Consider the following 57,671-nt stretch of genomic DNA (forward strand, 5'->3'; position numbering starts at 1 on the left):
GGTCTGGGAGATGTGGGGCGCCCTGCTGCACGGTGCCCGCCTGGTCGTCGTCCCCTACGTCACCAGCCGCTCGCCGGAGGAGTTCGCCGAACTGCTGGAGCAGGAGCGGGTCTCCTTCCTCTGCCTCACCCCCTCGGCGCTGCGCCAGCTGGAGCCCGTGCTGCGGCGCGGCCCGCGCGACCTGTCCGCGCTGAAGTGGATCATGCTCGGCGGGGAGGCGCTGGACCCGGGCGTCGTCCAGCGCTGGTTCGAACTCGACCCGCCGCCCCCCGCCCGGCTCTGCAACCTGTACGGCATCACCGAGACCACCGTCCACGTCACCACCCACGACCTGGCCGGCAGCGCCGGCTTCGAGCGCAGCCTGATCGGCGCGCCCATGCCGCACCTCACCGCCCAGGTCCTGGACGACTGGCTGCGCCCGGTGCCGCCCGGCGCGGCCGGCGAGCTGTACATCGGCGGCGGCAGCCTCGCCCACGGCTACTGGGGCCGCCCCGGCCTCACCGCGGGCCGCTTCGTCGCCGACCCCTACGGCCCGCCCGGCGCGCGGCTCTACCGCACCGGCGACGTCGCCCGCCGCCTGCCCGGCGGCGGCCTGGAGTACATCGGACGCGCCGACTTCCAGGTCAAGCTGCGCGGCTTCCGGATCGAGCTCGGCGAGATCGAGAACGCGCTCGCCGCCCACCCGGACGTCGACGCCTGCGTCGTCACCGTGCACGACGACCGGCTCGCCGCGTACGTCACCGGGCGCGAGCCCGCCGACGTGCGCGCCTTCCTCGGCCGCTCGCTGCCCCCGTACATGGTCCCGGCCAGCTTCACCGTCCTGGAGTCGCTGCCGCTCACCGTCAACGGCAAGGTGGACCGCGCCGCGCTGCCCGCCCCCGGCCAGCGCAGCACGGCCACCGGAGGCCGCCACGTCGAGCCGCACACCCCGGAGGAGGAGGCCTTCGCCGCCGTCTGGACGGAGGTCCTCGGAGTGGACGGCATCGGCGTCCACGACGACTTCTTCCACCTCGGCGGCGACTCCATCCGGGCCGTCCAGCTCGCCGGCGCGCTGCACGAGCGCGGCTGGGGGGTGAGCCTGCGGGACGTCTTCAACGCGCCCACGGTCGCCGCCCTGCTGCCGCTGGCCGAGCCCGTCGCCGAAGGCCCGGCCGACCACGAGCCCTTCGCCCTGATCACCCCGGAGGACCGCGAGGACCTGCCGCCCGGCCTCGCCGACGCCTACCCGATGGTCTCCATGCAGCTCTCCATGGTCTTCCACATGGAGATCGCCGGCGGCACCGACAGCTACCACAACGTCAACTCCTACCGGATCTCGGGCGACCTCGACGAACAGGCCTTCCGCCGCTCGGTCGCCGAGGCCATGGATCGCCACGCGGTGCTGCGCACCGGCCTCGACCTGTCCGGCTACGGCGAACCGCTCCAGCTCGTGTACGGGCGGCTGCCCGCGCCCGTCGAGTTCACCGACCTGCGCGGCGAGCCCGACCAGGACACGGCGGTCCGCGAGGTGTTCGACACCCACCGGTGGACGCCCTTCGACCTCGCCACCCCGCCGCTGTTCCGGATCACCGTGCAGCGCCTCGCCGAGGACGCCTTCCAGCTCACCATCTCCGAGCACCACGCCATCCTCGACGGCTGGAGCTTCACCTCGCTGTTCACCGAGATCCTGGAACGCCACACCGCCCTGGCCGCCGACCCGCTCGGCGCCCCCACCCCGCCGCCGCGCACCGCCTTCCGCGACTTCGTGGCCGTCGAACGGCAGGCCGCCGGGGACGAACGGTCGCTCGCCTACTGGCGCGACCGGCTGTCCGGCGTCAGCGGCCAGCTGTTCCCCGGCAGCGAGGACGTGCACGAGGCGCCGCGCACCGTCGAGCGGGTGCTGCCCGAGGCGCCCGAACAGCTGCGGCAGGTCGCCGACGCACTCGCGGTGCCCCTCAAGTCGGTCGCCCTCGCGGCCCACCTGCACGCCCTCGCCGCCATCACCGGGCGACAGCGCGTCACCACCGGCCTCGCCGTGAACGGCCGGCTGGAACGGCTCGGCGGCACCGAGGTGTACGGGCTGTTCCTCAACACCGTCCCGCTGAGCTGCGAGCCCACCGACGACCTGCTCGCCCTGGTGCGCGAGGTGCACCGGGAGGAACTGGACATGATGCCGCACCGCCGGGTGCCCTTCGCCCGGCTCGCCCGGCTGATGACCGACACCGCGCTGGACAGCCAGTTCGGCTACCTGCGCTTCCACGCCCTGGGCCAGCTCAGCTCGGCCCGCATCGTGGACGGCCGGATCGGCTGCGAGCCGACCCTGCGCCACGAACCCAACAGCTTCGCGTTCGGCGCCTCGCTGATCCAGGACCCGGTCTCGCAGCGCGTGCTGCTCGCCGTGGACCACCAGCGCTCCCTGGTCACCGACACCACCGCCGAGCAGTTCATCGACACCTACACGGCAGCCCTGCACGCCATGGCCGCCTCCGTCCGAGAGTCCTGAGGAACCGTCATGACCGACCTCCTGCACCGCCTGCGCGATGCCGTCGCCGCCCACCCCGAGCGCACCGCCGTCCTCGCCGGAACGGCCCGCCTGGACTTCGCCGAACTCGACCTGCGCACCGCCGCGCTGGCCCGCGCCCTGCGTGCCCACGGCGTCGGCCGCGGCGACCGGGTCGGCGTCCACCTCGCCCGCACCGCCGACCTGCCGGTCGCCCTGCTCGCCGTCTGGCGGGCCGGCGCCGCCTACGTCCCGCTCGACCCGGCCTACCCCGCCGAGCGGCTGGCCTTCATGGCCGCCGACGCGCGGCTCGCGGCCCTGATCAGTGCGGACGGCCTCCCGGCGGCCCAGGGCGTGCCGGTCCTGCGCCCGGACGCCGCCGGGCCGGACACCGTCGAAGGCCTTGAGCTGCCGGAGGCGGCCGACCCGCTCGACCCCGCCTACGTCATCTACACCTCCGGCTCCACCGGGCTCCCCAAGGGCGTCGAGGTGCCGCGCGGCGCCGTCGCCGCCCTGGTGGAGGCACTGGAGGCCACCGGCGCCTACCGCGCCGAGCCCGGGGTGGTCGGCTGGAACGCCAGCGTCTCCTTCGACGCCTCCGTCCAGCAGTGGGCCCGGATCTGCCGCGGCGACACCGTCCTGGTCATCGGCGACGAAGACCGCGCCGACCCGGCCCGGGTGGCCGCCCTGCTGGCCGAGCACGCCGTCACCGACCTCGACCTGACCCCCTCGCACTGGGAGCTGCTGCGCGAGCCGCTCACCGGCGCCCGGGTGCCGCGGCTGTTCATGGGCGGCGAGCCCGTCCCCGAGCACACCTGGCGGGAGCTCGCCGACGGCGGCATCGACGCGCTCAACCTGTACGGGCCCACCGAATGCACCGTCGACGCCGTCACCGCGCCGATCAGCGGCCCCGGGCCGCACCTGGGCGAGCCGCTGCCCGGCGTGCGCCTCCACCTGCTGGACGAGAAGCTCGCCCCGGTCGCCGACGGCCTCGTCGGCGAGCTGTACCTCGCCGGGCCCGGGCTCGCCCACGGCTACCCGGGCCGCCCCGGGCTGACCGCCGGACGCTTCGTCGCCGACCCGACCGCCCCCGGCGAGAGGATGTACCGCACCGGCGACCAGGCCCGGCGCGGCGAAGGCGGCCGACTGGAGTACGTCGGCCGGGTCGACCGCCAGGTCAAGCTGCGCGGCTACCGGATCGAGCTCGGCGAGGTCGAGCACGCGCTGGCCCGGCTGGACGGCGTCCAGGCCGCCGCCGTCACCGTCCACGAGCCCGCCCCCGGCGACCGCCGGCTCATCGGCTACGTCACCGGCACCGCCACCGCCGCCGAACTGACCGAGCGCCTGCGGGCCACCCTGCCCGCACACCTGGTGCCCTCGGCGATCACCGTGCTGGACGCCATGCCGCTCACCCCGAACGGCAAGGTCGACCACGCGGCCCTGCCCGCCCCCGCGGCGCAGCCCGCCCCCGCGGCCGAGGAGACGCTCGCCGAGGGCGCCGACGGGCTGGCGGAGCAGGTCGCCGAGGTCTGGCGCACCGTGCTCGGCCTGACCGGCGTCACGCCCACCGACGACTTCTTCTCGCTCGGCGGCCACTCGCTCGCCGCGCTGCGCGTCGTCCACCTCCTGCGCCGCCGGCTCGGCATCGAGCTCCAGCTGCGCCACCTGCTGGACTCGGCCGACCTGGCCGCCTTCACCGCCACCGTCGGGAAGGCCGTCGAGGCCGGCACCGCCGCCCCCCGGCCCGCCCTGACCGCCCGCGCCCGGGTCAGCGGCGCATGACCACCGCCACGCGGGTGCGCCCCCGCGTCGAGGGGGACTGGCTGCTCGTCCCCGCGCCCCAACCACATCGCCCGTTCCGGCTGTTCTGCTTCCCGCACGCAGGGGGCGACGCCACCGCCTACACCCCGCTCGCCCGCGCCCTCGCCCCGACCGCCGAGGTCTGGGCCGTGCGTCCGCCCGCCCGCGGCGGCCGCCTCGGCCACCCGATGCCCGCGAGCTTCGACCTGCTCGTCGACGCCGTCGTGGACGCCCTCACCCCGCACCTGACGGGCCGGTTCGGCTTCTACGGGCAGAGCTTCGGCGCCCTGCTCGGCTACGAGGTCGCCCGGGCGCTGCCCGCCGAGCGGCGGCCCGAACTGGTGGTCGCCGCCTCCGCCTCGCCGCCCGCCACCTGGGCCGGCCGGGACCGCCCGCAGCACACCGCCGACGACCTGCTGCGCCTCGCCGGCATGGGTGAACTCATCCAGGGCGACCAGGAGTTGAAGGAGCACGCGCTCCAGGGCATCCGTACCGACCTGGCCGTGGTCGCCACCTACCGCCCCCGCCCGCACCCGCCGATCGGCTCCGACCTGCACACCGTCGCCGGCGCCGACGACCCGATGCTCGCCTCCGCCGGACTCCAGGGCTGGGCCGTCCACACCCGCGGCGCCAGCGGCCACCACGTCGTCCCCGGCGGCCACCTGCTCGCCACCGTCGACGGGCCCGGCCCGGTCGACCTGCTGACCTCCCTCATCGAGCGACCGGGCCCGGGCCACCGGGCCGGCGCCGCCGCCGACCAGTCCACGACGGAGTAGCCATGCTGACCACCACCCCGGTCGACCTCACCGACCCGGACCTGTGGGCCCGCCCCGACACCCCCGCCCTGGTCGCGGAGCTGCGCCGGGAGGCCTCCGTCCACCGCACCGACACCGTCGACGACGGGCCGATCTGGTCGGTGCTCTCCTACCGGCACTCCGCGGAGGTGCTGCGCAACGCCACGCTCTACAGCTCCGAGCAGGGCTCGCTGCTCGGCGCCGGCGAAGGCAACGTCCCGGTCGGATCCGGCCGGATGATGGCCCTCACCGACCCGCCCCGGCACCGCGAACTCCGCGCGCCCGCCAACCCGTTCTTCGCCCCCGGCCCGGTGCGCGGAGCATCCCGCGGCATCACCGAACTCGCCGCCTCGATCGTCGACCGGGCCGTCGAGCTGGGCGAGGTCGACCTCGTCGACGCCGTCTCCGCCCTGCCGCTGTCCGTCATGTGCGACCTCCTGGACGTCCCCGAGAAGGACCGCGAGATGGTCGAGCGGGTCTGCGACGTCGCCTTCCTCGGCCGCACCCCCGAGGAGCGCCGGGCCGGCCACCAGCAGCTCATCCCCTACCTGCTGCACCAGGTGATGCTGCGCCGCACCGACTCGCGCGACGACCTGATCAGCAAGATGGCCACCTACCGGGTCGGCGGCAAGCTGCTGCCGATCGAGGACGTCGTCCTCAACCTGGACAACATCGTGGTCGGCGGCGTCCAGACCGTCCGCCACACCGCCGCCATGGGCCTCCACACCCTCGTCCAACACCCGGAACTGTGGCGGCAGTTGCAGCGGGGCGAGGTCGGCATGGACTCGGCGCTGGACGAACTCCTGCGCTGGACGTCCGTCGGGCTGCACACCCTGCGCACCGCGAGCCGCGACACCGAGCTCGACGGCCGCACCATCCGGCGCGGCGACCGCGTCGCGGTCTGGGTGTGGTCCGCCAACCGCGACCCGGAGGCCTTCGACCGGCCCGAGGAGATCCTGCTCGACCGCGCCCCCAACAAGCACCTCGCCCTCGGCCTCGGCGCCCACTACTGCATCGGCGCGCCGCTGGCCAAGGCCGAACTCGGCGCCCTGTTCACGGCGATGCTGGAGCGCGTCGCCGAGATCGAACCGACCGGGCCGGTCGTCCACAACCGCTCGATCATCAACTTCGGCCTGGACCACTTCCCGGTGCGCCTCACCCCGCGCTGAACCGGCCCGCCTCACCCCGCGCTGAACCTGCCCGCCGCGGACCGCCGACGGGGGCCGAGTCGAACTGCCGCGTTCCTGCCGCGACTCCTGCCGTTGCGCCCCCCGGCCCGCCCCTACCTTCGAAGCAACCCAAGGAGGACACCATGAGCAACCCGTTCGAGGACGACAACGCCGGCTACCTGGTGCTGGTCAACGACGAGAACCAGCACTCGCTGTGGCCCGTCTGGATCGACGTGCCGGCCGGCTGGACCACCGTCCACGGCGAGGACACCCGCCAGGGCTGCCTCGACCACATCGAGGCCAACTGGACCGACATCCGGCCCGCCAGCCTGACCGCCTCCCTCGCCCGGCAGTGAGCGCGACCATGCTGAACTGGGAACTGAACCCCGGCCGCCCGGCCCTCGCCCACGCCCCGCGCACCGCCGACATCGGCGAGGCCGGCGCGTGGCTGCGCGAGAACGAGACCGAGCTCACCGAAGCCCTCCACCGGCACGGCACGATCTTCCTGCGCGGCCTGCCGGTCGCGAGCACCGAGGACGTCGCCGCCGTGCGCGACGTCCTCATCCCCGAGCGCACCCCCTACCGGGAGAAGGCCACCCCGCGCAGCGACTACGGCAACGGCGTCTTCTCCTCCACCGACCTGCCGTCGCCCCAGCCGATCCGGATGCACAACGAGAACAGCTACACCCTCACCTTCCCGGGCCGGCTGCTCTTCGCCTGCCTGACCGCCCCCGAGGAGGGCGGCGCCACCCCGACCGCCGACTGCCGCCAGGTGCTCGACCACCTGCCCGCCCACCTGGTCGAGCGGATGCGGACGTCCGGCTGGACACTCACCCGCAACTACTCGGACTACGTCTCCCTCGGCTGGCGCACCGCCTTCGCCACCGAGGACCGGGCCGCGGTCGAGGCCTACTGCCGGGAGAACGGCATCACCTGGGAGTGGCTGCCGGACGGCAACCTGCGCACCGGCCAGCTGCGCCCCGGCACCATCCACCACCCGGCGACCGGCGATGAGGTCTGGTTCAACCACCTCGCCTTCTGGAGCGAGTGGTCGCTCGACCCGGACATCCGCGAGGCGATGACCGACGAGTTCGGCCCGGACGGCTTCCCGTTCAACACCGGCTTCGGGGACGGCGAACCGCTGGAGCGCGCCGACGTCGACGCCCTCAACGAGGCGTACCACGCCGCGACCGTGCGCGAGCGCTGGCAGGTCGGCGACGTGATGCTGGTCGACAACGTGCTGTGCGCGCACGGCCGGGACCCGTACCGCGGCGACCGCAGGATCGCCGTCGCGATGGGGCAGCCCCTGGACGTCCTGGACTGCCGGCCCAGCGGGCCCACCCTGGCCGTCGCCTGACCGCTGGTTTCGAACACCCCGTGCCGTGACGTGAGTAGAGGAAGCACCGTGATCCCGGTTTCGTACGCACAGCAGCGTCTCTGGCTGATCGACCAGATCGAGGGGCCGACCGCGCTGTACAACCTTCCGTTCGCCCTGCGCCTGCGCGGCGAGCTCGACACCGCCGCGCTGCGCGCCGCGACGGTGGACGTGGTCGCCCGGCACGAGGCCCTGCGTACGGTGTTCCCGGTGGACGGGGGAGTCCCGGTGCAGCAGATCCTGCCGGCCGAGGAGGCGCAGCCGCGCTTCCTGGTCGTGGACTGCGCACCGGACGACTACCCCGCCCGCCGGGACGCGGCCTCCGCCGAGACCTTCGAGCTGAGCCGCGAACTGCCCATCCGGGTCACGGTGTTCACTCTCGCTCCGACCGAGCACGTGCTGCTCGTCGTCCTGCACCACATCGCCGGTGACGGCTGGTCGCTCGGCCCGCTGCTGCGCGACCTCGCCACCGCCTACCGGGCCCGGCTCGCCGGCCGCGCCCCCCACTGGGAGCCGCTGCCCGTCCAGTACGCCGACTACGCGCTCTGGCAGCGCGACCTGCTCGGCGACGAGCGCGACCCCGAGAGCCTGCTCGCCCGCCAACTCGACCACTGGCGAACCGCCCTGGCCGGACTCCCGGAGGAACTGGAGCTGCCGACGGACCGCCCCCGACCGCCCACCCCCACCGGCGCCGCCGACTCCGTCGACCTCGCCTGGGACGCCGACCTGCACACCGCCCTGCTCGGCCTCGCCCGGACGCACCGCACCACCCTGTTCACCGTCCTCCAGGCCGGCCTGGCCGCACTGTTCACCAGGCTCGGCGCCGGCACCGACATCCCGCTCGGCACCGGCCTCGCCGGCCGCGCCGACGAGGCCCTGGACGACCTGGTCGGCTTCTTCGTCAATTCGCTGGTGCTGCGCGCCGACACGTCCGGCGACCCGAGCTTCGCCGAGCTGCTCGGCCGCGTCCGGGAGGCCCAGCTCGACGCCTTCGCCCACCAGGACATCCCCTTCGAGCGCCTCGTCGAGGAGCTCAACCCGACCCGTGCCCTCGGCCGCCACCCGCTGTTCCAGACCCTGCTGGTGCTCCAGAACCACGGGCAGGACGCCGAACTCGACCTGCCCGGGCTGGAGTCCGCGCCCGAGCCGATCGGCCTGCGGGTCGCCAAGTTCGACCTCAACATCGGCATCGCCGAACGGCACGGACCCGACGGCGCCCCCGCCGGGCTCACCGGCTCGATCGAGTACGCCGCCGACCTCTACGACCACGCCACCGTCGCCGCCCTGGCCGCCCGGCTCGGCCTGCTGCTGACCGGTGCCGCCGCCGACCCGCACGCCCCCATCGGCACCCTCGACGTCCTCGCCCCCGAGGAGCGCACCCGCATCCTCACCGAGTGGAACGCCACCGGCGCCCCGGCCCGGCCCGGCACCCTCGCCGAGTCCTTCGAGCGCCAGGCCGACCGCACCCCGCACACCACCGCCCTCGCCCACGACGGCGGCACCCTCGACTACGCCGAACTCGACGCCCGGGCCAACCGCCTCGCCCACCACCTGATCGCCCTCGGCGTCGGCACCGAGACCCCCGTCGCGATGCTGATGGAGCGCTCCGTCGAGGTCGTCGTCGCCACCCTGGCGATCCTCAAGGCCGGCGGCTGCTACGTGCCCATGCACCCCGGCCTGCCGCCCGAGCGGATGACCGACGTGCTCGCCGACACCGGCGCCCCCGTGCTGCTCACCGACCGCGCCGACCCGGGCTTCCCGCACCGGGCCGTGGTGGTCCGCCCCGGCGACGAGGCGGCCGCCCCCGCCCACCGCCCCGGCGTGCCCGTCCACTCGGACCAGCTTGCCTACGCGATGTACACCTCCGGCTCCACCGGCCGCCCCAAGGGCGTCGCCGTCCGCCACCGCGACGTCCTCGACCTCGCCGCCGACCGGCGCTGGCAGGACGGCCGGCACGAGCGGGTCCTGCTGCACTCCCCGCACGCCTTCGACGCCGCCACCTACGAGATCTGGACGCCCCTGCTGGCCGGCGGCACCGTCGTGGTCGCCCCGCCCGGCGCCCTCGACGCCACCTCCCTGCACGCCGTCACCACCCGCCACGGCGTCACCGCCGTCTTCCTCACCAAGGCCCTGTTCGACCTCGTCGCCGAGCAGGCCCCGCAGACCTTCGCCGCCCTGCGGGTCGTCTGCACCGGCGGCGAGGCCGCCTCCGGCACCCTGATGCGGCGCGTCCTGGACGCCTGCCCCGACCTGCTGCTCGCCCACGTCTACGGGCCCACCGAGACCACCACCTTCGCGACCCACCACCCGCTCGTCCACGCCGACCTCGACGGCCCCCGGGTGCCGATCGGCGGCCCGCTCGACGCCATGCGCAGCTACGTCCTCGACGCCCGGCTGGGCCCCGTCCCGCCCGGCGTCCCGGGAGAGCTGTACATCGCCGGGGCCGGCCTGGCCCGCGGCTACCTGAACCGGCCGGCCCTGACCGCCGAACGGTTCGTCGCCTGCCCGTACGCGCCAGGGGAGAGGATGTACCGCACCGGCGACCTGGTGCGGCTGCGCGCCGACGGCGCCGTGGAGTTCCTCGGCCGGATCGACGGACAGGTCAAGCTGCGCGGCTTCCGGATCGAACTCGGCGAGATCGAGGCGACGCTCTCCCGCCACCCCGCCGTGCGCCAGGTCATCGTGATCGCCCGCGAGGACCGCCCCGGCGACACCCGGCTGGTCGCCTACTGCACCGCCGACGCCTCGCTCACCCCGGCCGAGCTGCGCACCTTCGCCGGCACCACGCTGCCCGGCTACATGGTCCCCGCCGCCGTCGTCCTGCTCGACGCCCTGCCGCTCAACGCCAACGGCAAGGTCGACCGCCGGGCCCTGCCCGCCCCGGACGTCGCCGCCGACGGCACCGGCCGCGAGCCCCGCGACGAGCGCGAACGGGCGCTGTGCGAGCTCTTCGGCGACCTGCTCGGCATCGACGACATCACCATCGACGACGACTTCTTCGCGCTCGGCGGGCACTCGCTGCTCGCCACCCGCCTCACCGGGCGGGCCCGCGCCGAACTCGGCATCGAACTCGCCATCGGCGACCTCTTCCAGGCCCCCACCGTCGCCGGGCTCACCGACCGGCTCGCCGACCGCGCGGCCGACGCGCCCGCCCCGGCCCGCCCGGCGCTGCGGCCCGGCCCCCGGCCCGACCGGGTGCCGCTCTCCTTCGCCCAGCGCCGCCTCTGGTTCCTCGCCCAGGCGGACGGCCCCGCCAGCACCTACAACGTGACCCTCGCCCTGCGGCTGCGCGGCCCGCTCGACCCCGCCGTCCTCGCGGACGCCCTCGGCGACACCGTCCGGCGGCACGAGGCCCTGCGCACCGTCTTCGGCGAACAGGACGGCGTCCCGTACCAGCACGTCCTCGACGGGCCGACCGCCCCGCTGCTCACCACCACCGACCGGCCGGTGGACGAACTCGCCCGCCACACCTTCGACCTGGCCGCCGACCTGCCCCTGCACGCCTACCTGCGGCCCGAGGGCCCGGACGAGCACGTCCTGGTCCTCGTCCTGCACCACATCGCCGGGGACGGCGCCTCGCTGGGCCCGCTCTACCGCGACCTCACCGACGCCTACCGGGCCCGGCTCGCCGGCCGCGCCCCCGACGGCGAGCCGCTGCCCGTCCAGTACGCCGACTACGCGCTCTGGCAGCACGCCCTGCTCGGCGACGAGGACGACCCGCAGAGCCTGGCCGCCCGCCAACTCGCCTACTGGCGCGACGCGCTGGCCGGCCTGCCGGAGGAGCTGCCGCTGCCGCTCGACCGGCCCCGGCCCCCGGTCGCCAGCCACCGCGGGACCGTCCTCCCGCTGGAGCTCGACGCCGAACTGCACGCACGCCTCGGCGACCTCGCCGTCGAGCACGGCGCCACGCTGTTCATGGTCCTCCAGGCCGCCTACGCCACCCTGCTGCACCGCTTCGGCGCCGGCACCGACCTGCCGATCGGCACCCCGGTGGCCGGCCGCCTCGACGAGGCCGTCACCGACCTGGTCGGCTACTTCGCCAACACCCTGGTGCTGCGCACCGACGTCTCCGGCCGCCCCAGCTTCGCCACCCTGCTGCACCGCGTCCGCGACACCGACGTGGCGGCGTACGAGCACCAGGACACGCCGTTCGAGTCGCTGGTCGAGGAGCTGAACCCGGCCCGGTCACTGGCCCGGCACCCCCTGTTCCAGGTGATGCTGGCCTTCGCCGGCACCCCCGAGGACGGGCCGGACCTGCCCGGCGTCACCGTGACCGAGGAGCCGGTCGACTTCGGCACCGCGACCTTCGACCTCACCCTCAGCCTGGTCGAGCGGCTCGCCGCCGACGGCTCCCCGGCCGGGCTGAGCGGCGGCCTGGAGTACGCGACCGACCTGTTCGACCGGGAGACGGTCCGGCGGCTCGCCACCGCCCTGGAGCTGATCCTGCGCCAGGCGGTCGAGGACCCCGAGCGCCCGGTCGCCGCCCTGGAGGTGCTCGACGAGGCCGAGCGGGACGCTCTCGCCGCATGGAACGACACGGCGCTGCCGGACGCCGGCGCGCCCTACCTGACGGTGTTCGAGGAGCAGGCCGCGCGCACCCCCGGGGCCGTCGCCCTGGTCTGCGGCCCCGAGTCGCTGACCTTCGCGGAGCTGAACGCCCGGGCCAACCGGCTGGCCCGCGCCCTCGCCGACGAGGGCGCCGGGCCGGACACCGTGGTCGCCCTCGCCGTGCCGCGCTCGGTGGAGTCGGTGGTCGCCACGCTGGCGACACTGAAGGCCGGCGCGGCCTTCCTGCCCCTGGACCCGGAGTACCCGGCGGAGCGGATCGCCCACATGCTGGCCGACTCCGCCCCGGCGGTCGTGCTCACCGACCACCGCTGGCCGCTCGCCGAGTCGCTGGACGGACGCACCGTGCTGCCCGTCGACGACGAGCTGTGGGCCTTCCACGACGACCACGACCTGCCCGACACCGCCCACCCGGGGCACGCCGCCTACATCATCTACACCTCCGGCTCCACCGGCAGGCCCAAGGGCGTCGTGGTCTCCCGCGGCAACTTCGCCAATCTGCTGGCCTTCCACCGCGCCGAGGTCGGGGCCGCCGTCGAGCGAGCCCGGCCGGGCCGCCGGCTGACGGTCGCGCTCACCGCCTCGCTGTCCTTCGACGCCTCCCTGGAGTGCTACCTCTGGCTCGCGGCCGGGCACGAGCTGCACCTGATCGGCGACGACGTGCGCCGCGACGCCGCCGCGCTGGTGCGCCACGCCGAGCGCACCGGGATCGACGTCCTCGACCTCACTCCCACCTACGCGGACCAGCTGATCGAGGAGGGACTGCTCACCCGCTGCCCGCCGGCCCTGCTGCTGCTCGGCGGCGAGGCCACCGGCCAGGCCCTGTGGACCACCCTGCGGGACGCCCCGGACCTGATCGCGTACAACCTGTACGGCCCGACCGAGTGCACCGTCGACGCCCTGTACCACCGCCTCGCCGACAGCGAGCGCCCGCTGATCGGCCGCCCGCTCGGCAACCTCCGCGCCTACGTGCTGGACTCCCGGTTGAACCCGGTGCCGGCCGGGGTGCCCGGCGAGCTGTACCTGGCGGGGGCGGGTCTGGCCCGGGGCTACCTGAACCGGCCGGAGCTGACCGCCGAACGGTTCGTGGCCTGCCCGTTCGAGCCCGGGGAGAGGATGTACCGCACCGGCGACCTGGTGCGCCGCCGCCCGGACGGCGACCTGGACTACCTGGGCCGCACTGACCAGCAGGTCAAGATCCGCGGCTTCCGGATCGAACTCGGCGAGATCGAGACCGCGCTGACCTCGCAGCCCGGGGTGCTCCAGGCCGCGGTGCTGCCGTACGAGCAGGGCCCGGGCGGGGCGCGGCTGGTCGCCTACCTGGTCGGCCCGGCCGCGTCGGACCCGGCCGAGCTGCGCGCCGCCGTCGCGGCCGAACTGCCCGCCCACATGGTGCCGGCCGCCTTCGTGGCGCTGGAGGCGCTGCCGCTCAACGCCAACGGCAAGCTGGACCGCTCCGCGCTTCCGGCGCCGGACTTCGCGGAGTTCGCGGGTGGCCGGGCGGCGCGGACGGCGGAGGAGGAGATCCTCTGCGGGCTGTTCGCCGAGGTCCTCGGCGTCGAACGGGTGGGCGCCGACGACGACTTCTTCGCGCTCGGTGGTCATTCCCTGCTGGCGACGCGGCTGTTGAGCCGGGTGCGGTCGGTGCTGGGGGTGGAGCTGGGGGTGCGGGATGTGTTCGAGGCGCCGACGGTGGCGGGGCTCGCGGCCCGTTCGGGCGCGGCGGCCGGCCGGCCGGTGCTGTCGGGAGGTGTCGAGCGTCCGGAGCGGGTGCCGTTGTCGTTCGCGCAGCAGCGGTTGTGGCTGATCGACCGGATGGAGGGCCCCAGCGCGCTCTACAACGTGCCGGTCGCGCTGCGACTGGGCGGCGAGCTGGACGTGGCGGCGCTGGAGGCGGCGCTGGGTGATGTGGTGACGCGGCACGAGAGCCTGCGCACGCTCGTGGCCGAGGCGGACGGCGAGCCCTACCAGCGGATCCTGCCGCCCGAGGAGGCCCGGGTCACCGTCGAACGCCGGGACTGCCCGGCCGACGCGCTGGCCGACGCCGTGGACGAGGAGTCCCGCCGCCCCTTCGACCTGGCGGCCGAACCCCCCTTCCGCGCGACCCTGCTGAGGACGGCCGAGGAGAGCCACGTGCTGCTCCTGGTGCTGCACCACATCGTCAGCGACGGCTGGTCGATGGGTCCGTTGCTGCGGGACCTGTCGACGGCGTACGCGGTCCGGTCTGGTGGCGAGGTGCCGGTGGTGGAGCCGCTTCCGGTGCAGTACGCGGACTACGCGCTCTGGCAGCGCCGACTGCTGGGGGAGGAGTCGGACGAGAACGGCCTGCTGTCGCGTCAACTCGACTACTGGCGCGGGATCTTGACCGATCTCCCGGAGGAGTTGGCGTTGCCGGTGGATCGTGCGCGTGGTGTGGTGGCGTCGCATCGGGGTGACCGGGTGGTGCTGCCGTTGGGTGTGGAGTTGCATCGTGGGTTGGTGGGGTTGTCGCGTGCGCATCGGGTGACGTTGTTCATGACGGTGCAGGCGGCGTTGGCGGCGTTGTTGACCCGGTTGGGTGCGGGGACGGATGTGCCGATCGGCACGGTGGTGGCCGGTCGTTCGGATGAGGCGTTGGACGAGTTGGTCGGGTTCTTCGTCAACACGCTGGTGCTGCGCACCGATACGGCGGGTGACCCGAGTTTCGCGGAGTTGCTGGGTCGGGTGCGGGAGTCGGATCTGGGGGCGTTCGGGCACCAGGATGTGCCGTTCGAGCGTCTGGTGGAGGAGCTGAACCCGGCGCGGTCGCTGGCCCGCCACCCCCTCTTCCAGGTGATGCTGGTCCTGCAGAGCAACGAGCAAGCCGAACTGGAGCTGCCCGGACTGCACGTCGAGACTCTGCCGGCCGGGACCGGGGTCGCCAAGTTCGACCTCAACGTGATCATGGAGGAGGTCTTCGGCCCGGACGGCGAACCTGCCGGGATCGACTGCGCGATCGACTTCGCGACGGATCTGTTCGACCGGGAGACGGTGGAGTCGCTGGCGGTGCGGTTCGGGCGGTTGCTGCGGGCGGTGGTGGAGAGTCCGGAACTGCCGGTGGGCCGGGTGGAGTTGTTGGCGGCGGAGGAGCGGGCCGGGCTGGTGGGTGGCGGGTTCACGTCGCTGCCGTCGCGGGTGTCGCTGGTGCCGGAGGTGTTCGAGGCGCAGGTCGCGCGGACTCCGGAGGCGGTGGCGCTGGTGTGCGGCGCCGAGATGTTGACGTTCGCCGAGTTGAATGTGCGGGCGAATCGGCTGGCGCATCGGCTGATCGCTGCGGGCGTGGGGCCGGAGTCGGGTGTGGCGCTGGCGCTGCCGCGCTCGGTGGAGTCGGTGGTGGGGTTGCTGGCGGTGCTGAAGGCCGGCGGGGTGTACCTGCCGCTGGACGCCGAGTACCCCGCCGACCGCACCGCCGACACCCTGGCGGACTCCCGTCCGTCGCTGGTGCTGACCGACCCGCGGTGGCCGCTGCCCGAGGTCCTGGCGGGCCTGCGGACGCTGGACGTCACCGAGGACGGCCCCGGCCCCGAGAGCGATCCGGCCCCCCGCGTCACCGCGCAGGACGCGGCGTATGTGATTCACACGTCGGGTTCGACGGGTCGTCCGAAGGGTGTGGTGGTGTCGCACGGGAGCCTGGCGGCTCTGTTGGCGGCGCATCGGGCTGGTGTGATGGCGGGTCGGGTGCGGTCGCGGGTGGCGTTGACGGCGTCGTTGTGCTTCGACGCTTCCTGGGACGGCCTTCTCTGGCTGGTGGCTGGGCATGAGCTGCACCTGATCGGTGATGAGGTGCGCCGGGACGCGGCAGCGTTGGTGCGCCATGTCGGGGAGCGCGGTATCGGGGTGCTGGAGGTGACGCCGTCCTTCGCCGAGCAGCTGGTGGAGGAGGGGTTGTTGGCCGAGTCGGCGCCGGAGCTGTTGCTGCTCGGTGGTGAGGCGGTGGGCCAGGCCCTGTGGTCGCGGTTGCGGGAGGCGCCGGCGACGGAGGCGTACAACCTGTACGGCCCGACGGAGGCGACGGTGGACACGCTCGTCCACCCGCTGGCCGCCACGGAGCAGCCGGTGCTGGGCCGTACGGTCGCCGGGACGCATGCCTATGTGCTGGACGAGTGGTTGAACCCGGTGCCGGCCGGGGTGGCGGGTGAGCTGTACTTGGCGGGGGCGGGTCTGGCCCGGGGGTATCTGAACCGGCCGGGGCTGACCGCGGAGCGGTTCGTGGCCTGCCCGTTCGCGTCCGGGGAGAGGATGTACCGCACGGGCGACCTGGTGCGCCGCTCCCGCGAGGGTGAGCTGGAGTACCTGGGCCGCACCGACCAGCAGGTCAAGATCCGCGGCTTCCGGATCGAACTCGGCGAGATCGAACAGGTGCTGGTCCGCCACGAAGCTGTCCGCCAGGCGGTCGTCACCACCCGGGAGAGCGACGACGGCGACCGCCGGCTGGTGGCCTACTGCGCGGTGACCGAGCAGCTCCCTGGGATCGCCCTCGACCTGCGGGAGTTCGTCGCCCGGGCACTGCCCGGCTACATGGTGCCGGCCGCCGTCGTCCCGCTCACCGCTCTGCCGCTCACCGGCAGCGGAAAGGTGGACCACCGGGCCCTGCCGGCGCCGGACTTCGCGGAGTTCGCGGGTGGCCGGGCGGCGCGGACGGCGGAGGAGGAGATCCTCTGCGGGCTGTTCGCCGAGGTCCTGGGGATCGCCGGGGTCGGCATCGACGACGACTTCTTCGCGCTCGGTGGTCATTCCCTGCTGGCCACGCGGTTGTTGAGCCGGGTGCGGTCGGTGCTGGGGGTGGAGCTGGGGGTGCGGGATGTGTTCGAGGCGCCGACGGTGGCGGGGCTCGCGGCCCGTTCGGGTGCCGGGGTCGGTCGTCTGGTGCTGTCGGGGGGCGTCGAGCGTCCGGAGCGGGTGCCGTTGTCGTTCGCGCAGCAGCGGTTGTGGCTGATCGACCGGATGGAGGGCCCGAGCGGGCTCTACAACCTCCCCGTGCTGCTCCGCTTGGGCGGCGAGTTGGATGTGGCGGCGCTGGAGGCGGCGCTGGGTGATGTGGTGGCGCGGCACGAGAGTCTGCGCACGCTCGTGGCCGAGGTGGACGGCGAGCCGTACCAGCGGATCCTGCCGCCCGAGGAGGCCCGGGTCACCGTCGAGGTCCTGCCCGTGGGCACCGACCCCGAGAGCTGCGTCGACCGGCCGTTCGACCTGTCCGCCGACCTGCCCATGCGCGTCCAGGTGATTCCGGGCGGGTCCGACGGAGACCTGCTGGTGCTGGTGCTGCACCACATCGCCGGTGACGGCTGGTCGATGGGTCCGTTGCTGCGGGATCTGTCGACGGCGTACGCGGTGCGGTCCGGTGGCGAGGTGCCGGTGGTGGAGCCGCTGCCGGTGCAGTACGCGGACTACGCGCTCTGGCAGCGCGGACTGTTGGGGGAGGAGTCGGACGAGAACGGCCTGCTGTCGCGTCAACTCGACTACTGGCGCGGGATCTTGACCGATCTCCCGGAGGAGTTGGCGTTGCCGGTGGATCGTGCGCGTGGTGTGGTGGCGTCGCATCGGGGTGACCGGGTGGTGCTGCCGTTGGGTGTGGAGTTGCATCGTGGGTTGGTGGGGTTGTCGCGTGCGCATCGGGTGACGTTGTTCATGACGGTGCAGGCGGCGTTGGCGGCGTTGTTGACCCGGTTGGGTGCGGGGACGGATGTGCCGATCGGCACGGTGGTGGCCGGTCGTTCGGACGAGGCGTTGGACGAGTTGGTCGGGTTCTTCGTCAACACGCTGGTGCTGCGCACCGATACGGCGGGTGACCCGAGTTTCGCGGAGTTGCTGGGTCGGGTGCGGGAGTCGGATCTGGGGGCGTTCGGGCACCAGGATGTGCCGTTCGAGCGTCTGGTGGAGGAGCTGAATCCGGCGCGGTCGCTGGCCCGCCACCCCCTCTTCCAGGTGATGCTGCTGCTGGAAGGCGACCGGACGGCCTCGGCGCCGCTCACCCTCGGCGCCCTGCCCGCCACCGTGCAGTCGACGGCCGGATCGGTGGCCAAGTTCGATCTGAGCATCGGCATGGGCGAGACCTTCGACGCGGACGGCGAGCCCGCCGGCCTGGAATGCGCGATCGACTTCGCGACGGATCTGTTCGACCGGGAGACGGTGGAGTCGCTGGCGGTGCGGTTCGGGCGGTTGCTGCGGGCCGTGGTGGAGCGCCCGGAACTGCCGGTGGGCCAGGTGGAGTTGCTTGCGGCGGACGAGCGGGCCGGGCTGGTGGGTGGCGGGTTCACGTCGCTGCCGTCGCGGGTGTCGCTGGTGCCGGAGGTGTTCGAGGCGCAGGTCGCGCGGACTCCGGAGGCGGTGGCGCTGGTGTGCGGCGCCCAGACGTTGACGTTCGCCGAGTTGAATGTGCGGGCGAATCGGCTGGCGCATCGGCTGATCGCTGCGGGCGTGGGGCCGGAGTCGGGTGTGGCGCTGGCGCTGCCGCGTTCGGTGGAGTCGGTGGTGGGGCTGCTGGCGGTGCTGAAGGCCGGCGGGGTGTACCTGCCGCTGGACGCCGAGTACCCCGCCGACCGCACCGCCCGTACGCTCGCCGACGCGCAGCCCGTCCTCGCCGTGACCGACGATCGCTGGCCGCACCCGGAGTTGCTGGCCGGGCTGACCGTGGTGGAGGCCGGTGACGTGGCCGGTCCGGAGTCGGACCCGGTCGCGCGGGCTTCGGCCGGGGACGCGGCGTATGTGATTCACACGTCGGGTTCGACGGGTCGTCCGAAGGGTGTGGTGGTGTCGCACGGGAGCCTGGCCGCTCTGCTGGCGGCGCATCGCACCGGTGTGATGGCGGGTCGGGTGCGGTCGCGGGTGGCGTTGACGGCGTCGCTGTGCTTCGACGCTTCCTGGGACGGCCTGTTGTGGCTGGTGGCCGGGCATGAGCTGCACCTGATCGGTGATGAGGTGCGCCGGGACGCGGCAGCGCTGGTGCGCCATGTCCGCGAGCGCGGTATCGGGGTGCTGGAGGTGACGCCGTCCTTCGCCGAACAGCTGGTGGAGGAGGGGTTGTTGGCCGAGTCGGCGCCGGAGCTGTTGCTGCTCGGTGGTGAGGCGGTGGGCCAGGCCCTGTGGTCGCGGTTGCGGGAGGCGCCGGCGACGGAGGCGTACAACCTGTACGGCCCGACGGAGGCGACGGTGGACACGCTCGTCCACCCGCTGGCCGCGACGGAGCAGCCGGTGCTGGGCCGTACGGTCGCCGGGACGCACGCCTATGTGCTGGACGAGTGGTTGAACCCGGTGCCGGCCGGGGTGCCCGGTGAGCTGTACCTGGCGGGGGCGAGTCTGGCCCGGGGCTACCTGAACCGGCCGGGGCTGACCGCGGAGCGGTTCGTGGCCTGCCCGTTCGCGTCCGGGGAGAGGATGTACCGCACCGGCGACCTGGTGCGCCGCTCCCGCGAGGGTGAGCTGGAGTACCTGGGCCGCACCGACCAGCAGGTCAAGATCCGCGGCTTCCGGATCGAACTCGGCGAGATCGAACAGGTCCTGAGGCGGCACCCCCGGGTGTCGGCGGCCGTCGTCCGCCCGGTCGAGGACCGGGCAGCGGGCACTCGTCTGGTCGCCTACGTGGTGGCCGACGGCCGGCTGGACCAGGCAGGTCTGCGGGCCTTCGCGGGCGGGTTCCTGCCCGGCTACATGGTGCCGGCCGCCGTCGTCCCGCTCGACGCGCTGCCGCTCACCGGCAGCGGCAAGCTCGACCACCGGGCCCTGCCCGCCCCGGACTTCGCCGAACTCGCCGGGGGCCGCGCGCCGCGCACCGAACAGGAGCGGGTCCTCTGCGGGCTGTTCGCCGAGGTCCTGGGGATCGCCGGGGTCGGCATCGACGACGACTTCTTCGCGCTCGGCGGTCACTCCCTGCTCGCGATGAAGCTGCTCGCCCGGATCCGCGCCGCCCTCGGCGCCGACCTCGGGATGCGCGCGCTGTTCGAGGCCCCGACCGTCGCCGGACTGGCCGACCGGCTCGGTGCCGGGCCGGCCGCCGACGCCCTGGACGTGCTGCTGCCGCTGCGCACCGGTGGCGGCCTGGCCCCGCTGTTCTGCGTCCACCCGGCCGCCGGCATCAGCTGGGTCTACTCCGGCCTGCTGCCGCACCTCGGCGCCGACCGGCCGGTCTACGGTCTGCAGGCCCGCGGCCTGCGCGGGGAGGCACCGGCGAGCGTCGCCGAGATCGCCGAGGACTACGTGCGGCAGATCCGGGCGGTGTGGCCGTCCGGCCCGTACCACCTGCTCGGCTGGTCCTTCGGGGCGGTCGTCGCGCAGGAGATGGCCGTCCGGCTCCAGGCCGAGGGCGCACCGGTCGGTGTGCTCGCCCTGCTCGACGGCGCACCGGTCACCGGCCACGGTCCGGCGGCCGCCGACGGGCCGGAGGAGGACGAACCCGTCGACACCCTGGCCGAGTTGCTGCTGTCACTGGGCTACGACCCGGAGGCCGGGCGCGGCCAGGCCGAGCTGGCCGCCGTCCTGGGGGAGGCCGCCGCCGAGCTGCCCGGCATGTTCGAGCGGCACCGCAAACTCATGGCCGAGCACGTGCCCGGCCGCTACCGGGGCGACGCCGTCTTCTTCGGCGCGACCCTCGACAAGCCCGCCGACTGGCCCTACGAACGGTCCTGGCGGCCGTACCTGGACGGCCGGATCGAGCCCCACCGCCTCGCCTGCGCGCACGGCGAGCTGACCCGCCCGGAACCCCTCGCACGGATCGCCTCCGTGCTCGCCGAGAAGCTTGGAGAGTGACCCGCGATGTCCGTCACCACCCCCGCCATGGCTCCGCCGGAGCCGTCCCGCAGTCGCTGGGGGCTGTGGGCCCAGGCCGACTTCCGTCGGCTCTGGATCGGTGAGACCACCAGCGGTCTCGGTACGGCGGTCGGCAACGTGGCGCTGGCCCTGGTGGCCGTCGTCACCCTGCACGCCAGCCCGCTCGCGGTCGGCCTGCTGACCGCCTCGGCCTGGCTGCCCTGGCTCTTCCTCGGGCTGCCGGCCGGTGCCTGGGTGGACCGCTGGCCCAAGCTGCGGGTGATGCTGGTCTGCGACCTGCTGCTGCTCGTCCTGTTCGTCAGCGTGCCGGTGGCCGGCTGGCTCGGTGTGCTGACCATGGCCCAACTGGTGCTGGTGGCCCTGCTGACCGGCGGAGTGAAGGTGTTCTTCTCCACCGCGTACGGGGCGGTGCTCCCGTCGCTGGTGGCCAAGGAGGACGTGCTGGAGGCGAACGTCAAGCTGCGTTCCGGGGAGTCGGCGGTGGAGATCGCCGGTCCCGGTGCGGCCGGCCTGCTGTCGCAGGTCTTCGGCGCGACCAGCGGCCTGCTCGCCGACGCGGTGAGCTACCTCGTCTCGGCGGTCTGCGTGGCCCGGATCACCGTGGTGGAGCAGCCTCCGCCGCCGTCGCAGCGGCGGGGCATCCTGAAGGAGATCGGCGAGGGCGTGGGCTTCCTGGCCCGCGACCCGTACCTGCGGACGCTGGCCTGCTTCGGTGCGGTCGGCAACCTCGGGCTGAACGGCATCCAGGCCGTCCAGACGGTCTTCCTGGTGCGCAGCGTCGGCATCGGATCCGGCGAGGTGGGCCTGGTGTTCGCGGTGGTGAGCATCGGCGGGCTGGCCGGCGCGGCGGTGGCCGGGCGGCTGGCCCGGCGGCTGGGCAGCGCCCGCGGGCTGCTGCTGTGCGAGCTGGTGGTCGCGCCCTTCATCTTCCTGCTGCCGATGGCCGGCGACCAGCTGCCGCTCGCGGTCAGCGCGCTCGCGTGGTCGGTGGCCGTCTGCGGCGTCGTGGCCGGGAACGTGCTGGCCGGCAGTTTCTACCAGTCCTACTGCCCGCCCGCGATGATCGGGCGGATCAGGGCCAGCGCCTCGACCGTCAACTACAGCGCGATCCCCCTCGGCGCCCTGCTCGGCGGCTGGCTCGGCGAGGTGCTGGGCCCGCGCACCACGATCTGGATCATGGCGGGCGTGCTGCTGTCCGCAGGCGCCGTGCTGCTGGCGAGCCCGCTGCGCGGAATGCGCGACTTCCCGGCGCGCCCCGAGCACGGCGACCACCGCGCCGACGACGTGCGGCCCGAGCCCGCCGTCTGACCTCGCCGTCTGACCCGCCGTCCGACCCCGCCGTCTGAGCCCGCCGTCCGACCCCGCACACCCCGCCCCGCCCGCCCGATCCCTCACCCCGGAGCCCCCCGATGACCCGCACCGCCCGCCCGCGCCACTACCTGATGTGCCGTCCGACCCACTTCGAGGTCACCTACGCGATCAACCCGTGGATGGACCCGGCGAAGCCGGTCGACACCGGGCTCGCCGTGGCGCAGTGGGAGCGGCTGTACGTGCTCTACCAGGAGCTCGGTCACCGGGTCGACCTGATCGACCCGATCCCGGGCCTGCCCGACATGGTCTACGCGGCCAACGGCGCCACCGTGGTGGACGGCAAGGTGCTCGGCGCCCGCTTCCGCAACGCCGAGCGGGCCGCCGAGGGCCCCGCCTACCTGGAGTGGTTCCGCGCCCGGGGCTTCGAGACGCGCGATCCGGAGCACGTCAACGAGGGCGAGGGGGACCTGCTGCTGACCGCGGGCTCCGTGCTGGCCGGGCGGGGCTTCCGCAGCGTGGCCGACGGGCACGCGGAGGCCCAGGAGTTCTTCGGGCGCCCGGTGATCGGCCTGGAGCTGATCGACCCGCGCTACTACCACCTGGACACCGCGCTGGCCGTGCTGGACGGCGACGAGATCATGTACCACCCCGAGGCCTTCTCCGCCGGCAGCCGTGCCGTCCTGCGCCGGCTGTTCCCCGACGCCCTGCTGGTGGACGGCGCCGACGCGGCGGTGTTCGGCCTCAACGCCGTGAGCGACGGCCTGCACGTGGTGCTGCCGGAGGCGGCCGTCGGCCTGGCCGCGCGGCTGCGCGAGCGCGGATTCCGGCCGATCGGGATGGACCTCAGCGAGCTGCTCAAGGGCGGTGGCAGCGTGAAGTGCTGCACCCTGGAGATCCGCGCGGCGGCCTGAACGGCAGCCTCGACGGGTGGCCTGAGCGGGCGGCCTGAGTGGGCGGCAGTGATCACCGGTGCTCGGTTGTAGATCCGCCGTTGAACGCCCCCGGCCAGACTGGTGCCACACCACGAAGGAAGCCCTTCCCCACCAGGGAAGCGAGCCAAGGGAGCACCAGAGATGACGCAGCGTCCGGCCACCGCCCCCATCCGCCTCCGCCTGTTCACGGTCGGTCTCGGGGTGGCCGTCGCCCTGGGTGCCGGTCTCTCCGCCACGGCCGCCGTGGCGGAGACGGCCGGCACCGGGACGGCGACGGTGGTGAGCGGCGGCGCGACGCCGACGCCCACCCCCGCCCAGCCCAGCCCCACCGGCACCGTCCACGGCAGCACCGGCGACTGGAACAGCACCGGCTCCTGACTACACCGGTTCCAGACCGCACCGGCTCCTGGCCTCACTGGCTCCTGACCGCACCGGCTCCTGGCCTCACTGGCTCCTGGCCGCACTGGCTCCAGACCGCACCGGAACAGAAGCAGGATCGATTCTTCAGTAGCTGGTCATCAGCTCGTCAGCGGCCCGGCCCGCAGCTCGTCACCGGAGCGCCCGCCGCCCCCCGGCCACCGCCCCGACGCCCATCCGAGACGGACGGAGCCGCCGGCGTCGACGGAGCCGAAGAGGCCGAAGAGCTCGAAGCAGCCGTAGCGGCCGGAGGGTTCGAACCCTCCCCCCGGGGCAGCAACCCCGCCACCTCCTCCGCCTCCGGCAGCCCCAGCCGGACGAAGATCCGGTGCGCCTCCCGCAGCCGGCCCCACGCCGCGGCCTCCCGCCCGAGGTCCGCCAGCGTCCGGCCCAGCACCACCAGCGCGTGGCCCTGGTCCCGCTCGGCCCCCAGTTCCTCGCACAGCGTCAGCGCCTGCCCGGCGTGCTCCAGCGCCTCGTCCGTCCGGCCCAGCGAGCGCAGACTGTCCGCCATCCGGTAGCGGGCGTGCGCGGCCCGGGCCCGCAGCCCGGCCGCCGAGGCCACCGCCAGGCACTCGCCGAACCAGGTGACGGCCTCCTCGTGCTGCCCCAGCCCGTGCAGCGCCAGCCCCAGTACGTACAGCGTGTACGCCCGGCCGGGATCGTCGTGCCGGGTCCGCAGCTCGGCGAGCGCCTCGTGGCAGATCGGTACGGCCTCGGCGGCCCGCCCGCTGCGCACCCGGGCCAGCGCGGCGTTCACCGTCGTCACCAGCGCCCCGGAGCGGTGGCCGAGTTCGCGGGCCAGCAGCAGTGCCTCGTCGTAGTGCCCGACGGCCTCGTCGTAGCGGCTGAGGAACTGGCAGACCAGGCCGAGGTCGTTCAGCGCCTGGCGCAGGATCACCGTGTCGCCCGCCGAGCGGGAGGCGGCCACCGCCAGCCGGGAGGCCGCCTCGGCCTCCTCCAGGCGGGTGGCGGCCAGGGCGACGTTGCCGCGGAGGAAGTGCGCCCGACCAGCTGCCCGGTGGTCGGTGTGGTGGTCCGCGGCGGTGGCCAGGGCCTCTGCCGTACTGGCGAGCTGGCGGCTGGGCGGGGCGAGGACGAACGGCGTGAGCGCGATCAGCAGGTCGATCGCGGCGCGCAACGCATCCGGTGCCGCGCCGCCGTCGGCCGGGGCCGGCGCGGTGTCGTCCGCGACGGTCCAGCACGCCACCTGGGCGGCGAGCGCGATCGCCCCGGAACCCTCCGCCTCGGCCCAGGCCCGGGCGCCGTCCGGGCCGCCGAGGTCCACGCCCGCGCTGCGGGCCGGCCCGAGCGCACCGGCGGCCGGATCTCCCGGGACGGCGTGCTGGAAGGCCGCGCACGCGGTGGCCAGCAGGTGGTCCAGCAGCCGGTCACGGGCCTCCACGGCCGCGCCCGGGTGGTCCGGGCGCCGCCGGGCGAAGGCACGCAGCAGGTCGTGGTAGCGGTAGCGGCCGGGGAACGGCGACTCCATCATCGCCACGTCCACCAGGGACTCCAGCAGGTCCTCGGCGTCGTACTCGTCCAGGTCCAGCAGGGCGGCCGCAGCGGGCAGCCCGATGTCGGGGCCGTCCACCGAGGCGGCCAGCCGGAACGCCCGGGTCTGGGCGGGCGTCAACTGGCGGTAGCTCAGTTCGAAGGCGGCCTCCACCGCCAGGTCGCCGATGCGCAGCTCGTCGATCCGCCGCCGTTCGACCGCCAGCCGGCGGCCCAGCGTCTGGATCGTCCAGCTCGGCCGGGCGGCCAGCCGGGCCGCCACGATCCGCACCGCGAGCGGCAGGTGGCCGCAGACGAGCAGCAGCTCCCGGGCGGCCTCCGGCTCGGCGGCCAGCCGCTCGGCGCCGATCGTGCGGCCCAGCAGTTCGAGTGCCTCCGCGGGCTCGAACACGCCGAGGTCGGCCTGGACGGACGAGGGCAGGCCCGAGAGGCGGGTACGGCTGGTGGTGAGCACGGCGCAGCCGACCGCGCCCGGCAGCAGGGGCCTGATCTGCGCGGTGTCGTGGACGTTGTCGAGCACCAGCAGCAGCCGCCGGCCGTCGACCACCGAGCGGAACAGCGCCGAGCGGGCGTCCAGCCCCTCGGGCACCCCGTCGGCCGGCACGCCGAGCGCCACCAGGAAGCTGCTGAGCACCGCCTCCGGGTCGGCCGGCGTGGTGTCGGCGCCCCGCAGGTCGACGTAGAGCTGCCCGTCGGGGTAGGCGTCGCGGGCCCGGTGGGCGACGTGCAGGGCCAGCGCGGTCTTGCCGACCCCGCCCATGCCGACCACGGTCGCGATCACCAGCGCCTGCTGGCCCGGGGCGCCGAGGGCCTCGCCCAGCCGCTCGACCTGGACGGTGCGGCCGGTGAAGTCCGCCGCGTCGGGCGGCAGCTGGGCCGGTCTGGGCGCCGTCGTGGTGGTGCCGGCGGGCGCGGCGGGCGCACCCGCCGCCGTGGGGCCGTCCGGCGGATCCTGCGCCTCGGGCCCGGGCCCGGCCGGCTTCACCGGGCCGGGGAGCAGCGCCGCGGCCGGCGCCGGGGCGGCGAGCGACAGGTCGCCCTCCAGGATCCGCCGGTGCAGCTGGTCCAGTTCCGCCCCGGGCTCCACCCCCAGCTCGTCCAGGAACAACTGGCGCACGCCCCGGTACACCGCCAGCGCGTCCGCCTGCCGCCCGGCCTGGTACAGCGCGCGCATCAGCAGCCCGTACGCCCGCTCGTGCAGCGGGTGCTCGGTGGTCAGCGCGGTCAGCTCCGGGATGCACCGGGAGAAGCGGCCCAGCGTCAGATCGAGGGCGATCCGCTCCTCCAGCAGGGTCAGTCGGAGCTCCTGCAACCGCTGGCGCTGCCGCTGCGCGAACGGGCCGGGGATGCCGGCCAGCGGCTCGCCCTGCCACAGCTCCAACGCCTGGTTCAGCAGGTCACGCGCCTGCTGCGGCTGTCCGGCGGCCGCCGTGCGCTCGGCCTGCGCCGCCAGCTCCTCGCCCTGCGCCGCGTCCACCGAGTGCTTGGGCAGCACCAGCCGGTAGCCGTCCCCGACCGAGGTCAGCACGGTCGGCGCGTCCGGCTCGTCGCCGTGCAGGATCTTGCGCCACCGCCAGGCGTACGTCCGCACCGTCGTCACCGCGGTGCTCGGCGGCTCCTCACCCCACAGGGCGTCGATCAGGTCCGTGGCACTCGCGCCGTGCCCCGGCCGGAGCAGCAGCACCGCCAGCATCGCCTGTTGCTGGGGACTGCCGACCTTCAGCACGGTCGTGCCGCGCTGCGCTCTCATCAACCCCAGCACCGAGAACCGGAAATCACTCATTCGTGCACCTGCCCGCTTCATGTGCCCGCCCCCGCCCACGCACGCGTCCGCCCCCCGATTGATGAGTCCCTATCAACCCACGCCAGCCGGTGGGCTGTCGAGAGATCGTCGACCCCGTAGTGATCCGGTGTTGATCGCCCACCGTCACAATCACTGGTGTGGCCCCCCAGCCGTCGGCCCGGTACGACCCGCCGGGCCCGCCACACCCCCCGGGTGCCGCCGCCCGGGCGACCACCACGTTTCTCGGAGGCCGACGCCAGTGAACACCGACCTGCTCTACCGGTTGCTCGACGTCGACCCGGTCGCCGGACCGGTCGAACTGCTCCACCGCGCCCGCGGCGCCCGCGACCTCCCCTACCTGGTGCTCGCCGCGCTCGTCCGGGAGGACGTCCGGATGGGCGAGCACGCCCGCGCCGAACTGCAGCGCGCCCGCGACCGGGCCGACTGTTACGCCCGGCTCGCCCGCGACCTCGCCGACGCCACCGGGGTGCGCCCGATCCGAGACCTCCCGCTGGCCGGCTACTACCCGTCCGACCTGCCCCGGCCGCTGGGCGAGCTCACCCTCGTCAGCCCCACCGAGGCCGCGCTCTGGCAGGCCGTCAGCCGGCTGGTCACCGAGCACCCGGTGGAGTCCGTGGAGGTCACCCTGCTCGGCGAGCGCCCCCGGCACACCTCCGTCACCCTGCGCTGGCCGGCCGAGGACCCGCTGCTCGACCCGTGGTACCAGGTCCGGCTCGGAACCGCCGCGCTCACCGGCGACCTCGCCACCGTCCCGGTCCGGCCCTACCTGGCCGCCGACGACCACGTCGAATGCCTGATCGCCCTCGCGGAGGAGGGGCTCGGCCGCGCCTTCCGGGCGGGTGACGTGATCGACGTGGCCCGCCTGGCCCGGCAGTCCTTCGAAGCCGTCGAGACCGCCGCCGTGGTCGCCGCCTACCGGCTCGCCCCGGAGGCCGTCGCGCTCCTCGACCTCGCCGCCGAACACGTGCCGCTGGGCTCCCTGGGCGGCGTGCGCACCGTCCTGGAAGCCGAGGTCGCCCCCGAACTCCACCGCCGCGAAGCCCTCACCCGCCCGCTCCGACCGCGGCACGGCACCCTGCTGCGCCGCACCGTCATCCGGCACCAGTGGGACGAGGCCCGCCTCCTCCCGGCCGGACCCGCCACCCTGCTGCTCACCCCCGTCGCCGACTTCCTCCTCGCCCCGGAGGGCGTCCGCCCGACGGCCCCCGCCCGCGCCGCCGCCCTCACGGCCCTACGAGCCTGGGACACCACCGCCCCCGCCACCCCGGACGGCACCCCCCGCGCCCGCCTCCCGGAGTCCAAGCACGGCTGAACACGACCGCCCTCCGGGCCGCCCACCTCGACGAGGAGTCAGCTCCTCGGGACGAGGGTGTTCTCGTTGGTGCGGCCGTTGGCGTAGTCGTCGATGTTGCGGGTGGTGGCGTCGATGATCTGGGTGACGGCGGTGTGGGTGAAGTAGGCCTGGTGGCTGGTGACGAGGACTTGGGGGAAGGTGACGAGGCGGGCGAGGGTGTCGTCGGTGATGCCTTCGATGGAGCGGTCGGTGAAGAAGACGCCGGTTTCTTCTTCGTAGACGTCGAGGCCGACGCCGGAGAGGCGGCCGGCGCGGAGGGTTTCGACGAGGGCGGCGCTGTCGATGAGGCCGCCGCGGCTGGAGTTGACGAGGATGGCGTCGTCCTTCATCCGGGCGAGGGCGGCGGCGTCGATGAGGTGGTGGGTGGCGGGGAGGAGGGGGACGTGCAGGCTGATCAGGTCGGCGCGGGTGAGGAGTTCGGGGAGTTCGGTGTAGGTCATGCCGAGGTCGAGGCAGGCGGGGTTGGGGGCGATGTCCCAGCCGAGGAGTTCGGTGCCGAAGCCGGCGGCGATGCGGGTGAAGCACTCGCCGATCTTGCCGGTGCCGATGACGCCGATGGTCATGCCGTGGATGTCGCGGCCGAGGAGGCCGTCGAGGCGGAAGTCGAACTCGCGGGTGCGGGTGGCGGCGCGGGTGAGGCGGCGGTTGACGGCCAGGGCCAGTGTCCAGGCGTGTTCGGCGACGGCGTAGGGGCTGTAGTAGGAGACCCGGGCGACGGTGAGGCCGAGGTCGGCGGCGGCGTCGAGGTCGATGTTGTTGAAGCCGGTGGAGCGTTGGGCGATCAGCTTGGTGCCGCCGGCGGCGAGGACGGTGAGGGTCTCGGCGTCGAGGACGGCGTTGACGCTGCTGCTGACGGCGGGGTAGCCGGCGGCGAGTGGGGCGGTGTCGCGGTTGAGGAACATGCTCAGGCAGCGCAGCCCGTGCCGGCCGGCGAAGGCCTGTTCCAGCAGCGGCCGTTCGTCGGCCTGCACCCCGTACGCGAGGATCTCCATCGGTTGCCTTTCCGCGAGTGGTCCGCTCCACCGGCCACGCTAGCGGGGCCGTCGCGGGGGCGCCCGTCGGACGCACGAGGGCCCGGACCGGTGGCGGTCCGGGCCCTCGACGGGGCGGGGGAGGTCAGATGACCGTCTCCGCCTCCAGGTAGCGCTCCTGCGGGACGGTCTTCAGCTCGGCGACCGCCTCGGCGATCGGCACCAGGTTGATGTTGGTGCCCTGCAGTGCGGTGATGTGCCCGAACGCGCCCTTGTGGACGGCCTCGACGGCGTGCCAGCCGAAGCGGGTGGCGAGCACCCGGTCGTACGCGGTCGGGGTGCCGCCGCGCTGGGTGTGGCCGAGGATCACCGGGCGGGCCTCCTTGCCGAGGCGGTGCTCCAGCTCGCGGGAGAGCTGGGTGGCGATGCCGGTGAACCGCTCGTGGCCGTAGATGTCCTTGGTGCCCTCTTCCCAGTGCATGGTGCCGGGCTCGGGCTTGGCGCCTTCGGCGCAGACCACGATGGCGAACTTCTTCTGCCGGTCGAAGCGTTCGCGGACGACGGCGGTCAGCTTGTCGATGTGGAACGGCCGCTCCGGGACGACGATGGCGTGCGCGCCGGCGGCCATGCCCGCGTTGAGCGCGATCCAGCCGGTGTGGCGGCCCATGACCTCGACGACCATGACCCGCTGGTGGGATTCGGCGGTGGTCTTCAGCCGGTCCAGCGCCTCGGTGGCGACCGAGACGGCGGTGTCGAAGCCGAAGGTGACGTCGGTGGAGGCGATGTCGTTGTCGATGGTCTTCGGGACCCCGACCACCGGCAGTCCGGCGTCGCTCATCAGCTTGGCGGCCTTGAGGGTGCCCTCGCCGCCGATCGGGATCACCGCGTCGATGCCGAGGTCCGCGCACAGTCGCTTGGCGCGCTCGACGCCGTCGCGCAGGTGGCTGGGCTGGACCCGGGACGAGCCGAGGATCGTGCCGCCCTGGGCCAGGATGCCGCTCACCGAGTCGAGGGTGAGCGGCCGGTGGACGCCCTCCAGGAGACCGCGCCAGCCGTCCTGGAAACCGATGATCTCGTCGCCGTGGTCGACCACCCCCCGGTGGACCACGGAACGGATCACCGCGTTCAGGCCGGGGCAGTCACCGCCGCTGGTCAGCACTCCGATACGCATTAGCTTTGCAACTCCCGAGCAGAACCGAGGAACGGCCGGACTACAGGCTGGGACGACGAGCCGTCACCGTAGCGGGGCGCTCCCACGCCGGAGTGGCGGGGAGGTGGCCGCGGGGTGAAGGACCGGCCGATCCGGACAGAACGCCCGAAAACGGCCGCGAAGTCGAGCATACGGCCCCTGGTCCGGCCGGGCAGGAGCCGACGCGGGAGCGGCGCCGTCGGCGCCCCCGCGCGGAAGTGCAGCCTGCTGCCGAGGAGGGTGTGCAGTAGGCAGCCCCATTGTGGTACGTCCGGGGCCGCCCCTGAACCGGGTGACCGCATCGCGGGCACCCGGGCTCCGGGGCGGGCGGACGTACTACGCGGGGCGCGTCGTGGCGGCGATGCGCTCGGCGCGCAGCGCGTCGTACCAGGTGGTGTCGGCCGGCGGCAGGGCGTTGACGTCCAGCGCCAGCTTGATCAGCATGTCGGCCACGGCGGGGTTGCGGGCCAGCACCGGGCCGTGCAGGTAGGTGCCGAACACGGTGTCCCGCCAGGCGCCCTCGGTGCCGTCGCCGGTGCCGTTGCCCCGGCCGGCGACCACGGTGGCCAGCGGCTGGACGCCCTGGCCGAGGTGGGTGACGCCCTGGTGGTTCTCGAAGCCGGTCAGCTGCGGCAGGCCGAGGCGCGGGTCGACGTCGGCGAGGACGTCGCCGACGCAGCGGGCGCCGTCGCCGCGGGTGGTCCAGACGTCGAGCAGGCCGAGGCCCGGCTCGCGCTCGCCGAGGTCGTTGACGAACTCGTGGCCCATGATCTGGAAGCCCGCGCAGACGCCGAAGATGATCGCGCCGTTCTCGGAGGCCCGGATCAGGCCGCTGTCGTTGCGCAGCCGCTCGGCGGCGAGCCGCTGCGGACGGTCCTCGCCGCCGCCGATCAGGTAGATGTCGCCGCTGGTGGGGACGGACTGGTCGGAGCGGACGTCGATCCGGGTCACGTTGAGATGGCGCTGGCGGGCCCGGCGCTCCACGACCAGGGCGTTGCCGCGGTCGCCGTAGGTGCTGAGCAGGTCCGGGTAGACCCAGACCACGCGCAGGCTGCTCTCACTCATCCTCGAAGGCCTTCCGTCACGATCAGATGGGGCTGCAGGCGCGGCATCAGCCGGCCACGACCTTCCGCAGCTGCTGGAAGGCGGTGTAGTTGGCGATGGCCTCGATCCGGCCGGGCGGGGCCATCCGGACGGCCTGCTCCAGCGTGTCCACCACGTGGAACTGCAGTCCGGCGACCTCCAGGCGGACGGCCAGGTCCAGCTTGCGCTGCCCCATCACGAACACCGGGTGCCCGGCGAGGCGCTCGTAGTCGACGTCCCACAGCCAGGAGGTGTCCGTGCCGTCGGCGTCGAGCGCGTTGACGGAGAGGATCACCGGCGCGGGCGGGCCGTCGATCAGCGAGAAGGTCTCCAGCCAGCCGGCCGGGTTCTTGGCCAGCAGCAGCCGGATGTCCCGGCCCTGGTACTGGACCACGTCGTAGCGGCCGGCGACGGCCGAGACCGAGCGCATCCGCTCCAGCGCGACCTGCGGGGAGACGCCGAACACGGCGGCGACGGCGGCCGAGCTGGTGGCGTTGGCCAGGTTGGCCCGGCCGGGCAGCTGGAGCTGGATCGGCCAGGCGCCGCGCTGCGGGTCGATCACGTGGGTGCCCTGGAGCGCCCAGTGCGGGTTGGGGCGCCGGAAGCCGCACTCCTGGCAGAACCAGTCGTCGCCGGGGCGCTGCATCACACCGCCGCAGGCGGGGCAGGACCAGGCGTCCTCCTTCCAGGCCTGCCCGGCGGCCACCCAGACCACCTTCTTGCAGGAGGAGGCGGCCCAGGTCACCAGCGGGTCGTCGGCGTTGGCGATGACCACGGCCTCGGTGTCCTGAAGGCCCTCGCGCCACTTCTCGGCCATCATCCGGGTCTCGGCGGCGCGGTCGAGCTGGTCGCGGGAGAGGTTGAGCAGGGCGATCGCCTTGGGGCGGGTGTCGCGGGCGACGCCCGCCAGGTACTTCTCGTCGACCTCGATCACGCCGAAGCGGGCGTCCGAGCCGCCGGCCAGGGCGGAGGTGATGCCGGCCGGCATGTTGGCGCCCAGGGCGTTGGAGACCACCGGGCCGGCGGCGCGCAGCGCCTCGGCGATCAGGCGGGTCGTGGTGGTCTTGCCGTTGGTGGCGCTGACCAGGACGACGTCGAGGTGGTCGGCGAGGGTGGCGAGCAGGTCGGGGTCGAGCCTCAGGGCGACCTTGCCGCCGATCACCGAGCCGCTTCCGCGTCCGGCCTTGCGGGACACGGCGGCAGCGACCCGACCGGCCGTGACCGCGATCTTGGCGCGGGCCGGCAGCGAGGCGTCGCGTGCGCCTGTGGGCTCCGATTCGGTGCCTGCCATGCTCAGTGGTTCCTCCTTGCTGCGGCACCACCCGGGTCCGGATTAACGGGCCGTCGGGCGGCGGGGACGGGGCCAGCCTACCGACTCCGCCGCCCGGCTCGACGATCCGGACCCCAGGCAGCCTGCTGCGACGCGGCCGGAGGCGCCGCCTCGGGCGCCCTGACGGATCGTCGGGGAAGACGGTGTACGGAGGGGGCCTTCGTCGCTTGGGACGCTCTCCGGGCTCTCGGGGTTCCCGGGTGAGGATGTGGTGAAGAAAAGATCAGCGGCCCGGACGGACGCAGGAGACCGGCTCGTCCGCGGCCAGCGTGGCGGTGATCACCAGGGTGCCGTCCTCGGCCCGGAAGTCCAGCGGGGCGGCCAGCCGACGCATCGCGGTGATCAGCCCGGTGTTGGAGGCGTGGGTCACCGCGTACACGGTTGTCACACCGGCCGCCCGGGCCGCCGCCGAGAGCTGCCGCAGCAGGGCCGGACCGAGTCCGCGCCGCTGCCAGGCGTCCTCGACCAGCACCGCCAGCTCCGCCTCGTCGTCGTCCCACATCAGGTGCCCGAGGGCGACGATCCGCCCGTCGGCGGCCGTCGCGGCGAGGCTGTGGCCGTGCCGGGCGTCCAGCAGGTGGTCCAGGTAGCGGCCGGCGTCGCGGACCGGCCCGTGGTAGCGCAGCCGCAGCGAGGCGGGGGAGCAGCGGAGGTGCATCGCCAGGGCCGCGGCCCGGTCGGCCGGTCCGGCGGGGCGCAGCGTCAGTGCCGTCCCGTCCGCCAGCGTCAGGCGGGACGGCGCCGCCCGGTCCGGCTCCGTCACGGCTCGCGGCCGGTCGACCGGGGGGTGCGGACGGGCGGGCCGCAACGGGCCCCCGGCGAGCGCGGGCAGCCGGTTGGCCTGGCCCTCGGGCGCCGCGCACCTGCGGTCGGACCTGCGGAAAGGCCGGTGCCAGAGCCGTTCGGGGCGAGTGCGTGATGCCGTCATGCCGCCGACGCTACCGACGCCGCGCTTCCGGCCGGTTACGTGATCGTGAACGCAGGAATGACCTGGGCGGTTCCGGAGCGTGACGAGCGTGGCCATGTTCCGGGGGCTCGACGGGGCTCGACCGGGCTCGATCGGACTCGACCGGGCTCGGACACCAGGGTGGCCGACGGGCCTGGGGTGCTCGCCCGGCCCCGATCGGGCTGTTGACCTGAACACGCTCACGGATGGCGCAGAATCCGGGAACGGACGAGCCCCTTCGGATAGGGATGGCTCGGCTTTCCGCCGATCCCACCTCCCCCGAAGGGGCCCACATGTCCTTCCCCTCGTCCCTCCTGAAGAAGTCCGCCCTCGTGCGGCGGTCCGTACTGGGCGCGGTGTGCTGCGCACTGCTGCTGGCCGCGCCGATCGCCCTCGCCCAGCCGGCGGCCGCCGCGGACGGGCCCAAGACCCCGCAGGAGGCCGCCGCCTGCAAGGCTGTCGTCTCCACGCTGCTCGGCGGCTTCGGGTCGATGCTCGCGAACTCGGCGTGCGTCGTCCAGCCGAGCGACAGCTGAGCGACAACTGAGCGGCGGCCGGGCGACGGCCGAGCGACCCGGCGGGCCGGGGCCACCCGAGGGACCGCCTCAGGCCCCGGCCACCGATGCCACCTGGGCGGCCATATCTCACGGCTGCGGTTGAGCGGTCAGGGGTGGGACGGGTCGTCGGGGAGGGTGAGGGTGGCGAGGGCGCCGCCGTCGGGGTGGTTGGTGAAGGTGAGGTCGGCGCCGATGACCCGGGCGTGGCCGGTGGCGATGGTGAGGCCGAGTCCGTGGCCGCGTCCGCGTTCGGGGGCGTTGGTGCGGAAGCGCTGGGGGCCGCGGGCGAGGAGGTCGTCGGGGTAGCCGGGGCCGTGGTCGCGGACGGTGATCCGGTGGCCGTCGACGTGCAGCCGGATCGGCGCGGTGCCGTGCCGGTGGGCGTTGAGCAGCAGGTTGCCGAGGATGCGGTCGAGGCGGCGCAGGTCGGTGCGGACCTGGCGGTCGGCGGCCGCGTCCACGTCCACGTCGACCTCCAGGCCGGTGAGCGTGACGGTGCGGCGCACCGCGCGCTCCAGCGGGACGGGGGCGAAGTCCGGGATCTCGGCGTCGGCGTCGAGGCGGGAGACCTCCAGCAGGTCCTCGACCAGCGAGCGCAGGGCCTGCACCCGGTTCTGGACGAGTTGGGTGGGGCGGCCGGGCGGGAGCAGTTCGGCCGCGGTGACCAGGCCGGTGAGCGGGGTGCGCAGTTCGTGGGCGACGTCCGCCGTGAAGCGCTGCTCGTCCTCCAGCCGCTGGTGCAGGGTGCGGGACATCAGGTCGACGGCGGCGGCGAGGTCGGCGACCTCGTCCTTCCCGTCGACGAGCTCGCCGATCCGGGTGTCCGTCCGGCCGGCGGCGATGCCCCGGGCGGCCGTCGCCGCGGTGCGCAGTCGGCGGCTGATCCGGTCGGCGACGAGCACGCCGGCCAGGACCGTGGTGAAGACCGCGGCGACGACGGTGATCAGGATGATCCGGTCGAGGTCGGCGATCGCCTGCCGGTCCTGGGTGAAGTCCACCCGGACGGAGAGCACCCCGGTCTGGACCGGTCGGGCCGCCCACATCGACTCGCCCTGCGGACCGCCGGCGAGCAGCGAGCCCTCACGGCCGTCGGCCGCGAGCGTCCGCAGCCCCTCGGGCAACGCCGGGTCGTCCAGGGCGAACCGGTCGGTGACCTCGCCGCGCTTGTAGGTGTCCACGGCGGAGCCGAGCGCGGCGAGCGCGGCGGCGCGGGCCTGGTCCACGTGCTGACGGATCATCGCCTGGTGGACCAGCAGGCCGACGGCCACCGCCACCAGGACGGCGATGGCGGCGACGGCGGTGGCGATCTGACGGCGCAGGGTCATGCCGGACGCCGCAGCTTGTAGCCGAACCCGCGGACGGTCTCGATCCGGCCGGAGCCGATCTTGGCGCGCAGCCGCTGCACGTGGACGTCCACCACCCGGGTGTCGGCGCCCCAGTCGTAGTCCCAGACGCGTTCCAGCAGGGTGGAGCGCTCCAGCACGATGCCGGGCGCGGCGGTGAACTCCAGCAGCAGCCGCAGCTCGGTGGGGGTGAGCGGGACGAGGTGGCCGTCGACGCGCACCTCCATGCTGTCGGTGTCCACCTGCATGCCGTCGAAGCTGCGCAGCGCGGAGGAAGGGGCGTCCGCAGGCACGGCGGCGGTGGGAACGGCGGCGGCAGGGGCGGTGACGGGAGCGGCGGGGTCCACCGGCTCCTCGGGCAGCGCGGGTTCGGCCGGGACCACCCGCACCCGGCGCAGCACGGTGCGGATCCGGGCGACCAGCACGGCGCTCTCGAAGGGCTTGACGACGTAGTCGTCCGCCCCGGCCTCCAGACCGGACACCACGTCGACCGGGTCGGTGCGCGCCGACATCATCAGGATCGGCAGCTGGCTCTCCTCCCGGATCCGGCGGCAGAGGCCGACCCCGTCGAGGAGCGGCAGCATGACGTCCAGCAGGAGGAGGTCGGGGCGCACGGCGTGGAAGGCCTCCAGGCCCTCCAGGCCGTCGGCGGCCGTGGTGACCGGGAAGCCGTAGCGCTCCAGGGCCATCCGGGTGGCCTCCCGGATCACCTCGTCGTCCTCGACGAGCAGGATGTGCGGGTGGGCGGGCGCGGCTGCGGGGGTCATGGCTTCGCTTCCGAGGGAGCCGAGGGCGGGCGGACGGGGACCGGGACGGCCGTCTTCGGGGAGGAGACGCCCGCGCCGGCGCCGGCTTCGGGCAGGGAGGGCTGCGGCTGGGCGGATGGGCGGCCGCTGCGCTGGGCGACGGCGGGGCCGGCGGAGGGCGTGCTGGTGGGCGTCTGTGCGGCGCCGTTCGTGGCTCCGCCGGCCGGGCCGGCGATCGGGCCGGAGATCGGGCCGGTGTCCTCGACCTTCCGCTCCAGCAGGCCGAGCCGGACGCCGTCCCACTGGTAGTGGCTGCTGGTCCGGACGAACGCGCCGGTCGGCTCGTAGAGCCACAGGTCGGATCCCACGGTCGCGGCGCTGAACCCCTTCAGCACCTCGACCTGGAGGATGGGCAGCAGCCGGTCGTCGGCCAGCAGGTAGACGTGCAGGACCACGGGCCCGGGGGTGGCGACGGCGACGACCAGTTCCTCCCGCCCGTCGCCGGTGAGGTCACGGAACTCGGGGCTGCGGACGTCGCAGGCGGGGCAGGAGTCCAGGGCGCGCCGCTCCTCCGGGCCCACCGTGGAGTCCTTGGCGAGGACGGTGCGGACGTCGACCGTCTTGATGTCGTGCCCGGGGACGGTCACGTCCGGGACGGGTTGCGGCGCGGCCTGGGTGGCGGCCCCGGCGCCGGTGGCGGGAGGGCGCGGCGGCGGGGAGGCCGCCAGGTCGGGCCAGAGCGGCTGGGCCACCAGCGGCGGCGCCACCGGCTGGGTGGCGCCGTGGTCCTGGAGCCCGCCGGGGGTGGCGCGGCCGAGGGCCAGGGCCGCGAGCGTCACGAGGACGGCCAGGGCGGCGAGGGCCGCCACCGGCACGGCGACGGGCCGGCGGCGGGGTGGGGATGCTGCTGCCACGGTCGGTGCTCGTCCTCCTGGTCTGCGGCGATGCGCCGGTTCGTCCCCGCACCGGCCTCGGTGGTAGGTCGCGTGGACGGCGGTCGGTGGTTCCCGTCCCGCCGTCCCGGCCGCCGCGCCTGTTCGACAGTCGAAACGACCCGACGGCCGGGACGACCGGGACGGCGCGGCGGCTTCAGCCGGTCGCGCCGCCCGGACCGGCCAGGTCCGCCAGGACGATGATGTTGTCCGTCCAGTGCCCGTCCGAGCCGATCCTCCCGCCGCAGGTGATGAGCCTGAGAGCGGGTTCGGGAGTGTCACCGTAGACCGTTTCGGTCGGGAAGCGGTCCTTGGCGGCCTGGAGCAGTGAGCGGACCTTGAAGTCCACGGTGCTGCCGTCCGCGCGCCGCACCTGGATCAGGTCGCCCGGCCGCAGCTTCGGCACGCCGTGGAAGACCGCCGGGCCGTGCGCGGTGTCGTAGTGCCCGATGAGGACGGCGGGGCCGGCCTCCCCGGGCGTCGGCCCGTTGCGGTACCAGCCGACCTCGTCGGCCCGGTCGGCGGCCGGCACTTCGACCGTCCCGTCGGGATTCAGCCCGAGGCCGGTCACCGGGGCGTCCACCCCGGCGGCCGGGACCAGCAGCCGGGTCGGCGCCGAAGCGGCGAAGGGCTTCGGCGCGCCGGCCGGGCTCCCGGCGGTCCTGGCCGTCCCCGTGGTCCCCGCGGTTCCGGGGCCTCCCGAGGGCGCGGCCGCCGGGTTGTCGGTACTGCCGTGCACCGAGGGCTCGACCCGCACCACCGGGGTGTGCTGGCCGGACAACGCCACGGTGGTGCCCAGCACCAGGCAGACGAGGCCCGCCGCACCGAACGCCGTCCGGCGCAGTGTGCCCGGGCCGGGGGAGGCCTTGCGGCGCCGCCGGTTGCGGCCACCGCGCGGGAGGCCGTGGCGGGCCGGCCCGTCGGCGGCGGGCGTCCTGTCGGGCTGCCCGCCGCCCGCCGGGGCCCCGGTACCCACCGGGCCCCCGGCGCCGCCTCCCCGCCCGGTCAAGGGCGGGGGAACGGCGCCGGGGTGCCCGGCGGACTCGGGGCCGGTGTCAGCCGCGCGCACCGGAGCGGCGGCGCAGCATCGCGAAGCCCAGCGCACCGGCGCCGACGGCCGCGACGGCCCCGCCACCGGCCAGCATCAGGCCGTTGCTGTCGGTCTCGCCGGATCCGTCGCCGGCCTGGGCCGCGCCCTTGGGCACCTCGCGGACCTGGGCCTTGCCGTCACTGGAGACCCCGGCGCCACCGGCGGCCGGCTGCACGGCGGGCCCGGTACCGGCGGAGGGCGTCGCCGTGGGGGTGGCACCCGCGACCGAGGGGGCGCCCGGGGCGGCCGGGGCGGGCTTGGCCGGGCTGGGCGTCGAGGTGGGGGTGGCCGACACGCCGGCACCCGCAGCAGGCGCGGCGGACGGGGTCCCGTCGGCGAAGGCCTGTCCGCCGGTGACGACGGTCAGCAGCGCGCCCCCGGTCAGGGCGCAGACGGCCAGCACGCGGCGGGCGGGGGAGCGGTGGGTACGGCTCCTGCTCATACGGTGTTCTCCTTCGTCATGGACGCCTCCCGGCCGGGGCGGCCGGTGCGTCGTCCATGACGGTAGGAGGCCCGTGTCGCGGTCCCCGGCCGGTCGTGTCACGGCCGCCCATCGGCTGCGTAACGAACCCCGGGGGCCCGTTGCGGCCGGGGTGGTGGCGGCGGTGCCCGTGCGGTGGGAGGCCGTCCGGTTGACGCCCCGTCGGGTCCTAGGGCGTGTTTCATCATTCACGCCGGGCGCGCGACGCCGGGCATCCCGCCTGGACGCACCGGCGAAACGTCCAAGTACACCCAGTACGAGGACGCTTCGCCGGCACGCCCAGCCGGGCGCCCAACGCCGCGCGCTGATCCGACGCGAATGATGAAACACGCCCTGGGGGTAACCCCCCTCCCGGTCCGGGGGGCCGCTCCATGGCCCGGGGTCGCGGGCCCGGACACACTGGCAGCGGTTCGAACAGCGTGGTGGTAGGCCCCCGTTCCGGGGTGATGGGCGCCGTGAGCAGAGCGCCGGCCGACCGCGCGACGCCGCACCGCGCACGTGATGCCGTCCCACCTCCAGCCGATCGGGGTCCACCGATGACCAGTACCGCCGCCCACGCCGCGACCGCCCCCGCCCCCGACCCGACGAGCAGGAGGGGAGGGCGCTTCCGCTGGACCGTCGTCCTGCTGACCTCGCTCGCGATCGTCGGGTACGCCGTGGGGACGTACGCCCAGGCCGACCTGCCCATCGCCGCGTCGAAGGGCGGCCTGCCCGCCACCTACGCCGAGCGCCCGATGGCCGTCCAAGTCACCTTCTACGTCCACATCGTGACGGCCGCGCTCGCGCTGCTGGTCGGTCCGTTCCAGTTCTCCACCGCGCTGCGCCGGCGGTCCCCCGCCGTCCACCGCTGGACGGGCCGTATCTACGTCTTCGGGGTCGCGGTGGGATCCCTGGCCGCGTTCGTCATGGCGTTCTTCAACTCGGTGGCCTTCAACGGCTTCTTCGGCTTCGGCGGCCTCGCCCTGCTCTGGGCCTGGACCACCTGGCGCGGCTACCGCGCCGTCCGTGACCGCGACCTGCCGAGCCACCGCGCCTGGATGATCCGCAGCTTCGCCCTCACCTATGCCGCCGTCACCCTCCGGTCCTGGCTCGGCGTCCTCATCCTCCTCCAGACGCTCACCGCCCAGGGGCACGTCGACGGCCAGCGCTTCTTCGACAACGCCTACGCCGCCGTCCCGTTCCTCTGCTGGCTGCCCAACCTGATAGTCGCCGAATTCCTCATCCGCCGTCGGGGCCTGCCCGCCTACCGTCTCACTCCGGCCGGCCCGCAGTCCTGAGCCGGAGGCGGCGGGAAGGCTCGCGGGAGGGTCGTCAAACCCCCTCCTGCGTGGCGGAGTTGCGGAACCCGCAGCGTCGCCGCCGCAGTCAGCCGATGCGGGTGGGGGTGTCGAGGAGGGGGTGGCCGGTGGTGGTGAGGAGGGTGGTGAGGTCGGTGGGGGTGAGGGTGTGGGGCGCGCGGAGGTAGAGCTCGTCGACGGTGGTGCCGGGGAGGGGGTGGGGCTGGCGGGAGAGGATGGCGACGTGCTGGTCGGCCAGGGCGGTGTGGACGCGGGCCAGGCCGTCGGGGGTGCTGCGGGCGGCGGTGCGGACGCGCCACAGGGTGGTCGGGGGCGCGGGGGAGTGGGGGTGGTGGCGCTGGGACCACCAGGTGTGGAAGAGGGCGGTGGCGAGGAGGGCGAGGGCGGCGGCGGCGAGGACCACCGGGCCGTCGGGGCCGCGGACGACGATCTTGGCGACCAGGTCGGCCGCGGTGACCGAGACGAAGACGGCGGCGAGTTCGACGCTGTCGCGGCGCCAGCGGTGGGTGCTGGCGCCGCGTCGTCGGGCCCGGGGGAGGGTGGGCGTCGGCTGCGTGGTCGGGTGCTCCGTGTGCTCCGTCTGCTCCATGACAGCACCCTGCCCGACGGGTGTTTCCTGTCCACGAACCCGCCGTGACCTGGTGGTTAAGGTCGCCGGGCCCGCGTTACGGTTGCAGGTCCGCGGCCGCCGCCTTGACCTCGGCGAGCAGGAGCTCCAGGTCGGCCTCGGTGGTGGCGGCGTTGAGCAGGCAGGCCCGGAGCATCTCGCGGTCGCCGAGACGGGCTCCGGTGACGAAGACCCGGCCGCGCCGCTGGACGGCGGCGGGGAGTTCGCGGTTGAGGGCGTCGACGGCGGCCTCGTCGCGCCCGGGGGTGCGGTGGCGGAAGGCGACGATGGAGGTCTGCACCTCGGCCAGCAGCTCCAACTCCCTGTCGGCCTCGATCAGTTCGCCGAGGCGGCGGGCGAGGGCGGTGCAGCGGGCGATGTCCCGGGCGATGCCGTCGCGGCCCTTGTGGGCGATGGTGGCCCAGACCTTGAGCGCGCGGAACGGGCGGGTCTGCTCGGTGCCGTACTCGGAGAACCAGCCGAGTGCGCCGGCCGCCTCGTCGCGCAGGTAGGAGGGGACGAGGCTGAAGGTGGCGCGCAGTTCCTCGGTGTCGCGCACCAGCGCGCAGCCGCAGTCGACGGGCACGCCCAGCCACTTGTGCGGGTCGAGGGCGAGGGAGTCGGCGCGCTCCAGGCCGGCGTAGCGGTGGGCGATGGCCGGGTCGAGCCTGCCGAAGGCCCCGTACGCGCCGTCGACGTGCAGCCACAGGCGCTGTTCGGCGCAGAGGTCGGCGATCGGGCCGAAGTCGTCGACGGCGCCGGTGCCGACGGTGCCGGCCGAGGCGACGACCAGGAAGGGCAGCAGTCCGGCGGCCCGGTCGCGTTCGACGGCGGCCCGCAGTTCGGCGGGGTCGAGGCGGCCGTCCGGCCCGGTGGCGACGGTGCGCAGGTGCCGGCTGCCGAGGCCGAGGAGTTCGGCGGCCTTGCGGACGCAGGAGTGGGTCTCGCCGGTGACGTAGCCGACCAGTGGCGGCAGGCCGGCCAGGCCGTCCTCGCGGACGTCCCAGCCGGCCCGGCGGGCGGCGCGGTTGCGGGCGGCGGCCAGGCACACGATGGTCGCCATCGAGGTGCCGGAGGTGAGCAGGCCGCCGCCGGCCGGGTGCGGGAAGCCGACGAGTTCGGCGATCCAGCGGACCACGGCGCGTTCCAGGTGGACGTCGGCGTGGTCGCCGCCGGCCGAGCTGGGGTTCATGGCGGAGGCGGCGAGGGTGGCGAGGACTCCGGCGGGGGCGGGGGCGGAGTTGACCCAGCCGAAGAAGCGGGGGTGGCCGTTGCCCATCGGGTGGGGGAGGACGTCCTGCCCGATGGCGGTGAGGAGGTCGGCGAGCGGGCGGCCGTCGGCGGGCAGCGGGGCGTCGAGCAGGGCCCGGCGGGCGGTGTCGTCCATCGGCTGCCAGACCGGGCGCCCGGGCAGTTCGGCGAGGTAGTCGGAGACGAGGTCGGCGGCGGTGTGCGCGGCGGCGCGGAAGTCCTCGGTGGTCATGATGGCGGCTCTCCAGGGGCGGGGGAGGCGCGGCGTCCTCGGCGCACCCTGATCGTTCGGTCCGGTGGACCGGTCGGCCGATCCTACGGAAGGGGCCCGCGCCGTGCGGCGCGGGCCCTCCAGGTGAGACGGGGTGGTCGGTCCCGGTGGGACGGCGGGGTCAGTCCAGCGAGCCGGACAGGCCGCTGGCGGAGCGGCAGTAGCCCTGCATCTCCTTGTTGGTGATCTTGGCGCAGAGCCGGCCGGCCGCGCCGTCGTCCGTGTAGTTCACCGTGTAGTAGCTGACCAGGCCCTCGGCGCAGGCCTTGCGCTGCCAGCCGTCGGCGGCGGTGCCGCACTGCTGGGCGGCCCAGTCCTCGCGGTCGAGGTTGTACTTCATCGTCCGCGAGCCGACGCCGCGGCTGCAGTCGGTCGCCCCGCCGCTGGCCTTGCCGCTGAGGCACCACTTGAGGGCGTCGGCGTAGACCTCGGGGTGGTTCGGGTAGTCGTGCGAGGAGAGGTAGAAGGTCGGGGCGTAGAAGAAGCACGCGGACTGGAACAGGGCCGGCTGGTCCTTGCACGGGTACAGCGGGTCCTGGGCGAGCTTGTCGGCGGGCAGGTTCGCCTTGGCCTTCTCGTCCTCCTCGTCCGGGCCGAAGAGCTGCATGAACAGCCCTTCGGAACAGCGGATCTTGTTCTGGTCGGTGGGGAACTTGTTGCACAGCTCGCGCGCCTTGGGGACGTCCTGCTTGGCGACGAACATGGTGCCGTGGCCGACGCCGTGGATGCACGGGCCGGTGTTCTTGGGCGCGCAGAGCTTGAGCAGGTCCACCTCGGGCTGGGCGGAGGCGTTGAGCATCTCCTCGACCGCGCCGTGCAGGTAGCCGGCCGCGCAGGTCTCGTGCGGGAAGGAGATGACCTTCTGGAAGTCGGCGTTGAAGCGCTTGACCGCCGAGTGGCCGAGCTCGTGCGCGATCGGGTGGCAGAAGCGCACGGTGTACGGCTTCTCCTTGGTGATCTTGTCGAGGTCGGCGAGCGCGACGCCGGGGTCGGTGGCGTCCATCTCGGCCATCAGCTTGTTGCGCAGCGTCGAGCGGGTCCACACCGCCGGGTCGCCGGTCGGGGTGGCGCTCGCGGCCGCCGGCGCGACACCGGGTGCGGCGGCGCCGGTGCCCGCGGTGGCGGCCGGGGCCGTCGCCGCGACGCCGGGCGCGGGCGACCAGTCGGTGACGGCCACCGACCCGAGGCCCAGGACGCCCAGGAGCAGGGCGGTGAGAATCGCGAATACCCGCGGTTGCATGAGGTGATCCCCCGGCGGATCGAGGTGGACGGTTCGCTCCCATCCTGACGGCACGCCGGCAGGAGTCCGCGTTTTCGCCCGCCATTCGGGAGGTGTCGGCGACGCTACCGCACCGTCCGACGCCTGGGCGCGGCGGGTTGGTTCCGGATGATCACCCGGGATCCGTCACCCGGATCAATCACCCGAACGGCGCAGCGGCCTGCCGTCGCAGCCGCCGCGCCGCCCGGGGTGGCGGCCGTCAGATGTCCAGCGTCACCTGGTAGTCCGTCAGCCAGGTGTGCAGTTCGAGCGCGAGGTCGACGGCCAGCCGGACGGACTGCGGGTCGGTGTCCGGGTCGAGCGCGTCGGCGAGGCGCCGCCGGTCGAGCAGGGCGAGCGCCGGGGACTTCTGCTCGGCGGTGAGCCGGGCGAGCTCGGCCCGCAGCAGCGCCGGGTAGTGCGGGTCCTCGGTGACCGGGTACGGGCTCTTCACCCGGTCGGCGACGGCGTCCGGCAGCACGTCCCGGACGGCGGCGCGCAGCAGGCTCTTCTCCCGGCCGTCGAAGTGCTTCATCGCCCACGGCGTGTTGAAGACGTACTGGACCAGCCGGTGGTCGCAGAACGGCACCCGCACCTCCAGGCCGTTGGCCATGCTCATCCGGTCCTTGCGGTCGAGCAGGATGCAGACGAAGCGGGTCAGGTGGAGGTACGAGATCTCGCGCATCCGCCGTTCCAGCGGATCGGCGTCCGGCAGGTGCGGGACTTCGGCGAGTGCCTCGCGGTAGCGGGCCTTCCGGTAGCCGACCAGGTCGAGTTCGGCGAGCAGGCCGGCGTCGAGCAGGTGTTCGCGCGGGCCGGCGCCCTGGCCGCCGAGGCCGGTCAGCGAGACCGCCCAGGGGAAGTCGTCGGCGGCGACGGCCTTCGGGTCGTGGAACCAGCGGTAGCCGCCGAACAGCTCGTCCGCGGACTCGCCCGACAGGGCGACGGTGGACTGGCGGCGCACGCCCTGGAAGAGCAGCAGCAGCGAGATGTCCATGTCGCCGAAGCCGCCGGGCAGGTCGCGGGCGCGCAGGACGGCGTCCCGCTGGGCGAGGTCGGTGAGCGCGGCGGCGTCCAGCTCGATCACGTTGTGGTCGGCGCCGACGTGCTCGGCCAGCATCCGGGCGTACGGGCCGTCCAGGGTCGGCCGGACCTCGCTGGCGTGGAAGTTCTCGCTCTGGCCGGCGAAGTCGACGGCGAAGGAGCGCACCGGGCCGGCGCCCTCGGCCCGCAGGACCCGGGCGGCGAGGGCGGTGACGGCGCTGGAGTCCAGGCCGCCGGAGAGCAGCGAGCAGAGCGGGACGTCCGAATCGAGCTGGCGGTGGACGATGTCGTCCAGCAGGGCCCGGACGGTGGCGACGGTGGCCTCCAGGGTGTCGGTGTGCTCGCGCGCCTCCAGCGCCCAGTAGCGGCGCACCGACACGCCCTCGCGGCGGACCCGGACGACGTGCCCGGGCCGGACCTCGACGATGCCCCGGTAGGGGGTGATGCCCGGGGTGCGGGTGAAGGCGAGCAGTTCGCGCAGCCCGTCCAGGTCGACCACCGGGTGGACCGAGGGGTGGGCCAGGATGGCCTTCACCTCGGAGCCGAAGACCACGCCGTCGGGGGTCGGGTGGTAGTGCAGCGGCTTGACGCCCATCCGGTCGCGGACCAGCAGCAGTTCCTCGCTGCGGGCGTCCCAGATCGCGAAGGCGAACATCCCGTTGAGGCGTTCGGCCAGGCCCTCGCCCCACTCCAGGTAGGCGTGCAGCACGACCTCGGTGTCGCTGCGGGTGCGGAAGCGGTGTCCGGCCGCCTTCAGTTCGGCGCGCAGCTCGCGGTGGTTGTAGACCTCGCCGCTGTAGGTGAGCGCGGCCAGCAGCCGGCCGTCGTGCTCGACGGTCATCGGCTGGACGCCGCCCTCCAGGTCGATCACCGCGAGGCGGCGGTGGCCGAGGCCGGCATGTCGCTCCAGGTGGACGCCGCCGGCGTCCGGGCCGCGGCAGATCTGGGTGGCCGTCATGGCGTCGAGGACGGCCCGTTCGGCGGTGAGGTCACGGTTGAAGGCGACCCATCCGGTGATCCCGCACATCAGCAAGCCTCCGGTTCTTCCGCTACGTATGCGGAAAATGACGCTACGTGTCGGAGGGGTGTGGCTACAAGGGCGCGTCGGGAAGGGGTCGGGAGGGGCTTGGGATGACCATGTGACTGGTTGTTTGAGCTGAAAGTCGTAAAGTCTGCCCGAATTCGGGCAAGATTCTTGGACCCGGCGGGCGGCGCGGCCTAGGCTCCTCACTCGTGCCGAGCTCACCCCACCCTCACGACGACCTCCTCGCCCACCTCACCCGGACCAGCCCGCTCGGGCCCCGGGAGGCGGCGCGGGTCGTGGCGGAGGTGCTGGCGTACTTCTCCGAGAGCACCGAGGAGTACGTCCGCCGCCGCCACGGCGAGCTCCAGGCACGCGGACTGACCAACGAACGGATCTTCACCCGGCTCGCCGAGGAACTCCCCGCCCGCCGGGTCGCGGCACCCGAGCTCTCGGCCCGCCAGCTGCGCCGGATCGTCTACGGCTGAGCGCTGCCGGGGCGGGGCACTGGTGGATTCACGGCGCTGGCGCATTCACGGCACTTACGGCACTTGCAGCATTTACGGCATTCACGGCATTCACGGCATTCACGAAGAGGAGACCACGCATGTGCGGAATCGTGGCCTACATCGGCCCCAAGGACGCGACCCCCTTCCTGCTGGAGGGCCTGGCCCGGCTGGAGTACCGCGGCTACGACTCGGCCGGCGTGGCCGTCACCGGCCGCACCGGCGGGCTCAAGGTCCGCAAGGTCAAGGGCCGGGTCGCCGATCTGGCCGCCGCCGTCCCGGCCCGGTTCAAGGGCGGCACCGGCATCGGCCACACCCGCTGGGCGACCCACGGCGTGCCCAGTGACGCCAACGCCCACCCGCACCTGGACGGCGCCGAGCGGATCGCCGTCGTCCACAACGGCATCATCGAGAACGCCGACGAACTGCGCGCCAAGCTCACCGCCGACGGCGTCGTGTTCCGCTCCGAGACCGACAGCGAGGTGCTCTCCCACCTGATCGCCGCGCACGTCGGCGAGGGCGTCGAGCTGGAGGACGCGGTGCGCGCCGCCCTCGGCCGGGTGGTCGGCACCTACGGCATCGCGGTGCTCGACGCCGAGCAGCCGGACCGGATCGTGGCCGCCCGCAACGGCAGCCCGATAGTGCTCGGCCTCGGTGAGAAGGAGATGTTCGTCGCCTCCGACGTGTCCGCCCTCGTCCGCTACACCCGCCAGGTCGTCCACCTGGAGGACGGCGAGCTGGCCACCGTCCGCGCCGACGGCTTCCGCACCTTCACCACCGACGCCCGCACCACCCACCACCAGCCGTCCACCGTGGACTGGGAGATCGACTCCTACGACACCGGCGGCTACGAGCACTTCCTGCTCAAGGAGATCCACGAGCAGCCCGGCTCGGTCGAGCGCACGCTCAGCGGCCGGCTCGACGAGCGCTTCTCCACCGCGCACCTCGGCGGCCTCAACCTGGACGCCCGGGAGCTGCGCGAGATCCGCCGGGTGAAGATCCTCGGCTGCGGATCCGCCTATTACGCCGGCGAGATGGGCGCCCAGCTGATCGAGGAGCTCTCCCGCATCCCCGCGCACAGCGAGCCCGCCTCCGAGTTCCGCTACCGCAACCCGGTGATCGAGGCGGACACGCTCTACATCGCGGTCAGCCAGTCCGGCGAGACCTACGACACGCTGGCCGCCGTCCAGGAGATCAAGCGCAAGGGCGGCCGGGTGCTCGGCGTCGTCAACACCGTGGGCAGCGCCATCGCCCGCGAGTGCGACGGCGGCATCTACCTGCACGCCGGTCCGGAGATCTCGGTCGCCTCCACCAAGGCCTTCACCTCCACCGTGGTCGCCTTCGCGCTGCTCGCCCTGCACTTCGGCCGCATCCACGACCTCTCGCCCGCCGACGGCCGCCGGATCGTCGCGGCCCTGAAGGCGCTGCCGGACCAGATCCGCGAGGTGCTCGCGCAGACCGAGGCCATCGCCGAACTCGCCGCCGAGTACGCCGGATCGGCGGGCATGATGTTCATCGGCCGGGTCCGCGGCTACCCGGTGGCCCGGGAGGGCGCGCAGAAGCTCAAGGAGATCTCCTACGTGCACGCCGAGGCCTACCCGGCGAGCGAGCTGAAGCACGGCCCGCTGGCGCTGATCAGCCCCGAACTGCCCACCGTCGCACTCGTCCCGGACGACGAACTGCTCGACAAGAACCTCACCACCCTCGGTGAGATCAAGGCCCGCTCCGGCCGCGTGATCGCCATCGCGCACCGCCGCCCCGAGGACAAGCTCGCCGACCACTGCGTCCTCGTCCCCAAGAGCGAGCCCGAGCTCGACCCGCTGCTGCTCAACATTCCGCTCCAACTCCTCGCCTACCACGCCTCCGTGGCCCTCGGTCGCGACGTCGACAAGCCGCGCAACCTGGCGAAGAGCGTGACGGTGGAGTAGGGCGCCCCGAAGATGTGACGACCTGGCGGGTGGGACGGCTTTCCTGCTGATCAACAGCTGAGCAGCTCAACAGCTCGGCAGATCAGGAGATCAGGAGATCAGAAGGAAGGCGTCCCACTCCTCGGCGGCGTCGCCGGTGCCCGCCGAGGATGCCTGCGCGGCGGCTCGGGCATGGGTACGGGCATGGGCGTGCAGGGCGAGGGCCGCGCCTGCCGTCCCCTCCAGGAGGCCGGGCGGGTCGCCGGCGCCGAGTGCCGTGTCGAGCCGGCCCGCGACGGTGGCGGCGAGCGCGGGCAGGCAGGCGGTCAGTTCGGCGGAGCCGGAGTCCTCGGCCATCCGCTGGGCGATCCGCAGTAGGCCGCCGGTGCCGTGGCAGAGCCCGGGGCCCTGGAGGTTCCAGCCGGCAGGGTCGCGCAGCGTGTCGGTCAGCGCCGCGACGGCGGTGGTCCGCCAGTCGGAGCGGCTGCGGGCCGCGCCCGCCAGGAAGAGTGCGCGGGCCGCACCGGGGGTTCCGTAGCACCAGGCCGCCCGCGTCGGCTGGTCGGCCGGCAGCCGGCCGGCCTCCTCGTCCTCGACGCGCACGGTCATCGGCCAGGAACCGCCCCTACCGGGCCGACCCCCAGCAGCGTCGGGGCCCGTGGGCGCCGACTCGGTCGGGGCGGGCCTGGCCGGGTCGACCGGGGCGCCCTGATCGACCGGGTCGAGCGGGCCGGGGATCCGCCGGGCGGCGAGCCAGCTCGCCAGCGCTTCGATCGCCTCGTCCTGTCCGGGCACCTGCACACCGCGCAGCCAGGCCAGTGCCAGGAGGGCGAGCGGGCCCGGGACTCCGTGTGCCAGGCCCAGGTTGAGGTGCCCCCGGGGGAACCCGGGATCCGCGCCGGGCAGTCCCGGTCCACCGGCGGTCCACCAGCGCGGCAGCACGCCGCCGGTGGGTTCGGCCAGCGCGACCAGCGCGGTGAGCAGGTCGGCCAGCGCCGGGCCGGCCGGCTCCAGCGCGAGCAGCAGCCGGCCCAGGCCCGCCGCGCCCGAGACGGTGTCGAAGGTGTGGGCGCGCAGGCCCGTGCCGGCGGCCAGATCGGCGCGCAGGTCGGCGACGCGCCCGGCCGCGGCCTGCCGGACCCGGGGCGTCAGCCCGTCGAGCAGCGTGCGGTACTCGCCGGGGCGCCGCGCCATGGTGCGGGCGGCGAAGGCGATCGCGGCGGCGCCGGAGAAGAGTCCGCCGCCCCGCATCGCCCCGGGGGCTTTCACGGCGGCCGCGAGGTGCCCGTGGGCGGCGCGGCGCAGCGCGGCGTCGTCCTCGCGGTCGGCCAGTACGGCGAGCGCGAGCGCGGCGCCGCTGCGGCCGGCCCCGAGCGCGTGCGCCGCTGCGGGCGGCGCGGACGCCGAGGGCGTTGTGGCGTCGGCGGCGGGTTCTTCGAGCGCACCGGGCCTGCTGAGCAACTCGGCCACCGCGCGGATCGGATCCGTCGTGTTCATCGCGCCTCCCGCGGGCTGGAGCGGCGGGCCCGGTGGGCCTCGACGGCGCCTCTGGCCAGTGCGTAGGCCCGGCGTTCGGCCTCGCGGTCGATCCCGATCAGCCGGTTGTGGCCCATGTGCAGCAGCGAGGCCAGCACCGGGTCGGCCGACGACGTCTCCACCCGGCTCGCGTACCGCGCGAGTGCGACGGCCCGCTGCCGCCAGGCGTCGGCCAGCGCGGGGTCGGCGGGCAGCAGGCCGCCCGCCGGGACGGTCGGCCCGTCGGGGCCGATCGCCCGCAACGCGGCGGCACGCTGGGCCCGGAACGCCTGGTGGTGGCGCTCCGACTTCGGATACACCCCCGCCAGCCAGGCCCCGACCGAGGGCACGCCGGGGACGGTCGGTGGTACGGCCTGCCGGCCGGCGGAGAGGCTGGTGGGCAGGTCGGCGGGCAGGTCGGTGCGGCCCTCGGGCCCGCCGTCAGGAACGCGGTCTTCCGCCGACTGCCCCGCCAGCTGCCCCGCCGACTGCCCCGCGCGGCCGGCCAGGAAGGCCTGCGCGGTGCCGGCGAGGTTCACGGCGGCGAGCAGGTCCCGGGAGAGCGAGCGCTCCGTCCGGGCCAGTCGCAGTGCCGCCAGCGCGACCAGGCTGTCGGCCTGGAAGACCCGCTCGGCGTCGGCGAGCACCTCGGCGCCGCCGTAGCGGTCGGTCTCCGGCGCGTAGCCCTCCAGGCGCAGGTCGGCGGCGAGCCCGGCCCGGTGCAGCTCCCGTACCCAGTCGTGCACGGTGGGCAGCAGTTGGGCGGCGAGGATCGGCGGCGCACCGTGGAAACGCAGCCGCAGGTGCGGCGCCGAGTCCTGGTAGCGGACGAAGAACCAGCGGTCCACGTCGGCGGGCAGGGCGTCGAGCAGCCGGGGCAGGTGCTCGACCAGGATCTCCTCCTGGCGTGCCTCGGTGGCCGCCAGTCGGGCGAACAGCCAGGATCCGCCGGGGAGTTCGACGGTCCGGTCGCGTCGGGCGGGCAGTGGGCGGCGTGGTCCGGCCGTCGCCGGCCCGGTCGTGCTGCGGCGCAGCGGGACCACCAGTTCGGCGGTCCGCGCACCATCCGGTCCGCACAGCCAGCCGCCGTCGCCGGCCGGGTTGGGCTCCTCCTGGAGCACGGTGGGCTCGGCGGACCGCGCCTGGCTGTGCAACAGCCGCCGGTGCCACGGGAGGTCGAGGTCCAGGCTGATCCGCTGGTCGCCGCTGATCAGGCGGACGGCGGCCGGCACTCCCCACCGTCGGCGCCAGCGGGCCAGGCCCTCGTCCCACTGCTCGAACGGGGCGGAGGCCGCCGGGACGGGCGCGGTCAGCCGCCAGGTGGCCGGGGCCAGCACCACCCGGCCCCGGCGGACCCGCGGCAGCACGGGCGCGCTGCTCGCCGCCCCCCAGTCCCAGGGTTGCCAGGGCCGTTGCCCGGTCAGCGTCACCTCCTGGAGGAAATGGGCCGCGTTGGGCGCACCGCTGCGCAGGTTGAGCACGTGGTGGGTGGCGACGCGGACCTCCCGGCCGAGACGGCGGGAGTACACCGCGAGCCGGTCGGGGTCGGCCAGCACGACCAGGTCGTCCAGCGGCAGTACGGAGGGGCCGCCCGGGTCGGGGAAGGCGCTGACCACCACCCGGTGGTCGAGCCAGCGCGGGGTCAGGGCGATGTTGGCATGGCGTGCGCGGTACGGGGTGAACTCCAGGTGCGCTTCGAGTGCGCCGTCGTCGCCGGATCCGGTGGGCCCGGTGGGCCCGGCGGGCCCGGCGGACCGCACGGACCCGGCGGCCTCGGCCAGCAGCGCCCCGCCGGCCGCGGCGGGGTCACCCGCCGACCGGCCCGGGTCGGTCCCGGTGTCGGCAGCCGGGTCGGGGTCGCTGCCCGCGCCCGCGAGCAGGGTGGCGAAGCGGCCGAAGCTGGCTCCGGCGCGGTCGCTGCCCGCGACGGGGGAGAGCACGAGCCGGAAGTCCCCGGCGTCCAGCGCCTCCAGGGAGTCCGCTGCGAGTTCGGCGTACAGCTCCAGGGAGGCGGGCGGGGTGTCGGCGGCGCCGCCCGCCTCGTCGCGCGGCGGGGTCAGCCGGGTCAGCAGGTCGTCGTCCAGGAGCACTTCGGGCAGTGTGCCGTCCGGCGCCCGGTCGGCGAGGGCGCCCGCCGCCAGTTCGGCCAGCAGCCGGTCGCGGGCCGCGTCGGCGTCGGTGCGGGCCCGGGCGGGCTGGGGGTTGGCCGTGCCGCGGGGGCCGGCCGGGCGCCGGTAGCCGGCCGGCGGCCCCAGGCCGGTGTCGGGGTCGAGCAGTTCGGCCAGCGGGACGGGGCTGTCCGTGCCGTACCGCTCGACGAACTCCGCGTGGTACGCGCGCAGGTGTTCGGGCGCGGGGGTCTGCGGCGACAGGCGCCAGAGGAGCGCGGCGGTCCGCTCCAGTTCGGTGCGGACCTGGTCCGGCAGGACCACCTCGGCGTCCAGGGCGAGATCCGCGTGGAGCGGGCGGTCGGCCGGGGCGAGCCGGGTCATCCGGGCCCGGAGCTCGCGCAGCAGGTCGGTGGCCTGTCCGCGGGGCAGGGCGGCCGCCTGCGTCAACGCGGTGCGGACGGCCGTCAGTTCGGGGTGCGCCGGGTGGTCGGCGGGGATCCGGTCGAGCACATGGCCGAGCAGGTCGGTGCTGTCCGGCGGAGGTGTCAGGTCGGTGAGCAGGAACCCCTGGCCGACCAGCGAGCGGACCAGGGCCGCGACGGCCTCGGCCGGGGCCGTGGGGAAGTCGGCGGCCAGCGCGGCCAGCAGGTCGGCGTGCCGGACCGGCTCGGCGGCGGTCCGGATCGCGGCCCGGACGACGGCGGTGGCCCGTACGGTCCGTTCGGCGACCGGCTCCGCCTCGGTACTGGCACCGGCGCTGGCACCGGGACCGGCGGCGGGTCGACGTTCGGGCAGGTACGGCAGCACCAGGCGGCCGCCGCGCAGCCGGGCCTGCTGGTCCACGGCCAGTCGCAGGCCGGGCAGCACCGCCGGGTCGGTCCGCAGCCGGTCGAGCAGCGGGAGCAGCCAGCCCAGGTCGGGCCGCAGGGCGCGGCGGTCGGCCCCGCCCCAGCGGACCTTGGCCGCCGCGCCGAAGCGCGCCGGCACCACCGCGGCCATCAGCCCGAACGGCGTCGGCCGGGTGGCCATCCGCAGCCGGTAGCGGCTGACCGCCTCGGCCGCCCGGCGCAGCGCGGCCGGGCGGGGCACGGCGCCTGCGGCGACCTGGTCGAGCAGGTCGGCCAGGGAGGGGCTGGAGAGCTCGATCGCCTCGCGCAGGGCCGGGTCGGCGGCGGCTTCGGCGAGGTGTGCCAGGAGCGCGGTGTCGGCGGACCCCGACGCGGGGTGCGCGGGGTCGGCCGGGACGGCGTGACGGTGCGAGCGCGGCAGCGCGGGTGTCCGCAGCAGGACCGGGCCGGTCGCGGTGAAGAGTCCGTCCTGGGGCGCTCCGTGCGTCTCGACCACTGTGCTCCTCGTGCCTCGGTGCCTCGTGCCACACGCCTCGTGCCGATGCCGCCGCGCGGTTCGCACTCCTGACGGTGGGTCGGGTCGTGTCTACCCCGGCGATCGAAAACTGTCCACCATCGATCGAACTGTTTCGATTTTTGGCTGAGTTAATCCATTCATCCGTGCAGAACCATTGCTGGGTCCATGCAGGAGTGCCTAACGTCCGCTGCAGTCCGCTGCGGTCAACCGTGGCACTGACGAAGGGAGGCCCTCATGGCCGACGACATGCTGGAGCTGTTCGACCTTGACGTGCAGGACCTGGTCTCGACCGAGCTCGGCGAGCAGGAGGAGTCCGCGTTCAGCATCTCCTGTGAGGGGTCCTGCACCCGTCCGTGGTGCATCTAGTCCGGTAGCAGTACCGGCACTACGGGGCGCGGTTGCCCGGACCAGACGGTCCGGGCGACCGCGCCCTCGTGCGTCCGGGCCCCGCCCGGTCTCAGCCCGGCTCAGCCGCCGGCGGCCAGCGGTCCGTGACCCGGCACCGCCCGACCGTCGTCCGCCACCGGTGCGGGCAGCGGCCCCCGGGCCAGCCGCAGCAGCTCCTGCGGGGTCAGTTCGGCCAGCCGGGCGCGGCCCAGTCGCAGCACCTCCGTGGCCGTGTCCAGCAGTTCCGCCGGTGTCGCCGGGCGCTCCGGCAGCCCGGCCGCCCAGTCGCCGCCGGCCAGCCACTCGCCGACGGCGCCGCGCAGCTGCCCCGTGCCCGCCTCCCGGATCGTGAACGAGAGGTGCACCGACAGGCCCTGGTGGCCCGTCGCGGTGTGCGGCGCCCCGCGCGGCACGTACAGCACCTCGCCCGGCCCGAGCACCGAGTTGAGCGCCACCGCGCCGGGTTCGGGGGCCAGCCCCGGGCGCCAGCGCCCGTCGGCGGGAGCCTCGTGGACCGTCCACTCCTTCTTCCCCGCGAGCTGGACGACCAGCACGTCCGCGTCGTCCCGGTGCACGTCCAGCCCGCGCCGGCCGGCACCCGTCGCGAAGCAGAACGCCTCGGTCCGGCGGCCCAGTTCGACCGCGATGTCGGTGGCCAGCGCGCGCACCGGCGCGTGCCACTGGTCCAGCTGCGGCAGCAGCAACGTGGCGCCCTCGGCCAGCAGGGCGGCGATCCGGTCAGGATCGGCGAAGCCCTCCTCCCGGCGCCCGGCGACCACCCGGGCCGTGCAGAACTCCGCAGGCGGGACGACCTCACCCGCCCGGACCATCTCGACGTAGGGCACCCGCAGCAGTCCGCCGCGCAGCGCCTCGTCCAACTCGCCCGGCCGGGGCAGCCCCGCTGGCCAGCCCGCGGTGCGGAACACCTGCGGCCGGCGCTCCTCCAGCGCCTTGGCGAACGTCGCCGCGTCGCCCACCAATTCGGTCAGAACTCGTCCCATCGTCCATCCCTCCGTCCAGCGGCCCACCACCGGTCGACCGTCGCATAACCTACGGATGAACATCTGAGTCCGGTTCAGCGAGAATCCGCCAACCAGCCCGGGATCGGCCAGCTTCGCGCCGCGGGGCGGCCATCGCGATGCGCCGTGGCGGCCCGTCCCGGGCGGACGGGCCGAGGGGTGAAGCGGGCGGGCGGCGCCGACACCGTCCCCCGGTCGGCGCGTCTCGACCCCCCAGGTCGGGCGGTCGGCGGCGGCGGCCGGGGCCCGTTGCCGCGGCGGCCCGCCCGCCCTCCGGCGCGACAGGCGGCGGCGACCAGGCACCGGCCGCCCCGCACCGCCCCGAGGGCGTCGGCGAGCCGTTCCGGGCGTCTGTGACGAGCGTCACACCCCGGGGTCCGGTCGGTCGGCGGCGCTGCCCGGAGGGTCCCGGGCAGCGCCGCCGGTGCGTCACGCGGTGGCCGTCAGCGCAGCTCAGCGCACCCGCAGCGCAGCTCGGCGCGCCCTCAGCGCGCCGTCTGCGGGACGCGCTGTCCCGGGACGGCCGGCCTGGCGGCCTTGCGGCCGGCGGCCGGGGCGGCACCCAGGGCGGTGCCCCGGGTCTCCTCGGCCCACAGCACGCACACCAGCAGGCCGACCACGGTGGTGCCGGCCGCGATGAGCATGGTCGGGCCGGTGCCCAGCCCGGACAGCGACAGCGGCAGCAGGTAGGTGCCGACGGCCGCGCCGATCCGGCTCACCGAGGTCGCCACGCCCACCGCCGTCGCCCGGATCTCGGTGGGGAAGAGCTCGTTGGGGTAGGTCCAGTCGAGGACGTTGGGCCCGCCGCACAGGAAGGCGTACGCGCACAGCGCCGTCAGGGCGATGGCCGCCGGAGCGGTGGGCCACACGCCCAGCAGGGCCAGCGGGACGGCCATCAGGGCGAACGACCAGATGATGACGGGGCGTCGGCCGCGGGTGTCGATCAGGCGCAGCGCCGGGAAGCAGCCGAGCAGGAAGACGAGGCTGATCAGCCCGGTGCCCAGGGTCTCCATCACGGTGCCGCCGGGCATGCCGAAGGAGGAGAGGATCTGCGGGCCGAAGGTGAGCATCGCGAACAGCGGGCCGACCTGGCAGAGGAAGAACAGGCCGCAGAACAGGGTGCGGCGCCGGTAGGGCGGGGTCATCAGCAGGCGCAGCCCGCCGGGGCGGCCGCGCTCGGCCGGGTCGGGCATCAACTCGCGGCCGTCCACCCGTACGCCGAGGTGCTTCTCGACCACGCGCACCGCGTCGCCGACCCGCCCGTGGGCGGCCAGCCAGCGCGGGGACTCCGGCGTACCGCGACGGATCACCAGGAACACCACGCACAGCACCGTGGAACTCGCGAGCATCCACCGCCAACTGCCGGGCCCGGCCAGCTCCAGGAACGCGTAGCCCACCACGTAGGCGAGCACGGAGCCGGCGTACCAGGCGATGATCTGCTGACCGAGCAGCCGCCCGCGCTGCTTGGCGGGCAGCCACTCGGCGAGCAGGGACGTGGCGATGGGGTAGTCGGCGGCCACGGCCATGCCGAGCACGAAGCGCAGCACGGCGATCGCCCACACCGTGTCGACCCAGAAGGAGAGCACCGAGCAGGCGACCATCACGAGCAGGTCGGCGGTGTACATCACCTCCCGGCCGATCCGGTCGGTCAGCACGCCGAAGAGCGCGCCGCCGACGAACATGCCCACCAGCGCGGCGGCGCCGATCAGGCTGACCTCCGCGGTGGACAGGCCGAGCTCGGGTCGCATCCCGATCAGGGCGACGCCGACGATGCTCAGGATGTAGCCGTCGAGCAGCGGCCCACCGGAACAGGCGAGGGCCAGTCTCCGGTGGAAGGCGGTATACGGGGCGTTGTCGATGGTCTGGGACATGTGCTGGGGGTCCTCCGGAGCGTACGGCGGCGGATGGCCCGCTCACCGTGCGCCGGGTAGACGGCAAGAAAAGACGCCGTCCGGCGGACGGCGCCATCACCCGCTCACACCGGGCGACCGTCCACGGTTGCCCGGGTACGAGGGGGCCGCCACCGGGCCGAAGGTCGGCCGGAGTCGCGACCAAGGTCCCGAAGCGGACAGGACCTCGGACCGTGTCGCGACCCCGCCCGCCCAGTCCTGCCGGGCCCTGCCGCCGCCCGGGCACCCGCCCGCCCGCCGGGCGTGACCCTTCTCACCCGGAGGCCCCCGAGGGCCCCGATCGTGTGACCGGCGCCACATCCGGCCGTGTCGCCGGCGGGCGCACCGGCCCGCGCCCGCCGAACGGCGCGGCCCGGTGCGCGCCCGCGTCCGCTACGCGGGCGCGCCCTCCGCCAGCCCGCCGTCGGCCAGCCGCAGCCACCGCTGCACGCCGATCCCGTGCAGGAACCGCTCGTCGTGGCTGACCACCACGAAGGCCCCCCGGTAGGAGTTCAGGGCGCTCTCCAGCTGGGCCGCGCCCGCCAGGTCGAGGTTGTTGGTGGGCTCGTCCAGCAGCAGCAGGTGCGGGGCCGGCTCCGCGCACAGCACGCAGGCCAGGGTGGCGCGCAGCCGCTCGCCGCCGGAGAGCACCCCGACGGGCAGGTGGGCGCGGGCGCCGCGGAAGAGGAAGCGGGCGAGCAGGTTCATCCGCTCGGCCTCGGGCCGCTGCGGGGCGTACGCGGCGAAGTTCTCGGCCACCGTGCGCTCCGGGTCCAGCAGGTCGAGGCGCTGCGAGAGGTAGGCGGTGCGCCCCTCGGCCCGCCGCACGTCGCCGCCCTCGGGGGTGAGGTCCCCGCTGAGCAGGCGCAGCAGGGTGCTCTTGCCCGCGCCGTTGGGGCCGGTGAGCGCGATGCGCTCGGGGCCGCGCACCGTCAGGTCGACGCCCCGGCCGGTGAACACCTCCCGGTCGCCGAGCCGCACGCGCAGCCGCTCGCCGAGGAAGAGGGTGCGTCCGGCGGGCACGGTGGTGTCGGGCAGGTCCAGCGCGAGGCGCTGCTCCTCGCGCAGTGCGCGCCCGGCCTCGTCCAGCCGGGCCTTCGCCTCACCGACCCGCTCGGCGTGCATCTGGCCGGCCCGTCCGGCGGATTCCTGGGCGCCGCGCTTCATGGTGCCGGCGAAGATGCGGGGCAGGCCGGCGCTCTTCAGGTTGCGGGCGGCGTTGCCCTGGCGGCGTTCGGCGCGTTCGCGGGCCTGCTG

At 74.6% G+C, this 57,671-nt stretch carries 34 protein-coding genes and 2 pseudogenes (2 of these 36 cut by a window edge); 16 read left to right on the plus strand and 20 right to left on the minus strand.

The window, feature by feature from the left end:
- The 10 genes from A6F73_RS28080 to A6F73_RS28125 all read left to right on the plus strand — a co-directional run.
- Nucleotides 1-2,482, plus strand: partial view of an amino acid adenylation domain-containing protein gene (locus tag A6F73_RS28080; RefSeq protein ID WP_244293526.1) — the 3' portion only. 2,009 nt of this gene lie to the left of the window's left edge; the window shows 2,482 of its 4,491 coding nt (coding positions 2,010-4,491); the start codon falls outside the window, past its left edge; the stop codon is at nt 2,480-2,482.
- A gap of 9 nt (nt 2,483-2,491) precedes the next feature.
- Entirely contained in the window at nt 2,492-4,261 is a 1,770-nt protein-coding gene (locus A6F73_RS28085; RefSeq protein ID WP_079136080.1) for a non-ribosomal peptide synthetase, read from the plus strand.
- Entirely contained in the window at nt 4,258-5,055 is a 798-nt protein-coding gene (locus tag A6F73_RS28090) for a thioesterase domain-containing protein (RefSeq protein ID WP_244293527.1), read from the plus strand. The genes A6F73_RS28085 and A6F73_RS28090 overlap by 4 nt, the downstream gene beginning before the upstream one ends.
- 2 nt (nt 5,056-5,057) lie before the next feature.
- Nucleotides 5,058-6,242, plus strand: coding sequence for a cytochrome P450 (locus A6F73_RS28095; RefSeq protein WP_063350319.1), 1,185 nt, complete (start codon nt 5,058-5,060; stop codon nt 6,240-6,242).
- A gap of 143 nt (nt 6,243-6,385) precedes the next feature.
- Complete coding sequence (locus tag A6F73_RS28100; protein ID WP_063350320.1) at nt 6,386-6,598, plus strand: MbtH family protein; 213 nt, start codon at nt 6,386-6,388, stop codon at nt 6,596-6,598.
- An 8-nt stretch (nt 6,599-6,606) separates the two neighbouring features.
- Nucleotides 6,607-7,599 (plus strand): TauD/TfdA family dioxygenase, encoded by a 993-nt coding sequence (locus tag A6F73_RS28105; protein ID WP_063350321.1) that lies wholly within the window; start codon nt 6,607-6,609, stop codon nt 7,597-7,599.
- A gap of 48 nt (nt 7,600-7,647) precedes the next feature.
- Nucleotides 7,648-20,943 carry a non-ribosomal peptide synthetase gene (locus A6F73_RS28110; protein ID WP_063350322.1) on the plus strand — a complete coding sequence of 4,432 codons (13,296 nt, stop codon included), beginning with the start codon at nt 7,648-7,650 and terminating at the stop codon, nt 20,941-20,943.
- Between the two features lie 6 nt (nt 20,944-20,949).
- The gene (locus A6F73_RS28115; RefSeq protein ID WP_244293529.1) at nt 20,950-22,272 is read left to right on the plus strand and encodes an MFS transporter; all 1,323 of its coding nucleotides are present in this window, start codon (nt 20,950-20,952) and stop codon (nt 22,270-22,272) included.
- A 101-nt stretch (nt 22,273-22,373) separates the two neighbouring features.
- Entirely contained in the window at nt 22,374-23,186 is an 813-nt protein-coding gene (ddaH, locus tag A6F73_RS28120; RefSeq protein WP_063350323.1) for a dimethylargininase, read from the plus strand.
- Between the two features lie 162 nt (nt 23,187-23,348).
- Complete coding sequence (locus tag A6F73_RS28125) at nt 23,349-23,585, plus strand: hypothetical protein (RefSeq protein ID WP_063350324.1); 237 nt, start codon at nt 23,349-23,351, stop codon at nt 23,583-23,585.
- A gap of 148 nt (nt 23,586-23,733) precedes the next feature.
- Here the strand turns inward: A6F73_RS28125 and A6F73_RS44155 are convergent, their stop codons facing one another.
- On the minus strand, nt 23,734-26,922 hold the full coding sequence (locus A6F73_RS44155) for a BTAD domain-containing putative transcriptional regulator (RefSeq protein WP_279634946.1): 3,189 nt from the start codon (nt 26,920-26,922) through the stop codon (nt 23,734-23,736).
- Between the two features lie 259 nt (nt 26,923-27,181).
- On the opposite strand from A6F73_RS44155, the gene A6F73_RS28135 reads away from it, so the two are divergent.
- On the plus strand, nt 27,182-28,255 hold the full coding sequence (locus A6F73_RS28135; RefSeq protein ID WP_063350325.1) for a hypothetical protein: 1,074 nt from the start codon (nt 27,182-27,184) through the stop codon (nt 28,253-28,255).
- Nucleotides 28,256-28,293: 38 nt separating this feature from the next.
- Here A6F73_RS28135 and A6F73_RS28140 read toward each other — a convergent pair whose 3' ends face one another.
- The 5 genes and pseudogenes from A6F73_RS28140 to A6F73_RS43455 all read right to left on the minus strand — a co-directional run.
- Nucleotides 28,294-29,289: a 2-hydroxyacid dehydrogenase gene (locus tag A6F73_RS28140; RefSeq protein ID WP_063350326.1), complete on the minus strand. Its 996-nt coding sequence runs from the start codon at nt 29,287-29,289 to the stop codon at nt 28,294-28,296.
- A gap of 124 nt (nt 29,290-29,413) precedes the next feature.
- The gene (locus A6F73_RS28145) at nt 29,414-30,439 is read right to left on the minus strand and encodes a 6-phosphofructokinase (RefSeq protein ID WP_063350327.1); all 1,026 of its coding nucleotides are present in this window, start codon (nt 30,437-30,439) and stop codon (nt 29,414-29,416) included.
- Nucleotides 30,440-30,793: 354 nt separating this feature from the next.
- The gene (locus A6F73_RS28150) at nt 30,794-31,522 is read right to left on the minus strand and encodes a glutamine amidotransferase (protein WP_063350328.1); all 729 of its coding nucleotides are present in this window, start codon (nt 31,520-31,522) and stop codon (nt 30,794-30,796) included.
- Nucleotides 31,523-31,568: 46 nt separating this feature from the next.
- Nucleotides 31,569-32,831, minus strand: coding sequence for a MurT ligase domain-containing protein (locus tag A6F73_RS28155; protein ID WP_063350329.1), 1,263 nt, complete (start codon nt 32,829-32,831; stop codon nt 31,569-31,571).
- A gap of 262 nt (nt 32,832-33,093) precedes the next feature.
- A pseudogene (locus A6F73_RS43455) lies at nt 33,094-33,600 on the minus strand (GNAT family N-acetyltransferase); the annotation flags it as partial.
- A gap of 509 nt (nt 33,601-34,109) precedes the next feature.
- On the opposite strand from A6F73_RS43455, the gene A6F73_RS28165 reads away from it, so the two are divergent.
- Entirely contained in the window at nt 34,110-34,352 is a 243-nt protein-coding gene (locus A6F73_RS28165) for a hypothetical protein (protein WP_063350331.1), read from the plus strand.
- Nucleotides 34,353-34,480: 128 nt separating this feature from the next.
- Here A6F73_RS28165 and A6F73_RS28170 read toward each other — a convergent pair whose 3' ends face one another.
- The 5 genes from A6F73_RS28170 to A6F73_RS28190 all read right to left on the minus strand — a co-directional run bounded on the left by A6F73_RS28170 (nt 34,481) and on the right by A6F73_RS28190 (nt 38,926).
- Nucleotides 34,481-35,698, minus strand: coding sequence for a HAMP domain-containing sensor histidine kinase (locus A6F73_RS28170; protein ID WP_063350332.1), 1,218 nt, complete (start codon nt 35,696-35,698; stop codon nt 34,481-34,483).
- Nucleotides 35,695-36,483, minus strand: coding sequence for a response regulator transcription factor (locus A6F73_RS28175; protein WP_063350333.1), 789 nt, complete (start codon nt 36,481-36,483; stop codon nt 35,695-35,697). The genes A6F73_RS28170 and A6F73_RS28175 overlap by 4 nt, the downstream gene beginning before the upstream one ends.
- The gene (locus A6F73_RS28180) at nt 36,480-37,376 is read right to left on the minus strand and encodes a hypothetical protein (RefSeq protein ID WP_159398556.1); all 897 of its coding nucleotides are present in this window, start codon (nt 37,374-37,376) and stop codon (nt 36,480-36,482) included. The genes A6F73_RS28175 and A6F73_RS28180 overlap by 4 nt, the downstream gene beginning before the upstream one ends.
- A 175-nt stretch (nt 37,377-37,551) precedes the next feature.
- Entirely contained in the window at nt 37,552-38,370 is an 819-nt protein-coding gene (locus A6F73_RS28185) for a class F sortase (protein WP_244293530.1), read from the minus strand.
- Between the two features lie 79 nt (nt 38,371-38,449).
- Nucleotides 38,450-38,926 (minus strand): hypothetical protein, encoded by a 477-nt coding sequence (locus A6F73_RS28190; RefSeq protein WP_063350335.1) that lies wholly within the window; start codon nt 38,924-38,926, stop codon nt 38,450-38,452.
- A gap of 575 nt (nt 38,927-39,501) precedes the next feature.
- Between A6F73_RS28190 and A6F73_RS28195 the strand changes: the two genes are divergently transcribed.
- Complete coding sequence (locus A6F73_RS28195) at nt 39,502-40,242, plus strand: DUF2306 domain-containing protein (protein ID WP_063350336.1); 741 nt, start codon at nt 39,502-39,504, stop codon at nt 40,240-40,242.
- A gap of 88 nt (nt 40,243-40,330) precedes the next feature.
- On the opposite strand, the gene A6F73_RS28200 is transcribed toward A6F73_RS28195, so the two are convergent.
- The 4 genes from A6F73_RS28200 to asnB all read right to left on the minus strand — a co-directional run bounded on the left by A6F73_RS28200 (nt 40,331) and on the right by asnB (nt 45,721).
- Complete coding sequence (locus A6F73_RS28200) at nt 40,331-40,852, minus strand: hypothetical protein (protein WP_063350337.1); 522 nt, start codon at nt 40,850-40,852, stop codon at nt 40,331-40,333.
- Between the two features lie 76 nt (nt 40,853-40,928).
- Nucleotides 40,929-42,353: a pyridoxal-dependent decarboxylase gene (locus A6F73_RS28205; protein WP_063350338.1), complete on the minus strand. Its 1,425-nt coding sequence runs from the start codon at nt 42,351-42,353 to the stop codon at nt 40,929-40,931.
- Nucleotides 42,354-42,513: 160 nt separating this feature from the next.
- On the minus strand, nt 42,514-43,632 hold the full coding sequence (locus A6F73_RS28210; protein WP_063350339.1) for a hypothetical protein: 1,119 nt from the start codon (nt 43,630-43,632) through the stop codon (nt 42,514-42,516).
- 238 nt (nt 43,633-43,870) lie between these two features.
- Nucleotides 43,871-45,721, minus strand: coding sequence for an asparagine synthase (glutamine-hydrolyzing) (gene asnB / locus A6F73_RS28215; protein WP_063350340.1), 1,851 nt, complete (start codon nt 45,719-45,721; stop codon nt 43,871-43,873).
- Between the two features lie 206 nt (nt 45,722-45,927).
- Here asnB and A6F73_RS28220 point away from each other — a divergent pair, with 206 nt between their 5' ends.
- Both A6F73_RS28220 and glmS read left to right on the plus strand, forming a co-directional pair.
- Nucleotides 45,928-46,203, plus strand: a complete 276-nt coding sequence (locus A6F73_RS28220; RefSeq protein WP_063350341.1) for a hypothetical protein — start codon at nt 45,928-45,930, stop codon at nt 46,201-46,203.
- 119 nt (nt 46,204-46,322) lie between these two features.
- Nucleotides 46,323-48,149, plus strand: a complete 1,827-nt coding sequence (gene glmS, locus A6F73_RS28225) for a glutamine--fructose-6-phosphate transaminase (isomerizing) (RefSeq protein ID WP_063350342.1) — start codon at nt 46,323-46,325, stop codon at nt 48,147-48,149.
- Between the two features lie 90 nt (nt 48,150-48,239).
- Here the strand turns inward: glmS and A6F73_RS28230 are convergent, their stop codons facing one another.
- Both A6F73_RS28230 and A6F73_RS28235 read right to left on the minus strand, forming a co-directional pair.
- Complete coding sequence (locus A6F73_RS28230; RefSeq protein ID WP_063350343.1) at nt 48,240-49,625, minus strand: lanthionine synthetase LanC family protein; 1,386 nt, start codon at nt 49,623-49,625, stop codon at nt 48,240-48,242.
- Complete coding sequence (locus tag A6F73_RS28235) at nt 49,622-53,098, minus strand: lantibiotic dehydratase (RefSeq protein WP_063350344.1); 3,477 nt, start codon at nt 53,096-53,098, stop codon at nt 49,622-49,624. Before A6F73_RS28235 ends, A6F73_RS28230 begins: the two co-directional genes overlap by 4 nt.
- A 255-nt stretch (nt 53,099-53,353) precedes the next feature.
- On the opposite strand from A6F73_RS28235, the gene A6F73_RS44160 reads away from it, so the two are divergent.
- Nucleotides 53,354-53,485 carry a hypothetical protein gene (locus tag A6F73_RS44160; protein WP_279634947.1) on the plus strand — a complete coding sequence of 44 codons (132 nt, stop codon included), beginning with the start codon at nt 53,354-53,356 and terminating at the stop codon, nt 53,483-53,485.
- Between the two features lie 101 nt (nt 53,486-53,586).
- Here the strand turns inward: A6F73_RS44160 and A6F73_RS28240 are convergent, their stop codons facing one another.
- From A6F73_RS28240 to A6F73_RS28250, 3 genes and pseudogenes are all read right to left on the minus strand, one after another.
- Nucleotides 53,587-54,507, minus strand: coding sequence for a cupin domain-containing protein (locus A6F73_RS28240; RefSeq protein ID WP_159398557.1), 921 nt, complete (start codon nt 54,505-54,507; stop codon nt 53,587-53,589).
- A gap of 503 nt (nt 54,508-55,010) precedes the next feature.
- Complete coding sequence (locus tag A6F73_RS28245; protein ID WP_063350346.1) at nt 55,011-56,396, minus strand: MFS transporter; 1,386 nt, start codon at nt 56,394-56,396, stop codon at nt 55,011-55,013.
- Between the two features lie 411 nt (nt 56,397-56,807).
- Nucleotides 56,808-57,671 (minus strand): annotated as a pseudogene (locus A6F73_RS28250) (ATP-binding cassette domain-containing protein) (its annotated part continues 231 nt past the right edge of the window); the annotation flags it as partial.

Source organism: Streptomyces sp. MJM8645 (assembly GCF_001625365.1).
Lineage (GTDB): Bacteria > Actinomycetota > Actinomycetes > Streptomycetales > Streptomycetaceae > Kitasatospora.

Excerpts from the sequence above, each read along its gene's own strand:
- A6F73_RS28085 (WP_079136080.1), top strand. The coding sequence starts at position 2,492 with ATGACCGACCTCCTGCACCGCCTGCGCGATGCCGTCGCCGCCCACCCC.
- A6F73_RS28090 (WP_244293527.1), top strand. The coding sequence starts at position 4,258 with ATGACCACCGCCACGCGGGTGCGCCCCCGCGTCGAGGGGGACTGGCTG.
- A6F73_RS28095 (WP_063350319.1), top strand. The coding sequence starts at position 5,058 with ATGCTGACCACCACCCCGGTCGACCTCACCGACCCGGACCTGTGGGCC.
- A6F73_RS28100 (WP_063350320.1), top strand. The coding sequence starts at position 6,386 with ATGAGCAACCCGTTCGAGGACGACAACGCCGGCTACCTGGTGCTGGTC.
- A6F73_RS28105 (WP_063350321.1), top strand. The coding sequence starts at position 6,607 with ATGCTGAACTGGGAACTGAACCCCGGCCGCCCGGCCCTCGCCCACGCC.
- A6F73_RS28115 (WP_244293529.1), top strand. The coding sequence starts at position 20,950 with ATGTCCGTCACCACCCCCGCCATGGCTCCGCCGGAGCCGTCCCGCAGT.
- ddaH (WP_063350323.1), top strand. The coding sequence starts at position 22,374 with ATGACCCGCACCGCCCGCCCGCGCCACTACCTGATGTGCCGTCCGACC.
- A6F73_RS28125 (WP_063350324.1), top strand. The coding sequence starts at position 23,349 with ATGACGCAGCGTCCGGCCACCGCCCCCATCCGCCTCCGCCTGTTCACG.
- A6F73_RS44155 (WP_279634946.1), bottom strand. The coding sequence starts at position 26,922 with ATGAGTGATTTCCGGTTCTCGGTGCTGGGGTTGATGAGAGCGCAGCGC.
- A6F73_RS28140 (WP_063350326.1), bottom strand. The coding sequence starts at position 29,289 with ATGGAGATCCTCGCGTACGGGGTGCAGGCCGACGAACGGCCGCTGCTG.
- A6F73_RS28145 (WP_063350327.1), bottom strand. The coding sequence starts at position 30,439 with ATGCGTATCGGAGTGCTGACCAGCGGCGGTGACTGCCCCGGCCTGAAC.
- A6F73_RS28150 (WP_063350328.1), bottom strand. The coding sequence starts at position 31,522 with ATGAGTGAGAGCAGCCTGCGCGTGGTCTGGGTCTACCCGGACCTGCTC.
- A6F73_RS28155 (WP_063350329.1), bottom strand. The coding sequence starts at position 32,831 with ATGGCAGGCACCGAATCGGAGCCCACAGGCGCACGCGACGCCTCGCTG.
- A6F73_RS28165 (WP_063350331.1), top strand. The coding sequence starts at position 34,110 with ATGTCCTTCCCCTCGTCCCTCCTGAAGAAGTCCGCCCTCGTGCGGCGG.
- A6F73_RS28170 (WP_063350332.1), bottom strand. The coding sequence starts at position 35,698 with ATGACCCTGCGCCGTCAGATCGCCACCGCCGTCGCCGCCATCGCCGTC.
- A6F73_RS28175 (WP_063350333.1), bottom strand. The coding sequence starts at position 36,483 with ATGACCCCCGCAGCCGCGCCCGCCCACCCGCACATCCTGCTCGTCGAG.
- A6F73_RS28190 (WP_063350335.1), bottom strand. The coding sequence starts at position 38,926 with ATGAGCAGGAGCCGTACCCACCGCTCCCCCGCCCGCCGCGTGCTGGCC.
- A6F73_RS28195 (WP_063350336.1), top strand. The coding sequence starts at position 39,502 with ATGACCAGTACCGCCGCCCACGCCGCGACCGCCCCCGCCCCCGACCCG.
- A6F73_RS28200 (WP_063350337.1), bottom strand. The coding sequence starts at position 40,852 with ATGGAGCAGACGGAGCACACGGAGCACCCGACCACGCAGCCGACGCCC.
- A6F73_RS28205 (WP_063350338.1), bottom strand. The coding sequence starts at position 42,353 with ATGACCACCGAGGACTTCCGCGCCGCCGCGCACACCGCCGCCGACCTC.
- A6F73_RS28210 (WP_063350339.1), bottom strand. The coding sequence starts at position 43,632 with ATGCAACCGCGGGTATTCGCGATTCTCACCGCCCTGCTCCTGGGCGTC.
- asnB (WP_063350340.1), bottom strand. The coding sequence starts at position 45,721 with ATGTGCGGGATCACCGGATGGGTCGCCTTCAACCGTGACCTCACCGCC.
- glmS (WP_063350342.1), top strand. The coding sequence starts at position 46,323 with ATGTGCGGAATCGTGGCCTACATCGGCCCCAAGGACGCGACCCCCTTC.
- A6F73_RS28230 (WP_063350343.1), bottom strand. The coding sequence starts at position 49,625 with ATGAACACGACGGATCCGATCCGCGCGGTGGCCGAGTTGCTCAGCAGG.
- A6F73_RS44160 (WP_279634947.1), top strand. The coding sequence starts at position 53,354 with ATGGCCGACGACATGCTGGAGCTGTTCGACCTTGACGTGCAGGACCTG.
- A6F73_RS28240 (WP_159398557.1), bottom strand. The coding sequence starts at position 54,507 with ATGGGACGAGTTCTGACCGAATTGGTGGGCGACGCGGCGACGTTCGCC.
- A6F73_RS28245 (WP_063350346.1), bottom strand. The coding sequence starts at position 56,396 with ATGTCCCAGACCATCGACAACGCCCCGTATACCGCCTTCCACCGGAGA.